54 protein-coding genes and 1 tRNA gene (2 of these 55 cut by a window edge) are annotated in these 55,384 nt (G+C 61.7%); 26 read left to right on the forward strand and 29 right to left on the reverse strand.

Going from position 1 to position 55,384, the window contains the following annotated elements; genetic code table 11:
• A protein-coding gene (yddG, locus tag AC1DZP_RS00565; protein ID WP_477299798.1) for an aromatic amino acid exporter YddG crosses the window boundary here: on the reverse strand, window positions 1-11 show its 5' end (the start). Its footprint begins 883 nt before the window's first position; the window shows 11 of its 894 coding nt (coding positions 1-11); it begins with the start codon at window positions 9-11; the stop codon falls past the left edge of the window.
• 44 nt (window positions 12-55) lie between these two features.
• Window positions 56-844, reverse strand: a complete 789-nt coding sequence (locus tag AC1DZP_RS00570) for a DUF3108 domain-containing protein (protein ID WP_095084904.1) — start codon at window positions 842-844, stop codon at window positions 56-58.
• Window positions 845-1,101: 257 nt separating this feature from the next.
• Between AC1DZP_RS00570 and rpmB the strand changes: the two genes are divergently transcribed.
• The 3 genes from rpmB (at window position 1,102) to AC1DZP_RS00585 (ending at window position 2,937) form a co-directional block, all read left to right on the forward strand.
• The gene (rpmB, locus tag AC1DZP_RS00575) at window positions 1,102-1,398 is read left to right on the forward strand and encodes a 50S ribosomal protein L28 (RefSeq protein WP_095084905.1); all 297 of its coding nucleotides are present in this window, start codon (window positions 1,102-1,104) and stop codon (window positions 1,396-1,398) included.
• A 138-nt stretch (window positions 1,399-1,536) separates the two neighbouring features.
• Window positions 1,537-2,217, forward strand: coding sequence for a queuosine precursor transporter (locus AC1DZP_RS00580; RefSeq protein ID WP_477299799.1), 681 nt, complete (start codon window positions 1,537-1,539; stop codon window positions 2,215-2,217).
• Between the two features lie 39 nt (window positions 2,218-2,256).
• Window positions 2,257-2,937, forward strand: a complete 681-nt coding sequence (locus AC1DZP_RS00585) for a spermidine synthase (protein WP_477299800.1) — start codon at window positions 2,257-2,259, stop codon at window positions 2,935-2,937.
• Between the two features lie 23 nt (window positions 2,938-2,960).
• Here the strand turns inward: AC1DZP_RS00585 and AC1DZP_RS00590 are convergent, their stop codons facing one another.
• From AC1DZP_RS00590 to AC1DZP_RS00615, 6 genes are all read right to left on the reverse strand, one after another.
• Window positions 2,961-3,446, reverse strand: coding sequence for an SRPBCC family protein (locus tag AC1DZP_RS00590; RefSeq protein WP_477299801.1), 486 nt, complete (start codon window positions 3,444-3,446; stop codon window positions 2,961-2,963).
• Window positions 3,443-3,811, reverse strand: coding sequence for an ArsR/SmtB family transcription factor (locus AC1DZP_RS00595; RefSeq protein WP_095084909.1), 369 nt, complete (start codon window positions 3,809-3,811; stop codon window positions 3,443-3,445). Before AC1DZP_RS00595 ends, AC1DZP_RS00590 begins: the two co-directional genes overlap by 4 nt.
• A 173-nt stretch (window positions 3,812-3,984) precedes the next feature.
• Entirely contained in the window at window positions 3,985-5,013 is a 1,029-nt protein-coding gene (locus tag AC1DZP_RS00600; RefSeq protein ID WP_095084910.1) for an esterase-like activity of phytase family protein, read from the reverse strand.
• Entirely contained in the window at window positions 5,010-6,908 is a 1,899-nt protein-coding gene (gene cobT / locus AC1DZP_RS00605) for a cobaltochelatase subunit CobT (protein ID WP_095084911.1), read from the reverse strand. The genes AC1DZP_RS00600 and cobT overlap by 4 nt, the downstream gene beginning before the upstream one ends.
• 11 nt (window positions 6,909-6,919) lie before the next feature.
• On the reverse strand, window positions 6,920-7,906 hold the full coding sequence (gene cobS, locus AC1DZP_RS00610) for a cobaltochelatase subunit CobS (protein WP_095084912.1): 987 nt from the start codon (window positions 7,904-7,906) through the stop codon (window positions 6,920-6,922).
• A gap of 122 nt (window positions 7,907-8,028) precedes the next feature.
• A complete protein-coding gene (locus AC1DZP_RS00615; protein ID WP_184876143.1) occupies window positions 8,029-8,658 on the reverse strand; it encodes a J domain-containing protein in 630 nt (209 codons plus the stop codon).
• Between the two features lie 180 nt (window positions 8,659-8,838).
• Between AC1DZP_RS00615 and AC1DZP_RS00620 the strand changes: the two genes are divergently transcribed.
• On the forward strand, window positions 8,839-9,141 hold the full coding sequence (locus AC1DZP_RS00620) for a BolA family protein (protein WP_095084914.1): 303 nt from the start codon (window positions 8,839-8,841) through the stop codon (window positions 9,139-9,141).
• Between the two features lie 22 nt (window positions 9,142-9,163).
• Here the strand turns inward: AC1DZP_RS00620 and AC1DZP_RS00625 are convergent, their stop codons facing one another.
• Together AC1DZP_RS00625 and AC1DZP_RS00630 are read right to left on the reverse strand one after the other, a co-directional pair.
• A complete protein-coding gene (locus AC1DZP_RS00625) occupies window positions 9,164-10,717 on the reverse strand; it encodes an acetolactate synthase large subunit (RefSeq protein WP_477299802.1) in 1,554 nt (517 codons plus the stop codon).
• A 127-nt stretch (window positions 10,718-10,844) separates the two neighbouring features.
• On the reverse strand, window positions 10,845-11,651 hold the full coding sequence (locus AC1DZP_RS00630; protein WP_477299803.1) for an alpha/beta hydrolase: 807 nt from the start codon (window positions 11,649-11,651) through the stop codon (window positions 10,845-10,847).
• A 453-nt stretch (window positions 11,652-12,104) separates the two neighbouring features.
• Between AC1DZP_RS00630 and AC1DZP_RS00635 the strand changes: the two genes are divergently transcribed.
• The 3 genes from AC1DZP_RS00635 to AC1DZP_RS00645 are packed head-to-tail and all read left to right on the forward strand — an operon-like array spanning window position 12,105 to window position 16,935.
• Window positions 12,105-14,054 carry a PrkA family serine protein kinase gene (locus AC1DZP_RS00635; protein ID WP_095084916.1) on the forward strand — a complete coding sequence of 650 codons (1,950 nt, stop codon included), beginning with the start codon at window positions 12,105-12,107 and terminating at the stop codon, window positions 14,052-14,054.
• 17 nt (window positions 14,055-14,071) lie between these two features.
• The gene (locus AC1DZP_RS00640; protein ID WP_477299804.1) at window positions 14,072-15,385 is read left to right on the forward strand and encodes a YeaH/YhbH family protein; all 1,314 of its coding nucleotides are present in this window, start codon (window positions 14,072-14,074) and stop codon (window positions 15,383-15,385) included.
• 8 nt (window positions 15,386-15,393) lie between these two features.
• A complete protein-coding gene (locus AC1DZP_RS00645) occupies window positions 15,394-16,935 on the forward strand; it encodes a SpoVR family protein (protein ID WP_477299805.1) in 1,542 nt (513 codons plus the stop codon).
• A gap of 243 nt (window positions 16,936-17,178) precedes the next feature.
• Here the strand turns inward: AC1DZP_RS00645 and AC1DZP_RS00650 are convergent, their stop codons facing one another.
• From AC1DZP_RS00650 to AC1DZP_RS00660, 3 genes are read right to left on the reverse strand one after another with little or no spacing between them, the layout of a single operon-like run.
• Entirely contained in the window at window positions 17,179-18,075 is an 897-nt protein-coding gene (locus AC1DZP_RS00650) for an HlyC/CorC family transporter (protein ID WP_477299806.1), read from the reverse strand.
• Complete coding sequence (gene aroB, locus AC1DZP_RS00655) at window positions 18,072-19,277, reverse strand: 3-dehydroquinate synthase (protein WP_477299807.1); 1,206 nt, start codon at window positions 19,275-19,277, stop codon at window positions 18,072-18,074. Before aroB ends, AC1DZP_RS00650 begins: the two co-directional genes overlap by 4 nt.
• Entirely contained in the window at window positions 19,274-19,885 is a 612-nt protein-coding gene (locus tag AC1DZP_RS00660) for a shikimate kinase (RefSeq protein WP_095085024.1), read from the reverse strand. Before AC1DZP_RS00660 ends, aroB begins: the two co-directional genes overlap by 4 nt.
• A gap of 210 nt (window positions 19,886-20,095) precedes the next feature.
• Here AC1DZP_RS00660 and AC1DZP_RS00665 point away from each other — a divergent pair, with 210 nt between their 5' ends.
• The 5 genes from AC1DZP_RS00665 to AC1DZP_RS00685 all read left to right on the forward strand — a co-directional run bounded on the left by AC1DZP_RS00665 (window position 20,096) and on the right by AC1DZP_RS00685 (window position 24,121).
• Window positions 20,096-20,248, forward strand: a complete 153-nt coding sequence (locus tag AC1DZP_RS00665) for a histidine kinase (RefSeq protein WP_095084921.1) — start codon at window positions 20,096-20,098, stop codon at window positions 20,246-20,248.
• A 36-nt stretch (window positions 20,249-20,284) separates the two neighbouring features.
• On the forward strand, window positions 20,285-21,220 hold the full coding sequence (locus AC1DZP_RS00670; RefSeq protein ID WP_477299808.1) for a site-specific tyrosine recombinase XerD: 936 nt from the start codon (window positions 20,285-20,287) through the stop codon (window positions 21,218-21,220).
• 99 nt (window positions 21,221-21,319) lie between these two features.
• Window positions 21,320-22,270 carry an acetyl-CoA carboxylase carboxyltransferase subunit alpha gene (locus AC1DZP_RS00675; protein WP_457154042.1) on the forward strand — a complete coding sequence of 317 codons (951 nt, stop codon included), beginning with the start codon at window positions 21,320-21,322 and terminating at the stop codon, window positions 22,268-22,270.
• Between the two features lie 218 nt (window positions 22,271-22,488).
• A complete protein-coding gene (locus tag AC1DZP_RS00680; RefSeq protein WP_477300173.1) occupies window positions 22,489-23,808 on the forward strand; it encodes a L,D-transpeptidase family protein in 1,320 nt (439 codons plus the stop codon).
• Between the two features lie 55 nt (window positions 23,809-23,863).
• Window positions 23,864-24,121 (forward strand): sulfurtransferase TusA family protein, encoded by a 258-nt coding sequence (locus AC1DZP_RS00685; RefSeq protein ID WP_477299809.1) that lies wholly within the window; start codon window positions 23,864-23,866, stop codon window positions 24,119-24,121.
• Window positions 24,122-24,124: 3 nt separating this feature from the next.
• Here AC1DZP_RS00685 and AC1DZP_RS00690 read toward each other — a convergent pair whose 3' ends face one another.
• The gene (locus tag AC1DZP_RS00690; RefSeq protein ID WP_477299810.1) at window positions 24,125-25,213 is read right to left on the reverse strand and encodes a CobW family GTP-binding protein; all 1,089 of its coding nucleotides are present in this window, start codon (window positions 25,211-25,213) and stop codon (window positions 24,125-24,127) included.
• Between the two features lie 4 nt (window positions 25,214-25,217).
• A complete protein-coding gene (locus AC1DZP_RS00695; RefSeq protein ID WP_477299811.1) occupies window positions 25,218-26,384 on the reverse strand; it encodes a serine hydrolase in 1,167 nt (388 codons plus the stop codon).
• A gap of 217 nt (window positions 26,385-26,601) precedes the next feature.
• On the opposite strand from AC1DZP_RS00695, the gene AC1DZP_RS00700 reads away from it, so the two are divergent.
• Entirely contained in the window at window positions 26,602-27,765 is a 1,164-nt protein-coding gene (locus tag AC1DZP_RS00700; RefSeq protein ID WP_477228390.1) for a M20 aminoacylase family protein, read from the forward strand.
• A gap of 85 nt (window positions 27,766-27,850) precedes the next feature.
• Window positions 27,851-27,927 (forward strand) — tRNA-Arg (locus tag AC1DZP_RS00705).
• Between the two features lie 28 nt (window positions 27,928-27,955).
• Here AC1DZP_RS00705 and AC1DZP_RS00710 read toward each other — a convergent pair.
• The gene (locus AC1DZP_RS00710; RefSeq protein WP_477228456.1) at window positions 27,956-28,042 is read right to left on the reverse strand and encodes a TPR end-of-group domain-containing protein; all 87 of its coding nucleotides are present in this window, start codon (window positions 28,040-28,042) and stop codon (window positions 27,956-27,958) included.
• A gap of 144 nt (window positions 28,043-28,186) precedes the next feature.
• Entirely contained in the window at window positions 28,187-30,022 is a 1,836-nt protein-coding gene (locus tag AC1DZP_RS00715) for a TPR end-of-group domain-containing protein (RefSeq protein WP_477299812.1), read from the reverse strand.
• A 583-nt stretch (window positions 30,023-30,605) separates the two neighbouring features.
• On the opposite strand from AC1DZP_RS00715, the gene AC1DZP_RS00720 reads away from it, so the two are divergent.
• The 3 genes from AC1DZP_RS00720 (at window position 30,606) to AC1DZP_RS00730 (ending at window position 33,578) form a co-directional block, all read left to right on the forward strand.
• Entirely contained in the window at window positions 30,606-31,673 is a 1,068-nt protein-coding gene (locus AC1DZP_RS00720) for a cyclic nucleotide-gated potassium channel (protein ID WP_477299813.1), read from the forward strand.
• Window positions 31,674-31,896: 223 nt separating this feature from the next.
• On the forward strand, window positions 31,897-32,781 hold the full coding sequence (locus AC1DZP_RS00725) for a metal-dependent phosphohydrolase (RefSeq protein ID WP_477228387.1): 885 nt from the start codon (window positions 31,897-31,899) through the stop codon (window positions 32,779-32,781).
• A 344-nt stretch (window positions 32,782-33,125) separates the two neighbouring features.
• Window positions 33,126-33,578 (forward strand): pyridoxamine 5'-phosphate oxidase family protein, encoded by a 453-nt coding sequence (locus tag AC1DZP_RS00730; RefSeq protein ID WP_477299814.1) that lies wholly within the window; start codon window positions 33,126-33,128, stop codon window positions 33,576-33,578.
• Between the two features lie 234 nt (window positions 33,579-33,812).
• Here AC1DZP_RS00730 and AC1DZP_RS00735 read toward each other — a convergent pair whose 3' ends face one another.
• From AC1DZP_RS00735 to napE, 6 genes are read right to left on the reverse strand one after another with little or no spacing between them, the layout of a single operon-like run.
• A complete protein-coding gene (locus tag AC1DZP_RS00735) occupies window positions 33,813-34,505 on the reverse strand; it encodes a NapC/NirT family cytochrome c (protein ID WP_477299815.1) in 693 nt (230 codons plus the stop codon).
• Between the two features lie 2 nt (window positions 34,506-34,507).
• Window positions 34,508-34,999, reverse strand: a complete 492-nt coding sequence (locus tag AC1DZP_RS00740; protein ID WP_095089022.1) for a nitrate reductase cytochrome c-type subunit — start codon at window positions 34,997-34,999, stop codon at window positions 34,508-34,510.
• Window positions 34,969-37,473 (reverse strand): periplasmic nitrate reductase subunit alpha, encoded by a 2,505-nt coding sequence (gene napA / locus AC1DZP_RS00745; protein WP_477299816.1) that lies wholly within the window; start codon window positions 37,471-37,473, stop codon window positions 34,969-34,971. The genes AC1DZP_RS00740 and napA overlap by 31 nt, the downstream gene beginning before the upstream one ends.
• Complete coding sequence (locus AC1DZP_RS00750; RefSeq protein WP_095089026.1) at window positions 37,470-37,736, reverse strand: chaperone NapD; 267 nt, start codon at window positions 37,734-37,736, stop codon at window positions 37,470-37,472. The genes napA and AC1DZP_RS00750 overlap by 4 nt, the downstream gene beginning before the upstream one ends.
• A complete protein-coding gene (gene napF, locus AC1DZP_RS00755; RefSeq protein WP_477299817.1) occupies window positions 37,729-38,229 on the reverse strand; it encodes a ferredoxin-type protein NapF in 501 nt (166 codons plus the stop codon). The genes AC1DZP_RS00750 and napF overlap by 8 nt, the downstream gene beginning before the upstream one ends.
• 9 nt (window positions 38,230-38,238) lie before the next feature.
• Window positions 38,239-38,436 (reverse strand): periplasmic nitrate reductase, NapE protein, encoded by a 198-nt coding sequence (napE, locus tag AC1DZP_RS00760; RefSeq protein ID WP_245331202.1) that lies wholly within the window; start codon window positions 38,434-38,436, stop codon window positions 38,239-38,241.
• Between the two features lie 400 nt (window positions 38,437-38,836).
• On the opposite strand from napE, the gene AC1DZP_RS00765 reads away from it, so the two are divergent.
• From AC1DZP_RS00765 to AC1DZP_RS00790, 6 genes are all read left to right on the forward strand, one after another.
• Complete coding sequence (locus tag AC1DZP_RS00765; RefSeq protein WP_477299818.1) at window positions 38,837-39,136, forward strand: hypothetical protein; 300 nt, start codon at window positions 38,837-38,839, stop codon at window positions 39,134-39,136.
• Between the two features lie 98 nt (window positions 39,137-39,234).
• Window positions 39,235-39,492 (forward strand): YMGG-like glycine zipper-containing protein, encoded by a 258-nt coding sequence (locus AC1DZP_RS00770; protein ID WP_477300174.1) that lies wholly within the window; start codon window positions 39,235-39,237, stop codon window positions 39,490-39,492.
• 416 nt (window positions 39,493-39,908) lie between these two features.
• Window positions 39,909-40,406, forward strand: coding sequence for a DUF1269 domain-containing protein (locus AC1DZP_RS00775; protein WP_095089034.1), 498 nt, complete (start codon window positions 39,909-39,911; stop codon window positions 40,404-40,406).
• A gap of 416 nt (window positions 40,407-40,822) precedes the next feature.
• The gene (locus tag AC1DZP_RS00780; RefSeq protein WP_477299819.1) at window positions 40,823-41,206 is read left to right on the forward strand and encodes a Kazal-type serine protease inhibitor domain-containing protein; all 384 of its coding nucleotides are present in this window, start codon (window positions 40,823-40,825) and stop codon (window positions 41,204-41,206) included.
• Between the two features lie 97 nt (window positions 41,207-41,303).
• On the forward strand, window positions 41,304-42,344 hold the full coding sequence (locus tag AC1DZP_RS00785; protein ID WP_477300175.1) for an AI-2E family transporter: 1,041 nt from the start codon (window positions 41,304-41,306) through the stop codon (window positions 42,342-42,344).
• 482 nt (window positions 42,345-42,826) lie between these two features.
• Window positions 42,827-43,774, forward strand: coding sequence for a helix-turn-helix domain-containing protein (locus tag AC1DZP_RS00790; protein ID WP_477299820.1), 948 nt, complete (start codon window positions 42,827-42,829; stop codon window positions 43,772-43,774).
• A 148-nt stretch (window positions 43,775-43,922) separates the two neighbouring features.
• On the opposite strand, the gene AC1DZP_RS00795 is transcribed toward AC1DZP_RS00790, so the two are convergent.
• Genes AC1DZP_RS00795 through AC1DZP_RS00820 form a run of 6 tightly spaced genes read right to left on the reverse strand, consistent with a single transcriptional unit; the run spans window position 43,923 to window position 52,176 of the window.
• The gene (locus AC1DZP_RS00795; protein ID WP_477299821.1) at window positions 43,923-44,471 is read right to left on the reverse strand and encodes an HdeD family acid-resistance protein; all 549 of its coding nucleotides are present in this window, start codon (window positions 44,469-44,471) and stop codon (window positions 43,923-43,925) included.
• Window positions 44,468-47,635, reverse strand: coding sequence for an efflux RND transporter permease subunit (locus AC1DZP_RS00800; protein ID WP_477299822.1), 3,168 nt, complete (start codon window positions 47,633-47,635; stop codon window positions 44,468-44,470). The genes AC1DZP_RS00795 and AC1DZP_RS00800 overlap by 4 nt, the downstream gene beginning before the upstream one ends.
• Window positions 47,632-48,843, reverse strand: a complete 1,212-nt coding sequence (locus AC1DZP_RS00805; RefSeq protein WP_477299823.1) for an efflux RND transporter periplasmic adaptor subunit — start codon at window positions 48,841-48,843, stop codon at window positions 47,632-47,634. The genes AC1DZP_RS00800 and AC1DZP_RS00805 overlap by 4 nt, the downstream gene beginning before the upstream one ends.
• Window positions 48,840-49,454, reverse strand: coding sequence for an HdeD family acid-resistance protein (locus AC1DZP_RS00810; protein WP_477299824.1), 615 nt, complete (start codon window positions 49,452-49,454; stop codon window positions 48,840-48,842). Before AC1DZP_RS00810 ends, AC1DZP_RS00805 begins: the two co-directional genes overlap by 4 nt.
• A gap of 26 nt (window positions 49,455-49,480) precedes the next feature.
• A complete protein-coding gene (locus AC1DZP_RS00815; RefSeq protein WP_477300176.1) occupies window positions 49,481-50,719 on the reverse strand; it encodes an arginine deiminase in 1,239 nt (412 codons plus the stop codon).
• A gap of 23 nt (window positions 50,720-50,742) precedes the next feature.
• Window positions 50,743-52,176 carry a basic amino acid/polyamine antiporter gene (locus AC1DZP_RS00820; RefSeq protein ID WP_477299825.1) on the reverse strand — a complete coding sequence of 478 codons (1,434 nt, stop codon included), beginning with the start codon at window positions 52,174-52,176 and terminating at the stop codon, window positions 50,743-50,745.
• Between the two features lie 292 nt (window positions 52,177-52,468).
• On the opposite strand from AC1DZP_RS00820, the gene AC1DZP_RS00825 reads away from it, so the two are divergent.
• The 3 genes from AC1DZP_RS00825 to AC1DZP_RS00835 form a co-directional block, all read left to right on the forward strand.
• Window positions 52,469-53,899 carry a basic amino acid/polyamine antiporter gene (locus tag AC1DZP_RS00825; protein WP_477299826.1) on the forward strand — a complete coding sequence of 477 codons (1,431 nt, stop codon included), beginning with the start codon at window positions 52,469-52,471 and terminating at the stop codon, window positions 53,897-53,899.
• A gap of 304 nt (window positions 53,900-54,203) precedes the next feature.
• The gene (locus AC1DZP_RS00830; protein ID WP_477299827.1) at window positions 54,204-55,046 is read left to right on the forward strand and encodes a formate/nitrite transporter family protein; all 843 of its coding nucleotides are present in this window, start codon (window positions 54,204-54,206) and stop codon (window positions 55,044-55,046) included.
• Window positions 55,047-55,357: 311 nt separating this feature from the next.
• Window positions 55,358-55,384: the 5' portion of a sigma-70 family RNA polymerase sigma factor gene (locus tag AC1DZP_RS00835; RefSeq protein ID WP_477300177.1), read on the forward strand. It continues 573 nt past the right edge of the window; the window shows 27 of its 600 coding nt (coding positions 1-27); the start codon lies at window positions 55,358-55,360; its stop codon lies beyond the right edge, outside the window.

Consider the following 55,384-nt stretch of genomic DNA (forward strand, 5'->3'; position numbering starts at 1 on the left):
GCGCGCCCCATTCTGTCTCCAGTGGTGCGCCCCATTCTGTCCGCAGTGGCGCGACCTATTGTACCGCTTCGAAACGCCTGGCGCTGATGGTCAACGTGCCGATCTGCGTTCCAACCGTGGCGTGGATCGGCGCATATACGCCGGTTTGGCCGAGCGGCGCAAACGTCACCATCATGCGACTGCGGTCCTTCAGGTAGTTGAGCGCCTTGCGGCCCTTGCGGTACCCCGCCACAGGATCGAAGCCCATCCGGCAGGTGATGGTATCGCCCTTGTAACCCGGCACCGAGATCGTGCCTTTCGACGCGTAGGTCAGCGTCAGATCGGCGCGCATCTCGCCATCATAGAATTTCACCGTGCGGCCGCAGACCTGGTCGAGGCTGTCGGCGTGGATGACGGTGGCGGCCATCGGATCGAGCACCGATGCCAGGTCGCCGGTGCCAATCGGCACCCAGCTCTTGGGATCGCGCTTGTCCGGCGCCGGGATGACCTGCGTCGAGGTGACCGTGCCATTGGCAAAGCGGATATCGACCACCGATGCCTTCTTGCCGGAGGTGTAATCGGCACGGAACGCCTGCGGCACCATCTTCTTGCCCGAGATCGTGCCCTTGGACGAGACCGTGCCCTGGGTATCGTCGAACAGCTTGGCGAGACCGGCAGCTCTGACGCTGCCTTCGATCGCGTAGGCACCATTCTCATAGTGGCTGGAAAACGTTGATTTCGCTATCGAAAGACCAAGGAACGACACGATGTACTCGCCCTTGAACGACTGCGGCGAGGCAGCTGTGGCGGCGGACGGCAAGGCGATGGCGAGCAGGGCAGCAAGGGCGTGAGAGGAACGAGGCATGGCGGCATCGGGTCCTTGATTCTTGGCCGGAGGCGGGCAACTCCGGGGCTGGCATGTCCCTGTCAGACCGCTTATAGGATGAATTCCGGCCTTAATATGAAATGCCGGGCGCGTCCGTGGGCATGCCGGAGCTTGACGCACCGGTGAAATGCAACTATGGAACGCCAACTTTTTCCATAAGGCCGCCTGACCAGAACCGCGCGCCACCCGGCGTGGGCATAAAGGTTTGGCAGACCCGAGAACTGAAGGTTAGAACTATGTCCCGCACCTGCGAACTCACTGCCAAGGCAGTCATGTCCGGCAACAATGTGAGCCACGCCAACAACAAGACCAAGCGTCGCTTCCTGCCGAACCTCGTCAATGTGACGCTGATCTCGGAAGCGCTGAACCAGAACGTGCGCCTGCGCATTTCCGCCAACGCCCTGCGTTCGGTCGAACATCGCGGCGGTCTGGATGCCTTCCTGGCCAAGGCCGACATCAAGGAACTGTCGCAGCGCGCGCGTCTGTTGAAGAAGCAGATCGCCAAGAAGCTTGCCGATCAGCCTGCTGCCTAACATCGTTTAAAGGCGGGGGACGACCGCCTTGGGCATCGGATCCAAGCCCTTTCAACGTGGCTTCCGATGCTCAAACAAAGCGAGCGTGATCCGGTTTCGGAATAACGCTCCGCTGGTTCCATTACCCAGGATAAAAAAATGAGTTCCTTCTCGCGATACCTGCCCTTCGTGGCCGCCATGGCGCTCGTCGTCGTGGCATCGAACATTCTCGTGCAGTTCCCGATGCAGGGGCAGATTGGCGGCTTGTCGCTGGCCGACCTTTTGACCTGGGGCGCCTTCACCTATCCCTTCTCGTTCCTGGTCACCGATCTGGCCAACCGCCGCTATGGGCCTGCCGTGGCGCGCAGGATCGTCTTTGTCGGCTTCATGACGGCCGTCATCTGCTCGATCCTCGTCCCGCCCTTCCTGTTGCGCCACGGCCTGATCGAATTCGAGACCGCGGCCGACCGGCTGGTGCGCATCGCCGCGGCGTCAGGTGCTGCGTTCCTCTGCGCGCAATTGCTTGACGTCACCGTGTTCAACCGGCTGCGCCGGCAAAGCTGGTGGCGGGCGCCGATCGTCGGCACGCTGGTCGGCTCGGTGTTCGACACCGCCGTGTTCTTTACCGTCGCTTTCTCTGCCGCTTTCGCCTTTGCTGGTCCCAACGACAGTTTCGCGCTCGAAACCGCACCGCTGATGGGTGTGTTCCATGTCGACGCTATGCGCTGGATCTCCTGGGCGCTCGGCGACCTCAGTGTGAAGCTGATCATCGCCATTGTGGCGCTCATCCCCTACCGGCTGCTCGCCGCCCGCTGGAGCCAGCCGGCTGTCGCGGTCTAGGCCTTTCGGATAAGATCACGCCAAACAGAAAGAAAGCCCGTGATCCCCTGGGTCCAGCTCGATTCGGCAAAGACCCCAGACGGCCAGCAAGAGCTTCGCCTCAAGCGGCGCGGTTCCGAATTCTCGATCATGCTCGGCACCAATGAGCTGATGAACAGCCGCCTCAGCGGCTCCGAGCAAGCGCTGGCAAAACTGTCTTGCCAAAGGATTGCCGACCATCGGCGGCCGAGAATGCTGATCGGCGGGCTCGGCATGGGTTTTACCTTGCGCGCCGCCCTCGCCGAACTCGGCAATGATGCCAGCATCGTCGTTGCGGAGCTGGTGCCGACGGTCGTCGCCTGGGCACGCGGCCCGATGGGCGAGGTGTTTGGCGGCTGCCTTGACGATCCGCGCGTCACTGTCGAGGAAACCGACGTCGGCCAGTTGATACGGTCTGAGCCGGCAGCCTGGGACGCCATCCTGCTCGATGTCGACAACGGCCCGCAAGGCATCGTCCACAAATCCAACGACGCGCTTTACAGCCTGCAGGGGCTGGGAGCCGCGCGCACCGCCCTCAAGCCGGGCGGTGTCCTGGCGGTATGGTCGCAAGGTCCCGACGGCGGCTTCACCCGGCGGCTGAAGCAGGCAGGCTTTGCGGTCGAGGAGATCAATACGCGCGCCAACGGCAAGCGTGGCGCCCGCCATGTCATCTGGATGGCAACCAACGGCCCACGATCCTGAGCGAGAGCCGGTCGCGGTCCGGTCTACTTCGACTTCTGGAGTTCCGCGGCAAGGGCTTCCAACAGCGCGCGTGTCCCCTCTTCCCGCCCTTTCGCGGAATCGACACCGTCGAAAAACGCGCCCTGCTCGGTATAGGTCAGCCGCGTGCCACTGCCCGAGGGGGTCAGCTCGACGGTGGTGAGGGATGCCGACATTGGCTGGGGCCCGATCGCCATCCTGTAGGAGAACACAATGCGCTGGTCGACAACGATGTCCTGGAACTGCGCGTCGAGCCTGATCTCCGGACCGCCGGCATAGCTGAATCGCGACACCTCGCCACCGCCGACGCGGAAGTCGAAGCTGAATTCGGCGATGGCAAAACCATCGCCATCGATCCGCCAGCGCCGCACCGTCGCCTTGTCGGCGAAGGCATGGAAGACTCGGGCCGGCGATTGCGGATAGGTCCGCTCGATGGTGAACGTGGAGTGGATGACGGAATGCTCGTCTTTCACGGGGGCGATCTGGTTCATGTCTGTTCGTCCTTTTCCTGATCTTGAACTTTCGGGGGCGATTGATCTGTCTCGGCCAGGATCTGGCCAAGACGGTCGAGGTGACGTTCCGCCGGTATGCGGCGTTCAGCAATCCAGTCGGCCAGCGGGGCAAGCCCGCCCGGTTCGATCCGGCAGGTGCGCACCCGTCCGATCTTTTCGCTGCGGATCAGCCCGCAGGCTTCCAGCACCTGCAGATGTTGCAGCACGGCGGCGAACGTCATGCCGAACGGCTCCGCCAGCTGGCTGACGGTGGCTGGTCCGCGGCTCAATTTTTCCAGGATCTGGCGGCGGGTGGGCTCGACCAGAGCCCGCAAGATGCTGTCGATCTCGGAATAGTTAAGCATGGACTTGAGTATTGCGGCGGCGTCATCAATTGTCAAGTCTAGACTAAAGTATTTTGATGCGCGACCGCGCGGCTGGAAAACCGTTCAATATCAATGACTTGGCAGGGCAAATGCGGAGCGGGTCAGTCGCGTCATCGAAAATTAATGGCGACTGTCAGCTTGTGAGGCGTTGCTCAATCCTGATGGAGAATAAATTCCAGATAGAGATTGCGCTGCAGGATCGAGTGGTTGTCGTCGGAGACCAGCGACACCATCAGCGCGCCGTCGTCGCGGGTCCAGACGTCGAGCCCTTCCATATTGTCGATCTGGTAGCCCATGTCGGCCTCCAGCAGCACCGGCCCGTCGGCGACGGCGCCCTTCTCGACGCTTTCGCCATAAATGCGCCGCAGCCGCATCTTGACGCCGCGGGCCATCGAGAAGCTGCGCTCCAGCAACAGCAGGTCGCCATCCGGCAGGAAGGCGCCGTCGGTGATGTCGAAGTCGCCGTTGCGCTTGACGGTAAACACGCCCTTGTGCGGCCCTTCGATGATGGCGGCATAGATGTTGCCGGCCTTGTCGAGGCTCTTTTCGGAGACCACCACCAGCCCGCCCTCATGCTGGCCGTTGGCATTGGCGTGGGTGACGGTCTCGAAACCGCGGTTCTGGCGCAGTTCCCGGGCCGGCACCAGGAAATCCAGCTGCTTGAACGGCGCCTTCATATCGTCGGGGTCGATCTTGAACTGGGCGACGTGATGGCTGCGCTCGAAGCCGACAGTGGCGATGCCGTCCTTGACGGCGAGGCCTTCGGCGTCGACCTCCCACTTCTCGTCGATCGCCCGCCCCGCTTCGTCGACCATCTGCTGGATGCGGAAATTCTGGATGCCGGACGGTCGCTTGTCGGCGTCGCGGACCACCGTTCCGAAGAACCAGAAGCCTGTGTCGGCGACGCCGATGAAATCGCTGCCGCCTTTGAGAAAGCGGAAGGCCGACAGCGCCCCGAAATCGCGTGTCGCCGAGGTCAGTTCCAGCCCACCGACAAATTCGAATGGGCCGAACTGTTTGTCGGCGCGGCCGATTTGGAATTCTGTGATCGGGCGGGCCGAGATTTCGACTGATTCAACTGAGGTCGAGTCGGGCGAACCGGCCAGCACCGGAGCCGCGCCGGCAAATAGGGCGATGGCGGCGAAAAGCGTTTGCTGGAAGCCGCCGCGCGAAAAGATCATCCGGCGCGCCGCATGCCGCCGCGCCGCGTGTCGCGGGCGCTTTCCTCGGCGAACAGCGAGGCCAGTTGCTCGGTCATGGCGCCGGCCAGTTCCTCGGCGTCGACGATGGTGACGGCGCGCCTGTAATAGCGGGTGACGTCATGGCCGATGCCGATGGCCAGCAACTCCACAGGCGAGCGCGTCTCGATCAGTTCGATGACGGCGCGCAGATGGCGCTCGAGATAATTGCCCGGATTGACCGACAGCGTCGAATCGTCGACCGGCGCGCCGTCAGAGATCATCATCAGGATCTTGCGCTGTTCAGGCCGCGCGATCAGCCGGTTGTGCGCCCACAGCAGCGCCTCGCCGTCGATGTTTTCCTTGAGCAGGCCCTCGCGCATCATCAGGCCGAGATTGCGCCGTGCCCGCCGCCACGGATGATCGGCGGATTTGTAGATGATGTGGCGCAGGTCGTTGAGCCGGCCGGGGTTCGGCGGCTTGCCGTCCTTGAGCCACTTCTCGCGCGCCTGGCCGCCTTTCCAGGCCCGGGTGGTAAAGCCGAGGATCTCGACCGAGACGCCGCAGCGTTCCAGCGTGCGCGCCAGGATGTCGGCGCAGGTGGCGGCGACCGTGATCGGCCGGCCGCGCATCGAGCCGGAATTGTCGAGCACCAGCGTCACCACCGTGTCGCGGAACTTGGTGTCGCGTTCCTGCTTGAAGGACAATGGCTGCATCGGGTCGATGACGACGCGCACCAAGCGCGCCGGGTCGAGGTAGCCTTCTTCCAGGTCGAAATCCCACGACCGGTTCTGCTGCGCCATCAGCCGCCGCTGCAGCCGGTTGGCCAGCCGCCCGACGACGCCGGACAGATTGGCAAGCTGCTTGTCGAGGAAGGCGCGCAGCCGGTCGAGCTCTTCCTCTTCGCAAAGCTCCTCGGCGCCGACCGTCTCGTCGAAAGCGGTGGTGAAGACCTTGTAGTCGATTTCCTTCGGCAGATTGGTGAAGGGATTGTCGTTGCGGCGCGCCTCGCCGGGCGTCTCGGCATCCGCATCGTCATCGTCGGACAGGTCGTCGGCGGTGGCGTCGGAGGCTTCGGTCTCGGCGGATTGCTCGTCATCGGCGGACGCCTCGGCATCCTCGGACTGTGACTGCTCGGAGCCGGAATCCTCTTCGCCGCCCTCCTCGCTCTGTTCCTCGCCTTGCGGCTGGTTGTCGTCATTGTCCTCGGAGTCTTCGGTCTCCTGGTCGTCGCCGAGTTCCTCGGCCATTTCCATGGAGGCGAGCATCTCGCGCACGACGCGGGCGAAGGCCTGCTGGTCGTCGAGCTTGGCCGAGAGACCGTCGAGATCGGCGCTGGCCTTCTCCTCGACCCAGGGCCGCCACAGCTCGACCAGGCGCTCGCCGCTCTTCGGGATCGGACGGCCGGTCAGCTTCTCGCGCACCATCAGCGCCAGCGCTTCCTCGATCGGCGCGTCGGCTTTGTCCTTGACGTCGACGAGGTTGGCCTTGGCGTATTTGTCCTCCAGCATCGAGCCGATATTGTCGGCGACGCCTTGCATGGCGCGGCTGCCGATCGCCTCGACGCGGGCCTGCTCGACCGCGTCGTAGACGGCGCGGGCCTGTTTGCCCTCCGGCGCCAGCTTGGTGTGGATCCGCACGTCATGGCAGGCGCGCTTCAGCGCCATGGAATCGCCGAGGCCTCGAGTGATGGCGATGTCGGCCTTGGACGCCTTCTTCGGCAGTTCGGGCAGCCGGGCGCGGCTGCCGGCAAGTGCCGGCCTATCCTTGGCGAAGCCGACTTCAAGCTCCTTGTCGCCGGCGATGGCGCGCATGCAGACAGTGACGGCACGCTTGAAGCTGTCGGCTTCAGACCCCGTCTTCGACTTGTTGCGCGTATTGTCGCCCGGACCCGCCATCGAGACTCTGCTTAGCCCAGCACCACATTGGCAGCTGATTCCGGCAAATCCTCGCCGAAGGCGCGCTGGTAGAACTCGGCAACCACCGAACGCTCCAGCTCATCGCACTTGTTGAGGAAGGTCAGCCGGAACGCCATGCCGATATTGCCGAATATCTCGGCATTCTCGGCCCAGGTGATGACCGTACGCGGGCTCATCACGGTCGACAGATCGCCATTGATGAAGGCCGAGCGCGTCATGTCGGCGACGCGCACCATCTTGTTGACGATGTCCTTGCCCTTGCCGTCGCGATAGTGCTTGGCCTTGGCCAGCACGATGTTCACTTCATTGTCGTGCGGCAGGTAGTTCAGCGTGGTGACGATCGACCAGCGGTCCATCTGCGCCTGGTTGATCTGCTGGGTGCCGTGATAGAGGCCGGTGGTGTCGCCCAGGCCCACCGTGTTGGCGGTCGAGAACAGCCGGAAGGCCGGATGCGGACGGATGACCCGGCTCTGGTCGAGCAGCGTCAGCCGGCCCGACGATTCCAGCACGCGCTGGATGACGAACATCACGTCCGGACGGCCGGCGTCATACTCGTCGAAGCAGAGCGCGACATTGTGCTGGTAGGCCCAGGGCAGGATGCCGTCGCGGAATTCGGTGATCTGCAAGCCGTCCTTGACGACGATCGCGTCCTTGCCGACGAGATCGATACGGCTGACATGGCTGTCGAGGTTGACGCGCACGCATGGCCAGTTGAGGCGGGCGGCGACCTGTTCGATATGTGTCGACTTGCCGGTGCCGTGATAGCCCGACACCATGACGCGGCGGTTGTAGGCAAAGCCTGCAAGGATCGCCATCGTCGTGTTCTTGTCGAACAGATAGTCCGGATCGATGTCGGGTACATGCTCGCTGGTCACCGAATAGGCCGGCACCACCATCTTGGACTCGAACCCGAATTTCTCCTTCACCGACACCGTCGTGTCGGGCAGGTTGGCGATGTCGCGATCGACCTTGTTCATATCTCTCAACGTCTCCACGGGCGAAAGCCTGATTTCGCCGGCAATCGATTTTGTCCGGGGGCGGTCTTAGAGCCTTTTCCAACCTTATGAAAGTTGGAAAACGACACGAACCGTATGGTCGCTCAGCACAGGCCCGCCTGTTTGAGCACGCGATAGGCCTGCAGCACATCGCGGAACCGGTCTTCCGAACCTCGGTCGCCACCATTCGCATCCGGATGGTGACGCTTCACCAGTTCCTTATAGCGCGCCTTGATCTCCTTGCCAGTCGCCTTTGTATCAAGGCCAAGCGTTTCCAGCGCCTTGGCCTCAAGCGGCTTGGCCTTGCGCTCGCGTGCCTCGCGCGGATCCTTTGGCCCCTTGAACAGGTCGAATGGGTCGCGCATGCGATTATAGTAGCCGGCGCGGCCGGAGCGCATCTGGGCCACATCCGGCGACGAACGCGTCGAGGCGCCGTTGACGCCCATCTTCCAGGTCGGCCGGTGTCCGGTCATGGCTTCCTTCTGGAAGCGCGCGACCTCGGTGTCCGGCACACCGGAGAAATAGTTGAAGCCCTTGTTGTACTCGCGCACATGGTCGAAGCAGAAGCGGAAATACTCGCCCTCCTTCATGCGCCCGACCGGCGCACGATGGGTGCCCGCTTCCTTGCAGCCGTCCCACTGGCAGATCGGCGAGTGCGACTTCAGCTCCGCATCCTTCTCCGGGCGGATGCGAATCTTCTCGAAATATTTGGGATACGGCTTCATCTCACCCATTTATGGGGCGTTCGCAAATGCGAAACAAGAATTGACATTTTCGCGATGATCGCCCTAACCGCTGAATCGCGGCATAAAGCAGGCGAATGGCGGATTTTGTTGCGCGGCAGCGGCTTTTGCGAGCCCGATTTTGGTTTTGCCGGCTGCTACGCCAGGCATATGTGGTGAAGGGAGACGGCGATGTCCATACAGGCGACCATGGAAGACAAGCTCAACAAGGCCTTTTCGCCGGACCGGCTGGTCATCATCAACGAAAGCCATCTCCATGCCGGCCATCACCATCACGGCTCCGACCATCACGGCGCCTATGACGGCACCGGCGAGACGCATTTTCGCGTCCGCGTCGTCTCTTCGGCCTTTGCTGGCATGAGCCGCATCGACCGCCACCGCGCCGTCAACGAATTGCTTGCCGACGAACTGAAGGCCGGCGTGCATGCGCTGGCGATCGAACCGGCGGCTCCCGGCGAAAAGACCCGCTGGTAGGTCGGTTCCGCCTTCGCTGTGCTCAGAGCACCGCTTCGATGAGGAACGGTCCGCGCCGCGACAAGGCGCTCTCCAGCAGCGCGTCGAACCGCTCGCAGGTATCGGCGCGAGCCGCCTCCACGCCCATGCCTTTGGCCAGGCAAACCCAGTCCAGCGACGGCTGGTCGAGGTCGAGCATCCGCCTGGCGTTCTCGCCGATCGCGCCGACGCCGACATTGCGCATCTCGCCATGCAGGATCGCATAGGTCCGATTGGAAAAGACGATCGTCACCACGTCGAGATTTTCCCTGGCCTGCGTCCACAGCCCCTGCACCGTGTACATGCCACTGCCGTCAGCCTCCAGATTGATCACCTTGCGGCTCGGACAGGCGATCGCCGCCCCGGTAGCAAGCGGAATGCCTCCACCGATCGATCCGCCTGTGGTCATCATGTAATCGTGCGGAGCGGCAAAGGCCGACAAGGCGAAGAAACGCCGTGCCGAGGTGACCGCCTCGTCGCAGACGATCGCATCGGCCGGCAGCTTGCGCGCCACCGACAGCGCGATCGCATCCTCCGTGAGTTGGCCGCTCGGCGTCGCCTCGTCGGGAAAGGCAGTTGCGAACACCGTCTGCTGCGACGGCTTGATACCGAGTTCGTCGCGGAGCGCTTCCAGAGCCGCATTGAGATCCTCGCCATGCGCGGCCAGCGTCAGCACCTGGCAGCCTTCCCGCACAAGCCGCCCCGGCTTTCCCGGATAGGCGAAGAAGGCAACCGGCTCCCGCGCGCCGGCCAGCACCAGAACATCGATATCCCTGAGCAGTGCCGTCGCCGCATCGATCGGATAGGGGATGCGCGTCGGCGCGACACGCCCGCACCCGCGCTGCATCCGGGCGATCAGCACGTCGCTGAACACACGGACATCGCTGCCCGTCGAGATCTGCCCGGCGACAGCAAGCGCATCGGCTCTTGCCGCCTGTCCGCGAACGATGATGCCCGCCCGACCCGGAGCGGCACGGATAGCTGCGGCGACCGTGCGCACGGCGTCCATGTCGACGGCGGGCGGCGGCGCCAGCGTCGCCTTGCCGACTGAGGCTGCGGCAACTTCGCCCCAGGCGGCATCCGCGGGCAGGATCAGGGTGGTTACACCGGGAGGCGTCAGCGAGGCGCGGAAGGCGGCCTCGGTCGCCGGCGCGACATCGTCTGGGCCGGCGATGCGGCGCACCCAGTTCGACATCGGCTTGGCAAGGCTCTCGATATCGCTGGTCAGCGGAGCATCGAGCGGCAGATGGTAGGCTGCATGGTCGCCGACAATGTTGATCATCGAGCTGAGCGCGCGCCGGGCATTGTGCATGTTGGCCAGGCCGTTGGCCAAACCCGGACCGGTATGCAGCAGCGTCGCGGCCGGCCGATCGGTCATCCGCGCATAGCCGTCGGCGGCACCGGTCACCACGCCCTCGAACAGGCCGAGCACGCAACGCATCTCAGGTTTCCGGTCGAGCGCTGCGACGAAATGCATTTCGGATGTGCCGGGGTTGGCGAAGCAGACCGTCACATCATTGGCCAGAAGCACATCACACAGGACATCGGCGCCGTTCATGGAATTCTCTCCCGCTTGACGATCGAAGAGAGCAGTTGCACCGGCAAACGCCCGCGCAGCAATATCCCGTCGGCACTTTTGATCTGATCCAGTCCCTCTGATGCCTGTGCCTCGTCGGGGTCGGGGGTCAGCTGACGGTCGATTTCAGGAATGCCAGCGCGGCGGCGGTCAGCGCGTCGCCATCCTCGCCGAAATCGCGATTAATCGACATGTGCGTATAGGCACTGCCGTCGAACACAGTGACCTTGGTGCCGGTCGCCCGCAGGCGCGCGGCGAAGGCCTTCGAGGCCTCGCCACGGCCCGCGGCGTTTGAATAGGCGATGAAGGTCGGCGGATGCTTGTGGCCGTCGACATAGCTGGCGGGCGACAGCGCGGCCCATTGCGTGGGGTCGGAAAAGACGCGGGCATAGGCCCGGACCATGCCGCCATTGCTGGAAAGCGCTGCAAGATCATAGGCCCTGGTATCGTCGAGGATGAGTGCCGCGACGCCAGGCAGGCCACCGCGCATGCCGGTCAGCGCAATCAGATGGCAGCCGGCCGAGTGGCCCATGCCGACAATGCGATCGGGATCGCCGCCATGCTGCGCGATATTGGCGCGCACATAGGCATAGGCCTTTTCGACGTCGCCGGCCTGGGTGGCGACGTCGGCCTCGGGCAACATGCGATAGTCGATGGAGACGAAGCAGAACCCATTGGCCAGCAGGAAGGCCGGCTTGGCGTTGACCTGGCTGCGTTTGCCGAACTGCCAGGTGCCCCCATGGACGAAAAAGACGACCGGCAGGCCGGTTGCACCGTCAGGCGCATAGATATCGAGCTTGGCCGGCCCGTAGTCGAAGGTTTTTGGCGCGGGTTGGCGCGGGCGCCGCGCGGCCGATGCTCCCAATGGCAGCATCGCCGCCACGGAGGCCAGAATGAGGCTTCGTCGATCGATCATCATGGTCTCCCGACCGTGTAGGCCAACAGTGCCCGCAGGCGCAGCGAGCGTCCAGTTAAGGATTGTTAATACCCGAGTGGTCTGGGTCGGCGCGCCATCATCGATCCGAATCTCGAACGGCACTCGAGTTTTTGGGGGCTCATCCGCTGTAGAGGGGCCGGATCCACCGGCTTTGCCGAACTCGCATCGGGTCGCAAATGTCGCAGCATCAGGCCGTATCAAATGCACTGTCTTGCAGTTCAGCTCACGAAATCAATATCTGCCCCTTGACGGTCTCATCTGGCCATCACCACCTAAGTATTTGGCAAGCATTTTTGCCACATGGGTGGTGTCCCGGGTTTCAATGCCAGATGCACGCGCTCTCCTTCGTGTGAAGGGAACCACAATGCATTCCGGCAGTTGAATACATGATGAGCCGGCAGGCAGCCAAAACGGCTCTGAGGGCAGAGTATCATGCGCGAGAATCAATCCGACGTCTTCGACCTGTTTTCGGAGATTTATGCGAACGCGGCTCAGGAAGAAATCAGCCTCCAGCAATATCTCCTTGCCTGCCGAGAGGACAGATCGATGTATGCCTCGGCGCCTGAACGGATGGTCGAGGCTATCGGCGAGCCGAACCTGGTCGACACCAGCAAGGACGAACGGCTCGGTCGCATTTTCTCGAACCGCACCGTTAAGATCTATCCCTCCTTCTCCGATTTCTACGGAATGGAGGACACGATCGAACGCATTGCTGGCTATTTTCGCTACGCTTCCCAGGGGCTCGAGGAGCGCAAGCAGATCCTTTATCTCCTGGGCCCGGTTGGCGGCGGCAAATCCTCGCTTGCCGAACGGCTGAAGAAATTGATGGAGCAGCGCCCGATCTACACGCTGAAGGTCGGCAACCAGGTCAGCCCGGTTTTCGAATCGCCGCTTGGCCTCTTCCATCCCGATCGCATGGGCGACCTGCTGCAGGATAAATACGGCATAGCCCGACGCCGGCTGAACGGGCTCATCTCGCCATGGGCGGCCAAGCGCCTCGACGAACTCTCTGGCGACATTTCCAAGTTCAGCGTCGTCAAGCTGATGCCTTCGCGGTTGCGCCAGATCGGCATCGCCAAGACCGAGCCGGGCGATGAGAACAATCAGGACGTCTCGGCCCTGGTCGGCAAGGTCGACATCCGGCTATTGGAAAATTTCAGCCAGTCCGATCCGGACGCCTATTCCTATAGCGGCGGACTGAACCGGACCACCCAGGGCCTGCTTGAATTCGTGGAAATGTTCAAGGCGCCCATCAAGGTCCTGCATCCGCTGCTGACCGCCACCCAGGAGGGCAGCTACAACGGCACCGAAAATTTCGGCGCGTTTCCCTACCAGGGGATCATCGTGGCCCATTCCAACGAGTCGGAATGGCAGCAGTTCAAGAACAACAAGAACAATGAGGCCTTTCTCGACCGCATCCTCGTGGTCAAGGTGCCCTATTGTCTGCGGATCACCGAAGAGAGGCAGATCTACGAAAAGCTGCTGCGAGAGAGCGAATTGGCCGCTAGCCCGTGCGCGCCCGAGGTGCTGGACATTCTCAGCCGGTTCACCGTCTCGACCCGCCTGGCCGAGCATGACAATTCGCCACTCTACACCAAGATGCGTGCCTATGACGGCGAGAACCTGAAGGACGTCGACCCCAAGGCGAAGTCGGTTCAGGAATATCGCGATGCCGCCGGGGTCGATGAGGGCATGAGGGGCGTCAGCACGCGCTTCGCCTTCAAGATCCTGTCGCAGACCTTCAACTACGACACCAAGGAAGTGGCTGCCGATCCTGTGCACCTGATGTACATTCTGGAGGAGGCGATCAAGCGAGAGCAGTTTCCCAAGGAATCGGAAGCAGCCTATCTCGATTTCATCAAGTCGGAGATCGCCACGCGGTATGCCGAGTTCATCGGCCACGAGATCCAGAAGGCCTATCTCGAATCCTATAGCGAATATGGCCAGAACCTTTTCGACCGTTACATCGCCTATGCCGATGCCTGGATCGAGGATCAGGACTACAAGGACCCCGACACCGGCCAGATCTTGAAACGCGAGGTTTTGGAAAACGAATTGTCGCAGGTCGAAAAGCCGGCCGGCATCGCCAATCCCAAGGACTTCCGCAACGAGGTGGTTAAGTTCACGCTGCGCGCGCGCGCAAGGAACCATGACCGTAACCCGTCATGGACGAGTTATGAAAAACTCCGCGAGGTCATCGAGAAGCGGATGTTCGGTCAGGTCGAGGACCTCTTGCCGGTGATCAGCTTCGGCTCCAAGCAAGACAGCGTTACGGAAAAACGGCACAACGAATTCGTTCAACGCATGGTCGAGCGCGGCTACACCCAGCGGCAGGTGCGTCGCCTGGTGGACTGGTACATGCGGGTGAACAAGGCGGGCTGAGAGAGCCCGATGGGTCCATGCCGATCTTCATCGACCGCCGCCTGAATCCAAAGGACAAGAGCCTCGGCAATCGCCAGCGCTTCCTCAAGCGTGCCCGCGAGGAACTGAAGCGGAACATACGAGATCAGATCCGCTCTGGCAGGATCGCCGACGCGGATGCCGAGCACACCGTGCCTATGCCCGAAAGGGGCACAGGCGAGCCGAGCTTCAACAACGCCCGCAACAGCGGCAGGCGCCAGCACATCCTGCCGGGCAACAAGCATTTCTCCCCTGGAGACCTGATCCCCAAGCCCGGCCAGGGTGGCGGCGGGGGAGCGTCGTCCCCGGGAAACACGGCGTCTGAAGACGACTTTCGTTTCGTGCTGTCACGCGAAGAGGTGCTCGATCTTTTTTTCGAGGATCTCGAACTTCCGGACATGGTCAAGCTCAACCTCAAGGAAATCCTTGCCTTCAAACCGCGCCGAGCTGGTTTCGCCGCTACCGGTTCACCGACCAACATCAATGTTGGGCGCACGATGCGCAACAGCCATGGCCGCCGCATTGCGCTGAGGCGTCCCAAGCAGGCGGAACTGGACGCGGTCCTCCAGGAAATCGCTACGCTTGAGTTGGTGCCATCCAGCGCAGCGGCAAGCCAGCGCATTGCGGCATTGCGCGAGGATCTCGACCGGCTGGAACGCCGCCGCCGGCGAATTGCCTATGTCGATCCAGTCGACATCCGCTTCAACCGCTTCGATCCCCAGCCTGTGCCGAACGCCAACGCCGTCATGTTCTGCCTGATGGATGTGTCCGGCTCGATGGGCGAGCGCGAAAAGGATCTGGCCAAGCGCTTCTTCGTGCTGCTGCACCTGTTCTTGAAACGGCGCTACGACCGCATCGAGATCGTCTTCATCCGCCACACGCACCTGGCCCAGGAGGTCGATGAGGACACATTCTTCTACAACACGCAAAGCGGCGGCACTGTCGTTTCCACCGCGCTGGAGGAAATGCATCGCATTATTGACGAACGTTACCCGGCCCGCGAATGGAACATCTATGCCGCCCAGGCCTCGGACGGCGACAATTTCGCCGGCGATTCCGAGCGATGCAAAGCCTTGCTCAACGGCAAGCTCATGCGGCTGTGCCAGTATTTTGCCTATGTGGAGATCATCGACGAGCGTGAGGCCCATATCTTCCGCACAACCGAAAACGGGACATCGCTATGGCGTGCCTATAGCGAAATCGACGTGAGATGGCCGAACTTCCAGATGAGCCGCATCGCCACGCCCGCCGATATCTACCCGGTCTTTCGCCAGCTCTTCGGCAGACAGCTGGCTCCCCTTAAGAGAGCGTGAAGGGTACGATGGCCAGACAAGCCAGTAAATCCAGCCTGCTTTTTTCAGGGTCCGACTGGGATTTCAAGACATTGTCGCGGGCCTATGACGCGATCGAGACAATCGCGGTCGAAGAGCTTCATCTCGATACCTACCCCGTGCAGATGGAGATCATCTCCTCCCAACAGATGCTCGACGCCTATTCGTCGGTCGGCATGCCGCTGATGTACCGTCACTGGTCTTTCGGCAAACATTTCCTCTACCAGGATCTGCTCTATCGCAAAGGCGCGCGAGGGCTTGCCTATGAACTGGTCATTAATTCCAATCCCTGCATCGTCTATCTGATGGAGGAAAACACCATGGCCCTGCAGGCCTTGGTGACGGCCCATGCTGCGCTCGGGCACAACCATTTCTTCAAGAACAATCAGTTGTTCAAGCAGTGGACGGACGCCGGGGCGATCCTCGGCTACCTGGACTTCGCCAAAGGCTACATTGCGCGTTGCGAGGAGCGGCACGGCCTCACCGCCGTCGAGGCTGTTCTTGATTCCGCCCATGCGCTGATGGCGCAGGGCGTGTTCCGCTATCACCGGCCGCCGAAGCTGTCGTCGGAGCGGCAGCGCGAAGGGCTTCGCGAGCGGCTCGAGTACGAAGAGCGCTCCTACAACGATCTGTGGCGCACGCTGCCGCCTTCTCAGCAAAGGGTCAGCGATAAGGAGCAAGAGCCGGAGCGCAAGAAATCGCTCAACCTGCCCGAGGAAAACCTGCTTTATTTCCTGGAAAAGAACAGCCTGGTCCTGGAGCCTTGGCAGCGGGAGATCGTCCGGATCGTTCGTGTCATAGCACAGTATTTTTATCCGCAGGGGCAGACACAGGTGATGAACGAGGGCTGCGCCACTTTCGTGCACTATACGCTGATGAACATGCTGTTCGATCGCGGCCTGATCAGCGAAGGCGCCATGCTCGAAATCCTGCGCAATCATTCCAATGTGGTCTTCCAGCCGGCATTCGACGATCCGCGCTTTTCCGGCATCAACCCCTACGCTCTCGGCCTCGACATGATGCAGGACATAAAGCGTATGTCGACAGAGCCGACGGCCGAGGACCGGGACTGGTTTCCCGACATTGCCGGCCATGGCAACTGGCGCGAGATCCTGCTCGACGCCTGGGCGGATCACCGCGACGAATCCTTTATCCGCCAGTACCTCAGTCCGACTTTGATCCGAAAATGGCGGTTCTTTGTGCTCGGCGACGTTGCCGACCAACCGCATTGCCAGGTCGCCTCGATTCACAACGAGCGCGGCTATGCCAAGATACGCGCCGCGCTCGCTCACAGCTACGACGTTGGCGCGAAGCGACCGGACATCCAGGTGGTGGATGTCGATCTGCTCGGCGACCGGCATTTGCGACTGCAGCACAAGGTCAATGACGGCGTCCTTCTCGAGGATGCCAGCCGCGACGCCACGCTTCGTCACATCCGCAGGCTTTGGGGTTATGAGGTCAGCTTGGCCGCCGTCGACGCTGAAACGGGGGCAACGATCCACGAACGCTCGACGAGCCAGATCACAGAATGAAGCTGCGCAGTTGCGCTGGTTCTCATGGCGTTAAAAAGTGCGCGCCGGTCTTGGGCGTCATGCATCAAGACAGGGGCTTGAAGCACGTCGCCTGAATTCGTTCAACGCGACACGCCCTGGAGCAATTCCAGGAAAAGTGTGAAACGGTTTTCCCGGGAAAAGCGCGTCGCGCTTTCCCTCAGGGAATTGCGTCGAAACAAAGAGTTAGAGCCGTTCGCCGTTTCCGTGAAACGATGAATTGCTCTAAGCGTCGCCGGCTGGCCGTATTCTCAACCTTGCGATCCGGTTCTTGTCGCGCTTCATCACGACGAAGCGTTTGCCATGGAAAGTAAACGCCTGTTTTTCCTCGGGGATCGACTGCGTCTCGTGGATGACCAGTCCGGCGATGGTGGTGGCCTCCTCATCCGGCAGGTTCCAGTCGAGCGCCCTGTTCAGGTCGCGGATCGGCACCGTGCCATCGACGACGACGGAACCGTCCGCCTCCTGCTTGACGCCTTGGATGTCGACGTCGTGCTCGTCGGCGATCTCGCCGACGATCTCCTCGATGATGTCCTCCAGCGTCACCAGCCCTTCGACCTCGCCATATTCGTCGACGACGACGGCGAAATGCGCCTTGCGGCGCAGGAAGGCATTGAGCTGTTCCTGCAAGGTCGTGGTGTCAGGCACGAACCAGGGTTTCGAGGCGATCTTCATCACGTCGATTTTGGAAAAGTCATTGCCGACATCGTTGAGCGCCCGCAGCAGGTCCTTGGCGTGCAGAACGCCGACAATGTTGTCGAGCGAGCCTTTCCACAGCGGCATGCGGGTGTGCGGGCTCTGCAGGATCTCGCGCACCACCGCCTCCGGCGCATTGTCGGCATTGACCGAGCGCATGTTGGTACGGTGGACCATGATATCCGACACTTCGAGTTCGGCGAGATCGAACAGGCCGCCGACGCGATCGCGATCCTCGCGCACCACCTGGCCGTCGCGGCGGAAATCGTCGACCGCGCCGCGCAACTCGGCCTCACTCGAGCGCTGCGGCCCGATGCGCGACAGTTCATAGCCGAAAGCGGCAAGCAGGCGCGTACGCAAGGCAACGGCCAGCAGGACGAGGACGGCAAGGACAGCGACGACGATCCAGCCGGTCTCGTTGTTCATCTCGGCCGGCTCTTCTGCTGGCCCGGATGGCTCCGCTGCTGGCTCGGCCGCATCTTCTGCTGGCCAGACCGGCTTTCCTGCTCGCCCGGATGGCTCTCCTTCAGGAACGACAGCACTTCCGAAGCCGGCACATCCTTGGCGATGAAGGCCTGGCCGATGCCGCGCGTCAGGATGAAGGTCAGCGCGCCGCGCGACACCTTCTTGTCCTGGGCAATGAAGGAAAGCAGCGCCTCGGCATCGGGCAAGTCACCGGGAATGTCGGCCATGCGCCACGGCAGGCCGACGGCACGCAGATGCGCCTCGACGCGTGCCGCATCGTCGGGGCTGGCGAGGTTGAGCCGCGATGAGAACCGATGCGCCAGCGCCATGCCGATGGCGACACCCTCGCCATGGACGAGCCGGGTTCCGTCATACTGGGTGGCGGCTTCCAGCGCGTGGCCGAAAGTGTGGCCGAGATTGAGCAGCGCACGGTCGCCGGTCTCGAACTCGTCGCGGGCAACCACATCGGCCTTGGCGCGGCAGGCCTCGGCAATGGCCTGCGCCCTCTCCGGCCCGCCGGCGAACACGTGGGACCAGTTCTCTTCCAGCCAGGCGAAAAACCCCGGCCGGTCGATGAGCCCATATTTGGCAAGCTCGGCATAGCCGGCGCGGAATTCGCGGATCGGCAGCGTGTCGAGCACCTCGGTATCGGCCAGCACCAGCTTCGGCTGATGGAAAACACCGACCAGGTTCTTGCCGCGCGCGCTGTTGATGCCTGTCTTGCCGCCGACCGAGGAATCGACCTGAGCCAGCAGAGAGGTCGGGATCTGCACGAAATTCATGCCGCGGCGCACGATACCGGCGGCAAAGCCGGCAAGGTCGCCGATGACGCCGCCGCCAAAGGCGATGACGATGTCGCCGCGTTCCAGTCGGGCGGCCAGCACGCCGTCGACCACCTCTTCGAGATGGGCGAAGCTCTTGGTCTTCTCGCCGGGCGGCAGCGTGATGATAGTGGGCTGGATGTCGTTCCTTTCGAGACCCTTCTTCAGTGCGTCGAGATGCGCTGCCGCGACATTGGCATCGGTGATGACCGCGGCGCGTGTACCAGGCAGGCGGCGCGAAATCTCGGCACCGGCGCGCGACAGCAGACCGGAGCCGATCAGGATGTCGTAGGCCCGGTCGCCAAGGCCGACTTCGACGGTGACCGGCTGACTTGCGCTCACGATCGCACCTCGTCTGTAGGGACAGTCTCATCAATGCCGAAATGCCGGCAAAGCGCATCCACCACCTCGGCCGCGATGACCTCCTTGCGGTCGTCGCGGGTCGGCACGGTGACGTCCGATGTCGCGTAGACGGGATACCGCTCCTGCATGAGCCGCTCCAGCACGGCGCGGGGGTCGGCGCTTTTCAGGAGCGGCCGGTTCTGCTTCTTGGAGACGCGCTCCATCAAAAGGTCGAGCTCGGCCTTCAGCCACACCGACACGCCATGGCCGGCGATGGCCTCGCGCGTGTGGGCGTTCATGAAGGCGCCGCCGCCAGTCGACAGCACCTGCGGGCCGTTCTCCAGCACGCGCAGGATGACGCGTTGCTCCAGGGCCCTGAACTCGGTCTCGCCATAGCGCTCGAACAGCTCCGGAACGGTCATGCGCGAGACGCTTTCGATCTCCTGGTCGCTGTCGATGAAGGGCAGCGCCAGCATCGCCGCCACCTTGCGGCCGATCGCCGTCTTGCCGGCGCCCATCAACCCGACAAAGACGACGGAACGGCTGCCCAGCCGGCCAAGCAGCGCGGCGTGGTTCTCCTCTGGAGGATTTGATGGCAGCGCGTTCATCTGATGCTTCGAGTGCCCCCTTTGCCGGCGTATCGACATGAAAAGCCGGTTTTCGTCAAGCGTAGCGAGCAGCCCTGAGCATGATATGGGCTGGCCGTGCATCATCAGAAGTTGCTAACAAACCTCAGCTTCTTCCTTGAATTGGGCGGATTGGCGTCCCATAAGGGCACAGGGTTTGGAAACGCAGAACAAGAAGACGGGCGAAAATTGATGCCGACACTGTTTCGCTTTGTCGTGATCCTCGCGATTCTGGCCGGCATTGCCTATGGTACGATGTTCGCGCTGGTGATGTTCGTCGAGCCCAGAAAGGCGGAAATGAGCGTGCGCATCCCTCCCGAAAAGCTCAATCCCAAGAAAAGCTGATCGCCGCCAAAGAAAAGCCCGCCCAAGAAAACCCGAATGAACAGCGCCGCCCGCATCGAAGCCTTCCTGGAAATGATGAGCGCCGAGCGCGGTGCCGCCGAAAACACGCTGTCCTCCTATCGCCGCGACCTCGAAGACGCTTCGGACGCGATCGATGGCGGGCTTGCCGGTGCCGCCGCCACCGATATCCGCGCCTATCTCGACGATATCGCCGCGCGTGGCTTCGCGCCGACATCGCAGGCGCGCAAATTGTCGGCGATCCGTCAGTTCTTCAAGTTCCTCTACGCCGAGGGTCTGCGCGCGGATGACCCGACCGGCACGCTGGACAGCCCGAAAAAGGGCCGTCCGCTGCCGAAGACGATGAGCGAGGCCGACACCGGCCGGCTGATCGACCGCGCAGCGCTTGAGGCCGGCGATCCCAGGCTCGGCAACGATGCGGTGCCTGGCGACAGCGATTGGCTGGCGGCACTGCGCCTGCATGCGTTGGTCGAGGTGCTCTATGCCACCGGCCTGCGCGTTTCCGAACTGGTCGGCCTGCCGGTGACGGTGGCGCAGCGCGACGACCGTTTCTTCATGGTGCGCGGCAAGGGTGACAAGGAGCGCATGGTGCCGCTATCGGCCAAGGCGCGCACGGCGATGCGGAGCTGGCTTGCCGCCCGCGCCAAGGTGCCTGCCTTCGCCGACAGTCCGTTTCTGTTTCCGGCCGCCTCGGATAGCGGCTATCTCTCGCGCCAGGTCTTTGCCCGCGACCTGAAAGGGCTGGCGGCAAGGGCCGGCATCGCCTCCGCGAAGATCTCGCCGCATGTGCTGCGCCATGCTTTCGCCAGCCATCTCCTGCAGAACGGCGCAGATCTCAGGGCCGTGCAGCAGTTGCTCGGCCATGCCGACATATCGACGACACAGATTTACACCCATGTGCTGGAAGAGCGGCTGGTGCGGCTGGTCAACGATCATCATCCGCTTGCCGACTAGGCCTCATATCGCTATGTGAGGACGACGTTCCACCGCCCGGAGCCTTGGATTTCAGGGTTCCGCCAGTCCTCGCCTTCCGACGTATCGGTCCGCTCACGCATGTACAATTACCTCGATTTCGAAAAGCCGGTGCAGGACCTCGAGGGCAAGATCCTCGAGCTGAAGAAGCTTGCCGAGAGTGGCGAGGCGGTCGATGTCGGCGACGAGATCAGCCGTCTCGAGAAGCGCTCCCGCGACGCGCTGCGCGACGCCTACAAGGCGCTGACGCCGTGGCAGAAGGTGCAGGTGGCGCGCCATCCCGACCGGCCGCACTGCGTCGACTACATCAAGGGCCTGTTCAACGATTTCACGCCGCTGGCCGGCGACCGCAATTTCGGCGAGGACCAGGCGATCGTCGGCGGTTTCGCCCGCTTCCGCGGCGAGCCCGTGGCCATCATCGGCCAGGAAAAGGGCTCCGACACGACCAGCCGGCTGAAGCATAATTTCGGCTCGGTGCGGCCGGAAGGCTACCGCAAGGCGGTGCGGCTGATGGAACTCGCCGACCGCTTCAATATCCCGCTGCTGACGCTGGTGGACACCGCTGGCGCCTATCCCGGCGTCGGCGCGGAGGAGCGCGGCCAGGCGGAAGCGATTGCCCGCTCGACCTCGGCCTGCCTTGGCCTGAAAGTGCCGTCGATCTCGGTGGTCATCGGCGAAGGTGGCTCGGGCGGCGCCATCGCGATCGCCACCGCCAACCGCGTCTACATGCTCGAACACGCCATCTATTCGGTGATCTCGCCGGAAGGCGCCGCCTCGATCCTGTGGCGCGACACGACACGATCGAAGGACGCGGCGACCAACATGAAGATCACCGCGCAGGATCTTCTGGAGCTCAAGATCATCGACGCCATCATCCCCGAGCCGCTCGGCGGCGCGCATCGTGGCGCCGAAACCGTGATTGCCGCGACCGGCGACCTCATCGCCAAGACTATGAAGGATTTTTCTGGCGCCAACACCGACTTCCGCGAGCAGCGCCGCGAGAAATATCTGGCAATGGGCCGCAGTCTCTAAACCAAGGCCCTGCCCCGCCCGCCGCAATGTGGCGGCACGGAGCATTTTTGCCACAAAAATGCCGCTGCATTCGGCTCAATGAGACTGCCGCGGGGGGACGCGTCGACACTTGCGGTAAGGAATTTTCAAGGTTAACGGGCTTAGTGTCCGTACACGTTCAGTGCAGAAGCCTTGGCATGAATCGCCTTGGCGCCAGAGAAAAGACGATATCCGCAGCCATGTTCGCCAAGCTTGCCCGCACTGGAATCCTGATCGCTGCCCTCGGCGTTGCCGGCTGCAACGATTCGTCGATGAAGGATTTTGCCCCGGAGGCCAACAAGCCGCTGCCCGACAAGATCCTCGCCGACATGAGGGCCAAGGGCATGGTGCGCACCTCGTCGGTGATGGCCCGCATCTTCAAGGAAGAGGGCAAGCTAGAAATCTGGAAGGCCAAGACCAACGGCCGCTACGACATGGTGGCGAGCTATGATATCTGCAAATGGTCGGGCAAGCTCGGGCCGAAATACACCGAAGGCGACCGCCAGGCGCCGGAAGGCTTCTACACGGTGCGCCCGTCGCAGATGAACCCGCGCTCGAACTACCATCTGTCCTTCAACATCGGCTTTCCCAATGCCTATGACCGGGCCAATGGCCGCACCGGCGCCAATCTGATGGTGCACGGCGCCTGCTCGTCGTCGGGCTGCTATTCGATGACCGATGCGCAGATCGAGCAGATCTATGCCTTTGGCCGCGATGCCTTCCAGGGTGGCCAGACCGAATTCCAGATCCAGGCTTTTCCGTTCCGCATGACCGCCGCCAACATGGCGCGCTACCGCAACGACCCGAACTATGAGTTCTGGAAGATGCTGAAGGTTGGCTACGACAATTTCGAAGTCACCAAGGTGCCGCCGAAGGTCGACGTCTGCGAGAAGCGCTACGTCTTCAACCAGGTCGCCGCCGACGGCCAGACTTTTGATCCGACCGGCGCCTGCCCGGCGACCACGCAACCGGATTCCTTGAAGAGCGCCTACAACGCCTATCAGAGCACCTATGACGCGGCGTTCAACGGCGCGCTCAAGGCCAGCGCGCCGCCGCCGAAGCCGACCATCGCCGGCGTCAAGGAAGCCAGCATCGTCTCCGACTGGTCCAAGCGCCGGGCGCGCGGCGAGCGCGTGCCGATCGATCCGCCGTCGCTCAACACCGATGGCTCGGTGACCGAGACGGCGCGCATGGGCCGCATCGATTCGCCGGCCGGCCGCAAGATGGCGGCACTCGACGCCGAAAAAGCCGCCAAGCAGAAGGCCGAGGAGCAGAGGCTTGCCGCCATAGAGGCAGCCAGGCAGGCCAAGGAAGCGGCCAAGGCGCAGGCCCTGGCCGAGAAGGAAGCGGCCAAGGCCCAGAAAGAGGCGGCCAAGGCCGCCAAGGAAGCGCCTGTCGCCACCGCCACGATCGCAGCCCCCATGGAGGCCGCGCCTGAAGCTGAAACACAGGCGGCGAGCGCCGACGAGAGCAGGGTCACCAGACTGAAGAACAAGCTGCTCGGCATGTTCGGCGGTTGAGGCTTTTCGCCAATGCAGGTCACCCAAAGGTGCGTAGCGGTTTTGGGACAACGACATGCTTGAAAACAAGGTTTCCAAGCCTGCGACCGTCTACGATCTCAAGGGGCTGAACTGCCCTTTGCCTGTGCTGAAAGCAAAGAAACGGCTGGCCGGAATGCAGCCAGGCAGCCGGCTCTGGCTCGAAACCACCGACCCGCTGGCCGTCATCGACATCCCGGCATTCTGTTCGGACAGCGGCCACCATCTCGTCGAAACGGCGGCGGTGTCAGGCGGTCATCGCTTTCTGGTCGAGCGCGGCGAGCGGCAATCGTAGAGTTTACCGCCCCGCGATCGCCAGCGGATTGTGTTCCAGCGCCGCGCGGTCGGGCGTGTCGATCGACGGCCGGTTGGTGAAGGCGGCGAACAGCCGACGCACATAGTCTTCCGGCATATCGAGCGTGATCAGCACCAGCCGCGTTCCGCGCTGGCCATCCGGCCAGGACGGCAATTGCACCGGCGGATGCAGGATCTTCTGCACACCATGGATCACCAACGGCCGCGACGGGTCTTCGCTGAGCTCGATGACGCCCTTCATCCGCAGCAGACGCTCGCCATGTGCCGAGCGCAACAGGTCGAGAAACATCTCGATCGCTGAAAACGGCACCGGGCCGTCGTGGACGAGCGAGTAGGAACGCACGCGCTGATCGTGGCCGTGGTCATGCTCATGATCATGGCCGTCATGATGATGATGATCATGCGCCTCGCCCAGCCAGCGCCGCACATCGGCGGATTTGGTCGCCGGATTGTAGAGACCGCAATCAAACAGCGCCGCCACGCCTGTCTTCGTGTCGGCAACGTTAAGCAAATCGGCGCCCGGATTGATCTGCCGCAGGCGCGCCCGCAGCATTTCCAGTTCATGCGGGTCGGTGACCAGATCGGCCTTGCTGAGCACGATGCGGTCGGCAACCGCCACCTGCTTGACCGCTTCGACATGCGCGTCGAGCGTGGCATTGCCATTGACCGCGTCGACCAGCGTGATGACGCCGTCGAGCCGGAAGGCCTGGACCAGCGCGGGATGCGCCATGATGGACTGCAGCACTGGCGCCGGATCGGCTAGCCCCGTGGTCTCGATGATGCCGCGGGCCAGACGGGCGATGCGGCCTGTCTGCAGCCGATCGACCAGGTCGGCCAGCGTGTCGACCAGTTCGCCGCGCACCGTGCAGCACAGGCAGCCGTCCGACAGCTGGATGATGCCGTCGGACGCCTGCTCGACCAGTAGATGGTCGATCGCAACTTCGCCGAATTCGTTGATGATGACCGCCGTGTCGGCCAGCGCCGGATCTTTCAACAGCCGGTTGAGCAGTGTCGTCTTGCCTGCGCCGAGAAAGCCGGTCAGCACCGAGACAGGGATCGGGAAGCCGCTCATCCGGCTAATTCGCAACCTTGACCGGCTGGTCGCCTTGCGCGGCGGGACCGGCAACGACCGGGCCTGTGCCGGCCGGCGCCGGCTGGTCGGGACGCCAGCTCGGGATCGGCACGTCGGCATACTCTTGGCCGCCCTGGTCGAGCATGGCCTTCGGCGCCGGACCGGTGGCACCGCCGAGGCCGACGGCAACCAGCGTCGGGACATGGTCGAGCTTCTCATGGTAGGGCGATTTCGGCACATCCTTGGCGGCAGCGGCGGGCGGTGCCTCGGACTGCTCCGCCGGCGCCTTCTTCTTGCAGATTTCATCATGCATGTCGTTGGGTGAGACAGTGTCGCCATAGGGCGCTAGCGTCGCGATGGTGGTCGAGCCGGCGGCCGGCGTATCAAAACCCTGGTCGAGCAGTTTCGCTGCGGCCTCGGCACGGGTGATTGCGGACTTCTCGCCAAGCACGACCGCCACCAGCGTGCGCCCATTGCGGGTCGCCGAGCCGATCATGTTGAAGCCGGAGGGGCAGACGAAGCCCGTCTTCATGCCGTCGGCGCCGGGATACCGGCCGATCAGCAGATTGTAGTTCGGAATCGCCTTCTTGCCGACCGCAAGCCCCTCGATCGAGAACCACGGCGCATATTGCGGAAATTCACGCCGGATGGCCATCACCAGCACGGCGAGGTCGCGCGCCGTCGTGTACTGGTCCGGCGAATAGAGCCCGTTCGGATTGACGAAATGCGTGCCGTTCATGCCGAGCCTGGTCGCCTCGGCGTTCATCCGTTCGGCGAAGGCTGCCTGTGAGCCGCCGACATTCTCGCCGACGGCCATGGCGATGTCATTGGCCGACTTGACCAGCATCATCTTCAGCGCGTTGTCGAGCCGCATCACCGAGCCCGGCTTGAAGCCCATCTTGCTTGGCGGCTGGGAGGCCGAGTGTTTCGTCACCTTGATCGGCGAATCGAGCTGGACATCGCCGGCCGCGATCGCCCGGAAGGTCACATAAGCGGTCATCAACTTGCTCAGCGACGCCGGATACCAGCGCTTGAACGCATCCTGATGCTGCAGGATCTGGCCGTTGTTGAGATCGAACACAACGACCGGATTGGCCTGCGCCGACCCGGCCAGGACCGACAGCACGATTGCGCCAGCCGAGAATAGTTTGAGGAAATGCCTGTGCCGCATGATCAAATCCGAAATCGCCTCTTGCCGTAGTCGCCCCTGGCTCCGTAAGATTTCGTTACGCGATCGCCAGCACGATGCAGTCCGACCCTCAAAAACCGGACTGCATCGTTGCGGTGCTATTTACTCTATGTGACGCCAACATGGCAAAGCGCCTGACGATCACAATTGCAAGGCAGCGGACAACACCCGCCTGTCCCAACAGCGAGATGGAACCATCATGCCAATCCTGAACCGTGCCGCCGAAATGCAGGACGAAGTTGCCGGCTGGCGCCAGCATCTGCACCAGACGCCGGAACTGAACTTCGACGTCTTCAAGACCGCCGCCTTCGTCACCGAGAAGCTGAAGGCCTTCGGTTGCGACGACGTGGTGACCGGCCTCGGCAAGACCGGCGTGGTTGGCATCATCCGCGGCCGCCAGGGCGAAGGCCCCACCATCGGCCTGCGCGCCGACATGGATGCGCTGCCGCTCAACGAGATCTCCGGCAAGCCCTACGCCTCGACCATTCCCGGCAAGATGCACGCCTGCGGCCATGACGGCCATACGGCGATGCTTTTGGGTGCTGCGAAATACCTCGCCGAGACGCGCAACTTCACCGGCTCGGTGGCGGTGATCTTCCAGCCGGCCGAGGAAGGCGGCGGCGGCGGCAACGAGATGGTCAAGGATGGCATGATGGATCGTTTCGACATCTCCAAGGTGTTCGGCATGCACAACATGCCCGGCCTGCCTGTCGGGCAGTTCGCCATCCGCCCGGGCCCGATCATGGCGGCGACGGCCGAGTTCACCATCACCGTGCGCGGCAAGGGCGGCCATGCAGCAATGCCGCACGGCACCATCGACCCGATCGTCATCACCAGCCAGCTGGTCGGCGCCTTGCAGACGATCGCCTCGCGCAGCACCGATCCGGTCGAGGCCGTGGTGGTGTCGGTGACCAAGTTCCATGCCGGCGATGCCTACAACATCATTCCCGAGACGGCCGAAATCGCCGGTACCGTGCGTACCCTGCGCAAGGAAATCGCCAAAAAGTCCGAAGAGCGCATCCGCGCCATCTGCGACGGGCTGGCGACCGCGTTTGGCGCCAGGATCGAGGTCGATTATCAGGCGAATTACCCCGTGACCTTCAATCATGCGGAAGAGACGGTGTTTGCCAGCGATATCGCGGCCGGTGTCGCCGGCGATGCCCACGTGCACCGCGGCATCCAGCCGGTGATGGGCGGCGAGGATTTCTCCTACATGCTGGAAGCCCGCCCCGGCGCCTTCATCTTCATCGGCAATGGCGACACCGCCGGCCTTCACCACCCGGCCTACGACTTCAACGACGAGGTCATCCCGCACGGCATGAGCTATTGGGTGAAACTGGCGGAGACGGCACTCGCCGCCTGATGCCTGTCGCGCAAAGGGCCGACCGAATTGCGTTCGGCCGGCCTCTTGGCGAAACGATCCGAAGCGGCTATGTGTCTGGCCGCGTGGTCCCGTAGCTCAGTAGGATAGAGCGGCAGATTCCTAATCTGTAGGTCACAGGTTCGATTCCTGTCGGGATCACCACTCAGTCACAGCAAATATGGCGCTGTCGCTAGCTGATTAGTTTCAGCAGATCCTTGTAGCGCGGGTGGCTGCGGATGGGATCGAAATCCGAATCGTTCTTGAACCATGATTTCATGTGGTCCCCTACCAGCCGCAAATAGGGCTCCAGCAGGTCGATGGCACAGGAGCGCCGACAGCGTGCCGGCTTCGTCAAGTCCCATCAGCCTGGAATAGCCGACCACGTCGGCGGCCAATATTGCGGTCAGGCGTCGTTCCATTGCTAACTCGCAAGCTCCAGCACCGTCTGCCAGCGCGGAAGGCTGTGCAGCGGATCAAAATCCGAGTCTTGCAGAACCCACGCTTTCATCTCGTGGTTGGCGCGCGGCATCACGCTTTCGAGCATGTCGAACGTCCGGTCGAAATCTCCGAGGAAGCAGTGGAAGCAGGCAAGGTTGTATTGGGTCAGGACATCGTCGGGGTCGATCGCGAAAGCGCGCGCGGCCCACTCCTTCGCCCGATCGAACTCGCCAAGTCCGGCGAGCGCGTTGGCGCCGAGGTAGGCAGGCCGGGGATTTTCCGGATTCCTTGCAAACTCGCGCTCGGCTCGCTCAACACCCCTGCGAGCAGTCTCCCTTTGTTCCTCATGCCGTCCCAACGTGCGATAGATCTGAATTAGCAAAAGCAGGGATTGGTAGTCGTTGGGGTCTATCTCGGCGGCGCGCTCCCAGTGGACGGCGGCCTTTTCGAGCTTTCCCCGCGCATAACAGCTGCGGGCGTAGAAATAATGGGTTTCGAACAGGTTGGGGTTGCCCGCGATCGCCTGCTCGAATTCTCGATCCGCTTCGTCGTACCGCTGGTCGATCGAGAGGGCCAGTCCGCGCGAGGCATGCGCTTCGGCCAGTCCGCTTTCGATCTCGAGCGCCTTGGCGGCGTTGGCCAGTATGCCGTCGAGCGACACCTCCTCGCTGTAGTCGAGGAACAGGAAGGAGTCGCAATCGGCGCTGCCGGCATAGGCGCGCGCATAGAGAGGGTCGAGCTCAATCGCCATCGTGAACATCCGTCTGGCGAGCCGGTAGTTCAGCTTCGTGCCGCGGTGGAAAAACTCACGGCCTCTCAGATAGTAGGTGTAAGCCTCGACACTCTCGGTCGGCGACGCCTCGATCGCCTTCTTTTCTTCCGGCAGCAGCCTGACCTTGAGCTGATCGACGATCGTTTTTGTGATCTCGTCCTGAATCGCGAAGATGTCCGTCAGGTCACGGTCGTAACGATCGGCCCACAGATGCGTGCTGTCCTTGCCGTCGATCAGCTGCGCGGTGATGCGCACGCGCTGGCCGGCCTTGCGGACGCTGCCTTCAAGTACCGTTGCGACATTGAACCGCCGGCTGACCTCCTGCACGTCGACGGACTTGCCCTTGTAGGTGAACACCGAATTGCGGGCGATCACCGACAGGCCGGAGATCTTCGACAGGTCGGTGATGATGTCCTCGGTGATGCCGTCGGAGAAGTATTCCTGCTCCGGGTCGCCGCTCATGTTGTTGAACGGCAGCACAGCGATCGACGGTTTTTCCTTCGCCGGCGCTGGCTTGGGCCACGCCGCGCCGGCGAAGAGGTCGACATTGTAGACTCGAACCGGCCGGTCGATGTTCTTCAGCGTCTGCTCGCCGGTGTCCTCGAAGGAGAGATCGAGCCGGTTGCCGACATTGTCGCGGACCGAGCCGGACACCGCGATGCCGCCGGGCTTGGCGATGCTTTCGATGCGCGCCGCTATGTTGACGCCGTCGCCATAGATGTCGTTGTCCTCGAAGATGATGTCACCGAGATGGACGCCGATGCGGAATTCGATGCGGCGCTCCTCCGGCACGTCGACATTGCGCTCGTGCATCCGGCGCTGGATGTCAGCGGCGCACGCCACTGCGTTCACCACGCTCGGGAACTCGACCAGCATGCCATCGCCCGTGAGCTTGACGATGCGGCCCTGGTGTTCGGCGATCTTGCCGTCGGCCATCTCGCGCCGATGCGTCTTGAGCGCCGACAGCGTGCCAGCTTCATCAAGCCCCATCAGCCTGGAATAGCCGACCACGTCGGCGGCCAATATTGCGGTCAGGCGTCGTTCCATACTCGGTTGCCCCGCTTCCTTCGGAAGCATACCTTAGCAGTTTCCCCACGTCGCAAGCAGCTTTTCGCCGACCAGAGGAAGAATACCGGCGTTCGCACAAGGGCAAACTGGCAAACCGCTGCTCGAATGTCCGTTCATGCCGCGATCCGCGCCTATCGCGATCGATGCCTTCGAAGCAAAGCCTTGTTGCGAGCGAATTCGCTGCTTTCCTGTTTTCAGGGAATTCAGGCGGAGACTGGTTAGCGCGAGACCGCCGCCTTCACCACTCAGTCACGGCAAAACTGAACTATGCTAGGTAGCCCGAAATTCGCTCGACTTATCCGTAAGATAGACTGGACCATCTCTGATCAGTCGGGCTTGGTCGCCCAGCCGGTCTCTGTTTCTCCCGAGTATTTGCGATCCGTCTCTGTGTCCGGATCGGGTCATTCTCACCGGTTGTGGCCTGTCTGTTCACGTCCGGTCACGAAGCAATCCCGGACATCTGGGTTCACCGCGGTGACGCACATCGCAACGCCAGCAAGCACCTTTGCGCTTGCCTTGAAGGCATTCTATTCTGGAGGTAGAAGCGGCTCGTGGGCACAGAATGTCGGTACTGCGTTTCTTAAGAATATACGCGCCGCTCAACGCGGTTCTGGCTGCGCCCGGCCTTTTGGCGGTGGCTACGCTCACGACTCCGAACATCTCCGGACGAAGCAGACTGGCTCTGGCTGCCGTGCTCGTAGTCATTTGGGGAGCCTATCTCCTGGAACTGGCCGCGACGCTGCTCAAACGCCGGGCGGGCGACGTTCGGGACAGGACGCCGGCGATCGCTATTGATGTGCTCGCGGTTTTGGTTCCACTCGCTGCATTTCTGCTTGTCGGCACCCCCGACTGGAGCCTCTACTGTGCTGTCTGGCTGTTGAAACCGCTGCGCGACTCGACTTTCTTCCCGGTGCTGGGCAGGGTCCTGGCCAACGAAGCGCGCAACCTGATCGGCGTCACCACGCTCTTCGGCGTCGTTCTGTTCGCTGTCGCGCTGGCCGCCTATGTCATCGAGCGCGACATCCAACCGGAAAAGTTCGGCAGCATCCCCCAGGCAATGTGGTGGGCGGTGGTCACGCTGTCCACGACCGGCTATGGCGACGAAATTCCGCAAAGCTTCGCCGGCCGCGTCCTTGCCGGGATGGTCATGATGAGTGGCATCGGCATCTTCGGGCTCTGGGCCGGCATTCTTGCCACCGGCTTCTATCAAGAAGTCCGTCGCGGGGATTTCGTCCGTAATTGGCAATTGGTCACCGCCGTGCCGTTGTTTCAAAAGCTAGGCCCGGCGGTACTGGTCGACATCGTGCGCGCGTTGAGACCTCGCATGGTGCCGGCGGGCGCTGTGATCTGCCGCATTGGCGAGCCCGGTGATCGGATGTTCTTCGTCGTTGAGGGGCGCGTCAGCGTCGCGACGCCGAACCCTGTGGAGCTTGGCCCTGGCGCCTTCTTCGGCGAGATGGCGCTGATCAGCGGCGAACCGCGTTCGGCGACGGTCAGCGCTGCAACGGTGGTCTCACTCCTGTCGCTGCACGCGGTGGATTTCCAGATGCTGTGCAGCAGCAGCCCGGAGATCGCGGAAATCATCCGCAAGACTGCGCTCGAGCGGCGCGGCGCGGTACCCACGGCTTGACCGTACCTCTGGTGTGCAGTCCCGGACTGTGATCGTGTACCGTCGATCTGTGCAGCACCGACAGCGGCCTCGGTTTCGTGAGTGGCGAGGGCGACCGCAGCGACATTCGGTAGTCGCCGCGGCCTCGATGGCCTCGGTCCTAAGATAATATCTGGGAACTGTGCTAGGATGGCCGCCGCGCGGCGCGACTTGTCATGCTTCAAAGCGGTCAGGAACGATTGTCATGCTCAATCCAATCTCCATCATGGCCGACCGGCTCGGCGACTATCTGTCAGACCTCTATCTCCAGTATTTCTCGCATCGCAATCCGGAATATGCGAGCTACATAGGTGGAGCGGCCCGCCTTGTCCTGGAGCGCATCGGCAATTCGAACGCCCTCTATCACAACATCGAGCACACGCTGATGGTTACGCTCGCTGGCCAGCAGATCATCCGCGGCCGGCTGCTTTCGGAATCCCTGACCCCCGATGACTGGCTGCATTATACCTGCGCGTTGCTTGTCCACGACATCGGCATGGTCCACGGCGTGTGCCAGGGCGACACCGAGGACAGCTTCGTCATTAACGAGGCCGGCGACTTCTTTACGCCACCGCGCGGCGCCTCCGACGCGGTGCTTGCGCCCTATCATATCGAGCGCGCCAAAATCTATGCGCGCCAACGTTTTGCTTCCTCGAAGTTCGTCAATGAGGAGCGCATTGTCGCGGCGATCGAGATGACGCGCTTTCCGGTGCCGAACGATCCGGCCTACCAGGTCACCAACACGGAGCCGGCGCTGGTCAGGGCCGCGGACCTGATTGGCCAGCTCGCTGATCCCTTCTATCACCGCAAGCTGCCGGCGCTGTTTGCCGAGTTCTCTGAGATCGGGATGGTGGAAAAGCTCGGCTGCAAGACCGCCGCCGATCTCGGCGCCATCTTCACCGATTTCTTCACGCTGCAGGTCGAGCCCTATATCGGCGACGCGATCCGCTATCTGGAGCTAACGACGGAAGGCAAGCAGTGGATCGCCAACCTCCACAGCAACCTCTTCCAGTCCGGGCATCGCGCCAGGATCGGCCCGTTCCCCGGCGTGTTGCAGCCGACCTCGGCGAGCCTTTCGGTGGTAACTTAAGAGCCTGGGATTGTTCGCTCTTTTCCGCCGGTGCCGAGCCGACTGCGAACCAGCGATTGGTCGACGGGGAGTGGCTCTCGCCGTCCCCGGCCGCAACTCGACAATCCCCTCCCGCGCTTTGCGCACGCTGGCCAAGTCCGCTTGGCGCTGCGAAATGCTGACATTCAGCATAGCCAAGGAAACGAACCTTTTGCCGCAGAACGGGCACAACTTATTTGCCTTTCGTTCCGCCAGCTAACGCGACCGATGCGCGTTTGCCCGCCATTGTGTTGATGTGCGTCAATGCGAGACGGCCCTACGGCCCCTACCATGGTCACGGTCAGCAATGATTTTGGAGACAGCAGATGGACGAAGAGAGCAGAAACAAGATCGAGACGTTGTTGGATCAGCATCGGATCATGACGGTTGCAACGCTGAGGCCGGACGGCTGGCCGCAGGCGACGACCGTCGGCTACGTGAACGAAGGCCTTACCCTTTACTTCCTCTGCGGTCTGGAAAGCCAGAAGGCTGCGAATCTGGCGCGAGACGATCGCGTGTCCTTGACCATCGATCACGACGCGCCACAGGTGATGGAAATCACCGGACTTTCTATGGCGGCGCGTGCGCAGCCGGTGGTGGACCGGGCCGAAGCGGAAAAGGTTCTGCGGATGCTGCCACTGAAGTATCCCGAGCAAGTTTCGTTGCCGGGCCCGATGCCGACGCCGGAGCAGGTGCGCATATTTCGCGTGATGCCTTCGGTCATCTCAGTGCTCGATTACTCCAAGGGCTTTGGCCACACCGAACTCGTCACTTGCTGAGCGCGCCCTCCCCAAGATAACCTTTGGGCTATGTGGGGCAAGGACGGCAAATCGCTTGCAAGTCTGTCCATTCAGACCTGGGGCTGGCACCTCGTCGGATGACCGCCAGTAGCGCATCCCTGACAGTTGATCGTTCAAGCGATACCGGGGTTGATGATCCTACCCATACGGCGTTTTGAACGGTTTCTCGCTTTGTTGGTGATGGGCGATCATGCGAAACCGCCGTCCTTTAGACTAGCGCCCGGGATGATAAGTCGCCATCAAACGCTCGAGTTCGTCGATGGCGGAGGACTTCGGAAGCTTCTCGCCCTGGAGTTCCGGCCGCACCTTCCAGCCCGGATCGACGCCCTCCATATTCGGCAACTCATGCGCGATGCCCTTATGACAGTCGATGCATGTCGCCTCGCCGGAAAGCAGGTAGCGTGTATGGATTTCGGCGGCCCGCACGGTCTGCTTTGACAGGTCCATGGCGACCGACGAATGGCAGTTACGACATTCGAGGCTGTCATTGGCCTTCAGCCGCGCCCACTCATGTTCGGCAAGATAGAGGCGCATGTCGAGAAACTTGCGTCTCGTGTTGATGGTGCCGAAGATCTTGCCCCAGACTTCTTTCGAAGCTTGCATCTTGCGCGCGATCTTGTCGGTCCATTTGTGCGGCACATGGCAGTCCGGGCAAGAAGCGCGGACTCCAGAACGGTTGGAGAAGTGGACCGTCCGCGTCAGTTCCTGATAGACGTTGTCCTCCATCTCGTGGCACGAAATGCAGAATTGCTCGGTGTTGGTCAACTCAAGCGCAGTATTGAAAGCGCCCCAGAACATGACGCCGCCAACGAAACCGCCGAGCGTCAGGAATGCGAGACTGAGGGTTGCGGCTGGGGCGGTGAGGATGCGCCCTGCCCACAGCGCAATTTTTATTATCCGCTGCATGCCTACTCGCTCCCAGCGGGTTTGACACCCAACTCGCTCATGTCCTTGAAGAGGTTTTGGACAAGAGGCTGAACGTTGGCCTGTGGCACATGGCAGGCCGTGCAGAAGTAGCGTCGCGGCGAGACATCGGCGATCATCTGACCTTCGCGCGTCATGTAGTGGGTGACGCTGATCATCGGTGCGCCAGAACCTTCGGTGAACTCGCGCTTGTGGCACGAGAGACAGCGGTTGGTGTTGACCGACAATTGATAACCCTCGATCGAATGCGGGATCACCGGGGGTTGGTCAGGATAGGCGCGCATCTTGCGAATATCGTCGACGATCCATTTCGGTAGAGGTTGAGCGGGAACTGACTCCATAGGCGGAGTCGCCCCTGTCAGTTTCGAGGCCATCTGGGCGATCGCCGCGGTCCCTGTGAGAAGGATGGCAACGGCGATGCCCATCGCCAGTTTGCGCCGCTTTATCAAGAGGCCGAAACGATCTTGACCGCGCATTTCTTGAAATCCGTCTGTTTGGAGATGGGATCGGTGGCGTCGAGCGTGACCTTGTTGATCAACTGGCTGGCGTCGAACCACGGTACGAAGATCACGCCCTTGGGCATCCGGTTGCGGCCGCGCGTTTCTAGCCGCGACCTGATCTCTCCCCGGCGCGAGATGATCCTGATCTCGGCGCCCTGGTTCAGGCCACGCTTGCGCGCATCGTCGGCGTTCATGAAGCAGCACGCCCCGGGAAACGCCCTGTAGAGTTCCGGAACACGCATGGTCATCGACCCAGAATGCCAGTGTTCCAGAACACGTCCGGTGACCAGCCAGAGATCGTATTCCTTATCCGGCGATTCCGCCGGCGGCTCGTAGGGCACCGCAAGGATGACGGCCTTCCCGTCGGGCTTGCCATAGAATCGCACGCCCTCGCCCGGCTTGACGTAAGGATCGTAGCCCTCGCGGTAACGCCATTTAGTCTCCTTGCCATCTACCACGGGCCAGCGCAGGCCCCTTTCTTCGTGGTAGCGGTCATAGGGCGCCAGATCGTGTCCGTGTCCGCGCCCAAATGTGGCGTACTCCTCGAACAACCCCTTCTGCAGATAGAACCCGAAATCCCTGGCTTCGTTGTTATCGTAGTCCGGGTCGACCTCGCTGACCGGAAATTTGTCGACATTGCCGTTTCGGAAGAGCACGTCAAAAAGCGTCTTGCCCCGGTACTCTGGGCTACTGTCGAGGATTTCCGCGGGCCAAACATCGTCGGTCGTAAAGCGCTTGGAAAATTCGACCAACTGCCAGAGATCGGAGCGCGCCTCGCCCTTGGCCTGCACCAATTGGTGCCAGACGTGCGTTCGGCGTTCGGCGTTGCCGTAGGCACCTTCCTTCTCGACCCACATGGCTGCCGGCAGGATCAAATCGGCGCTCATCGCCGTCACCGTCGGATAGGCATCGGACACGACAATGAAATTGTCGGGATTGCGGTAGCCAGGATAGGTCTCCTGACTGTCATTCGGCGCCGCCTGGACGTTATTGTTGACCTGCACCCAATAGAAATTCAGCTTGCCGTCCTTCAGCATCCGGTCCTGCTCGACCGCGTGATAGCCTGGCTTTTCCGGCAGCAGGCCATGCGGCAATTTCCAGATTTCCTCCGCATGCGCGCGGTGCTCGGGGTTGGTCACCACCATGTCTGCCGGCAGGCGAGGCGCGAATGTTCCGACCTCACGCGCTGTGCCGCAGGCCGAGGGTTGCCCGGTCAGCGAAAACGGGCTGTTGCCGGGCTCGGAGATTTTTCCGGTCAGCAGATGAATATTGTAGACCATCTGGTTGGCCCACACGCCACGGACATGCTGGTTGAATCCCATGGTCCAGAGCGACATGACCTTGCGACTGGGGTCTGCATAGAGTTCTGCAAGCTCCTCGAGGAATTCCCTCTCCACGCCGGTCAGTTCAACGGTCTTTTCGAGCGTGTAGTCCGACACGAACGCCTTGAATTCATCGAAGTCGATGGGCTCCATCTTGCCGGCGTTGGCCGCGCCGGTCGCGGCTATCTCCAGCGGATGTTCAGGCCTGAGACCATAGCCAATATCGGTTGCCCCCTTCATGAAGGTTGTGTGGTCGCGCACGAATGTCTCATTGACGCGACCCGTCGTGATGATGTGGTTCGCGATGTAGTTGAGGATGACAAGATCCGTACCCGGCTTGAATATGATCGGCACGTCGGCCAGATCCATGCTGCGATGCGTGAAGGTCGACAGCACCGCGACCTTCACATGCGGGTGGCCGAGCCGCCGGTCCGCCAGTCGCGTCCACAGGATCGGGTGCATTTCGGCCATGTTCGAACCCCACAGCACGAACGCATCGGCGGCCTCGAAATCGTCGTAGCAACCCATCGGCTCGTCCATGCCAAATGTCCGCATGAAAGCGTAGGCGGCGGACGCCATGCAGTGACGGGCATTGGGATCGAGATTGTTGGAGCGGAAGCCGGCCCGCATCAGCTTGGTCGCGGCATAGCCTTCATGGATCGTCCACTGGCCGGAGCCGAACATGCCGATTGCCGTCGGCCCTTTATCCTTCAGCACCTGCTTGCACTTTTGGGCCATCACGTCGAAAGCCTCGTCCCAGGAGACCGGCTCGAACTCGCCTTCCTTGTCGAACACGCCGTTGCGTTTGCGCAAAAGCGGCGTGGTCAGCCGATCGGCGCCATACATGATCTTGGACAGGAAATACCCTTTGACGCAGTTCAGGCCGCGGTTAACTTCGGCCTGCATATCGCCGTGGGTCGCGACGACCTGGCCCTCCTTGACGCCGACCATGACTCCGCATCCGGTGCCGCAGAAGCGGCAGGGGGCCTTGGACCATTTGATTTCAAGCGCGCTCAGGCCGCCGGGCACGGGCTGGGCGGACACAGGGAGCGCAATCCCTGCGGTCGCCGCGGCTATGCCCGCGGCATGGGCTTTCAGGATGTCGCGCCGCGTCAATTCGAACGTCATTGCCCGGTGCCCTCCTCAGCCTCGATATGTTCGAACACCATGTTCGCAGCAACAACCCCGTCGAGCAGCGCGATTTGGGTGAGATAGTCGCCCATCGCCCCTGTGCTCGTGCCCTCGATGACGACGACGATCTTGCCGCCTTCATGTGCATAGACCTCGACATCGCGCATCGCTGACAGCTGCGCCGCGACATCATCCCCCCTCGTCGGCAGCACCGAGACGACAGCGCTCGATATGTGATGGTAGCGCCGATCCTCAGGCATGGATGTCGTCCCTGGCGCGTTCACTCACGCCGATCGCGCTGGCGGGACAAACGCCGATGCACGCCCCGCATCCGCTGCAGGCGTCCTCGTTCAGTTCTGGAAGAAAGGGACCGCCAATGCGTGGCCGGAAGTGTATCGCCTGCTCGGGACAAGCGTCGAGGCAGGACTGGCAGGCGATGCCGGACTTCGCAAAGCAGGACGCGGATATGGCGACCGCATGCGCAAATCTGCGCGGCGTGTCTGCGCTGAACACGGGCTCCGGGCAGGCATTCGCGCATTCGCCACAAAAGGTGCATTCTCCGACGGTGAAATCGAGAGCCGGAAAGGCGTGAACGAGAGAAATAATGCCTGTCGGGCAAGCTTCGACGCAGGCTGCGCAGCCCGTGCATGTATCAAGACCATGGTTCGACATGCCTGGAGGCCGGATGCCCAAGGCCGGAACGGTGCGGCCTTGCAGAAAATTGCGGCGGCTAAGATTGCGGGCTTGGTCCATCGCCGACCCTCAATGCAAGCCGTGGGGAGGTCCCGGCGGGCCGAAGACAATCTGCCACATCCAGATGAGGAAACCGTATCCGCCGACCGCGCCAACGGCTGCAATCGGCCAAATGCCAAAAGCTAGGACGAAGAAAGTCAGCAACTCGGATCGCCGTTTCTGGCGAAAATCGGTCGCACTTGTAGCTTCGAGAGAGTCTTTGTTCACGGAACCTATCCATCCATGAGTGCAAAACTCGTACCCTGCATACACGCCGATAAGATAGCCTGATACCAGCGCCGGACCAACACATTTCAGATCGCTGTGCGGGTCGACGAAGGCTCTTTAGCTCGGCCCTTCGAGCGTCGCCGAAGGGCAGTGAGCTGTTGCCACCCCATAAGGGGACGTAGAGCTCAACCACGGGATTCTCAGCTAATTTCTTCGCGCGCCCGCTCGGATAAGGTGTGCAGCAATTCGACACGTCTTATCAGAAAACACGGCGGCGCTGCCTCAAGACGTCGCTCAGGCTCCAACGAGGGCTCTGCGTAGTGAGCTCAGTGGAGCGTCCGCTAGAATTGGCATTGTGGGGTTCAATGGTGGAGCTCTCTAAATTTCTGGACGCGTAGCCATGCCGGCCGTCGCAACCATGGTCATTGAGTTTGTCTGCGGCGCTGCAAGCGGAATTGCGCTCGGCCGCCGGGTGCCAAGTTTCAGCCTTGGCAGGACAGCCGACGGCATAATCGGCGGCATTGGCGGTCTGCTTTTTGTATGGCCCTCCGCCCGGATTCCAGGTGTCGGGCCCCTCATCGGCCACCACGCCGATGGCCTGACGCCGACCATGTTGATCGGAGCTGCAATAGCAGGGCTGCTCGGAGGTCTCGTCCTGATTGTGCTGGCCGGATTCGTCAGGGCACTCCTGAAAGGCTGATGGCTGCGAATGAAGACGATTGCCCTAACGCACTAGGCTTTCCGCCCCATCCGGGTGCGCCACCGTTGAGGATTGCCAGTATCTACGAGGAGACCGTTATGAGGAAATTGGCTCTTGCGCTTGCATTCGCCTCAGGTTTGGCAGGCTGCACCAACGCGGAAAAAGGCGCTGTGATCGGGGGCGTTGGCGGCGCCGCGCTCGGAACAGCAGCTGGCGGTAACGACGTGCGAAATGCGGTCGTTGGCGGTGCAATCGGGGCCGTCGCGGGTACCTTGATCGGAACGGCGGCCGACCGTCGCGGATATTGTCGATACCGGGATCGGCACGGCCGAATCTTCGAGGCGCCATGCAGGTGATCGCGTTTCGTATCTTCCTCCGCCGTAACGCGCGCGGGGCGCGAACGACGCATGATCCGTTTGGCCCAGGAGAACAGGACATGAAACCCACTTCCATCTTCTGATGTCACCCAGCGGTGCTCTGTTCCCTGTTCGAATTCCCAATGCGCTCTCCCCCTTCGCGGAAGCCCGATCAGACAATGCCGCTCCATGCAGACCTCCGGATGACGGCTGCGTACCGTTGAGATGAAGTAACTGCCTGCGGTGATCGGGCGCCAGTCGAAGCCGTTCTGTCGTCTTGGGGTGCAATCAAAAAGGGACGGACCGCAAAGGCCTGGGATTCCCGGCTAATTTCTTCGCTTTGGTAGAGACCTAAAATGGCATCCGCAATCTTGTGAGCGCATCTCGATCCCATCGAATCTCGCAGTGGAGGTCCCATGTCCGACCTGGTCGTCATAGTCTACCCCTCCGAAGCCAAGGCTGAAGAGGTGCGCCAGCGCCTGTTTGCATTGCAGAAGGAATACCTCATCAACATCGGCGACGCCGTGATCGCGACCAAGACGGAAGCTGGCAACGTAAAGCTCAACCAGATCATGAACACCACCGTCACTGGTGCTGTGTCCGGTAGCTTCTGGGGGCTGCTCATCGGTGTCATTTTCCTCAATCCCGTCATCGGTGTAGCGATTGGCGCCGCTTCCGGCGCGCTTGGCGGCGCACTGACCGACGTCGGAATAAACGATGCTTTCATGAAGGATCTGTCGGCCACCTTGCAGCCGGGAAATGCTGCATTGTTCGTGCTCGTTCACGGAATGACCGCCGATAAGGTGCTGAGCGCAATCAAGGGATTTGGTGGCGTCGTACTCAAGACATCGCTGGACGAGACGAAGGAGCAGATCCTTCGTGAGGCGCTTAGTCAGGCGTCCAAAGCCGCATAAGATTCAACGCCGCTCAGGAATCGCGTGAGCCGATCGCCTAGCAACGTGGACAGAACGATGGGCGCATTCGAGACTGCTGTCGTACTCGCCATAGAGGTCATCTGTGGTGCAGCGGCCGGCCTCGCTCTGGGGCGATGGACGGGTCTTCATCTGGGCGCAAAAGCCGATGCCTTGACGGGTGCGATCGGCGGACTGGCTCTGACCTGGCTGGCCGGACAGCTGCCAGGCGTCGCCCGTATTGTCGGAAAGGTGGAAGGCGCGGTGGACGCCACGGCGCAAGGCGTTGGCGTCCTTACCCCGGCAATCCTTGTCGGGGTTGGCATCGCAGGATTGTTAGGCGGCCTCGTCCTTACCGCGTGCATTGCATTTGCCGTAGGCGGAGCCAGGCGTCGAGGGCGATCCGAAAGAGAAATGAGATGAAGCAGGTGCAATGCCTGTTTGCCCGCCCGAGCACGTGCTTGCTGGTCGCTGCATTGTTGTCGGCATGCACTGTCGCCGTCGATCATCCTCGTCCTGTTCCCCCGCGACCCCAGGCCTGCACCTTCCAGCATGCACCTGTTTGCGGTCGACGAGGTGAAAGGCTGCAGACATTTGGCAACGCGTGCATGGCTCGCGCCCAAGGATTCCAGGTGGTGAGCAATGGCCAGTGTCGCATGTCGCGGCCGACCCAGCCGATAGCCTGTACTCGAGAGTTTGCTCCGGTTTGTGCGAGCCGGAGTGGGCGCCTGCGCACCTTCTCCAACGCTTGCCTGGCCCGTGCGGATGGTTTTCGGCCAGTTCATGCCGGCCGCTGCCGTTGAGGCTTCCGGCAGGAATTTGAGCTTGGCTTCTTCTCGGCTGTGAACACTTCCGTTCCGGAGATTGCGACCGTTGCGCTCGACAGACGACAAGCCAGAAATGACAGAAACGAGCGGTCGCGGGGCGATTCATCCTGTTGCAACCGGCATCCTCGTCCTCGCATTGTTGTATTTCGCCAAGTCAATCTTTATGCCAGTTGCATTCTCATTGTTCGTTCTCGCGCTGGTCTTGCCCGTTCAAATGGCTTTGCAAAGGCGGATTGCGAAGCTGGCGGCGATGCTGATCACACTGTTGCTCACGGTTGCAGTGATCGTAATCGTCGGATCCGCCGTCGTGTGGGGACTCGGCGAACTGTCGCAATGGCTGTTCTATAATACCGGCCGGCTCCAGGAGATATACACGCACTGGGCGGACTGGCTGGAGGGCCATGGCATCGCAATCGTTGGTCCGCTTGAAGAGCATTTCAATCTGACCTGGCTGATCGGCTTGACACAAGGCCTTCTCAATCGGCTGAACAGCATGGCCGGCTTTGCCATATTGACCTTCATCTTTGTCATGCTTGGCCTGCTCGAAGCCGACGATTTCCACCGTCGTCTTCGCCTGAGTTCGGCTCAACCTCAAGGCGAGATACTCTTGCAAATCGGCCGCGAAATTGGCGCCAAGGTCCGCCGTTTCATGGTGGTCCGCAGTATCGCATGCGTGCTGACGGGCTTGGTCGTGTGGGGGTTTGCCTTGGCCGCCGGGCTCGAACTCGCAAGCGCTTGGGCGGCGATCGCTTTTGCGCTGAACTATATTCCGTTCGTCGGACCGCTGGTGGCTACAATCTTTCCGACCCTGTTCGCCGTCGCGCAGTCCGGGTCGTGGCAGCTGGCCCTGATTGTGTTCCTCGGCCTGAACTCTATTCAGTTCGTTATCGGCAGTTATCTGGAGCCATCCCTGACCGGCGCATCGCTGGCGATCTCGCCCTTTGCCGTGATGTTTGCCATCTTCTTCTGGAGCTTTTTATGGGGTTTGCCCGGGGCTTTCATCGGCGTCCCAATTCTGATTGTTGTAGTCACATGTTGTATGCACCAACACTCGACACGCTGGATTGCTGCGCTGCTGTCCGGAGGTCCTGTCGAAATATCTGGTGCTTCTTAGCTGTATTAACTACGCTTCACGGCCAGGCGGGGGCGTCGAAATCCAACTACCTTGTACAACCGGAAAAATCGGCTTAAATTGGCACTTGCGGGGAGATATTCTTGTCTTTGAAAGATATCTCTGATGAGAGTGCTCTTGCCGACAGTCGCGGGCTGCGCGAAAAGGGGTGCGCATAACGCATCCCTAATGTATCTTTGCTTTCGGCGTGCCGACGTTGTGGACTGGTTGTTGAAGACCCTGAGCGGGAAATCTGGCCCGGTCAGGGCTTGCGCCCGTTAGGAGGTCCGATTGTGACCGCTAACGCAGCGAGGGCGCTTTCTGTCGACTTCGCCGAGCCGTTGCCTCAAGCAGCAGCGGTCGCTCCCAAGAATGATCTGCGTCCGGTTGTCCCGGAACGCGTTCCGGTTCCCTGCTTTGAATTCTCGACTCGGGAGCTGCCTCCGAGGGACCAGTTTGCGGCATGGCGCCAGAACTTCGCGACTATGCTCGACTTTGTCGAGCCGAGCGATACTGCGGCGGGTTTCGCCGGCACGCAACTTCTCTGGGACCTAGGCGATCTTGCCCTGGCTCAGATCAGCACCAATGGCTTGGATTTTACCAGCCTGGCGGGTCACATTCGCCGAGACCCCATCGATCATTGGTTGGTGACCTTTATCCGGTATGGGAGATCGCAAACGACCACTCCATCCAGGTCTTTTGACGGAGAGGCCGGATCCGTGCAGGTGCATTCGCTTGGCCGTGTCTTCGAGGGAAGCGTTACAGACAGCGAAATGCTATTGCTCTTCGTACCCCGCGACTTCTGCCGCGACATGGGGTGGGGTCTCGACATGGCCGAGTTCACCGTGCTTGGTGGAGGCATGGGGACGCTGCTTGCCGACTATCTGGCCAGCCTCGCCCAGAGGCTTCCTACGATTAATGTTGGCGATCTTCCTGGCTTGCTCGGTGCTACCAGGGCGATGCTACAGGGTTGCATCGCGCCATGCTCTGACCATCTCGCCGAAGCCCATGATCCGATTTCCGCCACCTTGATCGAGCGCGCCCGTCGATTCGTGCAACTTCATCTGTTTGAACCGGATCTCGGCACCGAGCGTTTGACACGCGGACTCGGGATATCGCGTTCACGACTCTACCGACTGTTCGAGGCTTCCGGAGGGATCGTGCACTACATCCAGCATCGGCGGCTCCTGGCGGCCCATGCAGCGCTCGCTGATCCGAATGACCGCCGTCGAATTCTCGACATTGCTGACGAACACGGCTTCGGTGATGGCGCTGAATTCAGCCGGGCTTTTAGACGCGAGTTCGGATACTGCCCGAGCGAAGTGAGAGCTGGTGTCAAAAACGGACCATCGAACTGGCATATGAACGAGGTGCAGACCGCTGCCCCGTCCGAGCGTCTGAGCCGTTTGCTTCTTCGGCTCCAGGCGCAATGACCGGCGTGGTTCGATCTCGCTCAAATCGGGTAACCCGATCCAACCCCATCGAACAATGCGAGCACCATCTGCATTGACGGACCGATCCGCGGCCCGCAACGCAGCACCGCCCAGCGATCAAATCCGCGAGCCCGGCCGCGGCGAGAATTCACGCTGTCTTGGCCGCAGATACCCAGCCGTTTGTCAGCCAGGCAATGCCATGCGAAATGAGGTCGATACCCAGCAAGAATCCAAGCACCCAAAGGCCGGTCGTCGGCCATCCAGTCAGGACAACAAGTCCGGCCAGAAAACCGAATGCTCCGGACAGAACCATCGCCCAGCCGACGTCGCTCCAGTGCCTGACGCCGACAAAGAGGCGCACGATGCCCGAGGCCACAAGCAGCAGTCCGAGGACGTAGGTCAGGACAAGGGCGCCTGACACAGGCTGCCTCACCACCATGGCACCAAAAACAATATACAGGATGCCTAGGAGGAATTGCCATATGAAGCCGCCCCATCCCTTCATCCAGAAGGCGTGCATCATCTCGAACGCACCCACGACGATGGCCGTAACACCAATGACAATGGCGCTGATCACGGTAGCCAGCGCAACGTCACCCAAGACGAATATGCCCCCGACAATCAGCACGAGGCCAAGGAGAAGACGAACCGATGTGGGTGGCAAGGTCGATGCGGTTCCATTCTCATAGGCAGTCATGGCTCCCTCCCCGATTGCTGGACTCCCTCATTGGTGTCGATCCCTGCCTTCGGCCGGACAGTGGCCCACTCCGCAATATGCTGGATCGCCGCGAATAAGGCCGGGATGATGAAAAGGCCGATCGTCGTTGCGGCCAGCATGCCGCCAAAGATTGTGACACCCACCGCCTGGCGCGCGCCGGCTCCTGCGCCGGTGGACACCGCCAGTGGAATAATGCCCAGAATGAAAGACAGAGCCGTCATCATCACGGCACGGAACCGCTGCTCGGCGCCAAGTCTTGCCGCTTCGTTGATCGGTTGCCCCTCCTCGCGGCGTTCCTTGGCGAATTCGACGATCAGGATGGCGTTCTTCGACGCCAGCCCGATGAGCAGCACGATGGCGATCTGCACATAAAGACTGTTTTGCAGTCCGAAAAGCATGAGCGCCCCAGTGGCGCCGAACAAGGCGGCTCCAAGGGACAGAATTACGGCGATTGGAAGCATCCAGCTTTCGTACTGCGCTACCAAGAACAGATAGGCGAACAGGAAGGCCAGTCCGAAGATCATGGTCTCCTGTCCGGCGCTGCGCCGTTCCTGGAACGACAGGCCGGACCACTCGTAGCCATAGCCGGCCGGCAGCGCCTGGGCCGCGACGCGTTCGATGGCATCCATCGCTGCCCCGGAACTGCCGCCTGGCGCGACTTGGCCGTTGATCTGTGCCGCTACCGAGAGGTTGTAGCGGGAGATGACGAAGGGCGCGAGCACAGTGCTGGTCGACACCACCGCCCTGAGCGGCACCATCGCACCCGTCCGGCTGCGAACATGGAGATTGAGGATATCCTCGGCGTCCCCGCGATGCTCGGCGTCAGCCTGCAGGTTGACCTGGAAGACTCGCCCCTGCAGCGTGAAATCGTTCACGTAACGCGACCCGAAGCTGGCGCCGATCGTCGAATAGATGTCGGACACGCTCACCCCAAGCGCTTCGGCGCGGGTCCGGTCGACATCGACATAAATCTGCGGCACATCGGCGCTGAAGGTAGTCGCCACACCGCCGATTTCCGGCGCCTGGTTGATCTCCGAAACGAATGCACGGACCACCGCCGCGATCTCCTCCGGCGGCTGGCCCTGCAAAGCCTGGAGGCGCAGATCGAGGCCACCGACCGCCCCGATGCCGGAAATGGCCGGTGGCGAAAAGACTGCAACATTGGCGCCCGGAATGGTTGAGAATTGCGCCCGCAATCTTGCCAGGATGGCGTCCAGCCGCAGATCCGGCGTGTTGCGCTGATCCCAAGGATCCAGCGCCGCAACCACCATCGCACCGTTGGGAGATTGTGTCCCCTGCACGATGCTGAAGCCTGCGACCGAAATAACGTTCTCGACGCCTTTCGTTGCCGACAGAGTCCTTTGAACCTCGCCGACAATCGCCCTCGTGCGATCGAGCGAGGCGGCGTTAGGAAGCTGGATATCGACAAACAGGGCGCCCTGGTCCTCGTCCGGGAGGAAGGTGGAGGGGAGACCGCTGAACAGCAGGTAGGCACCCAGGAAACAGGCGGCAAGCGCGGCGAGAGGTATGATCCAAAGGCGCACCAGGAAACCGACCAGCCGACCATAGCCGACGCGCGTCGCGTTCATGAAGCGCGCGAACCAGCCAAGTGGACCGCGCCGGTATCCGCTCTGTCCGCGCCTCAGCAGGATCGCGCTGAGTGCCGGGCTGAGCGTGAGGCCGACAACGGACGAGATGACCAGCGCCGCCGACAAGGTGACCGCGAACTGACGGTAAAGCTGCCCGCTTATGCCGGATAGGAAAGCTGTCGGGATCACCACGGCGAGGAGGACGAGTGTGGTGGAAATGATCGGCCCCGTGATCTGCCCCATCGCCTTGCGAGCGGCCGCCGCAGTTTCGACCGCGGGGTCTTCCTCCATGACATGCTTGACGTTCTCGACGACAAGGATGGCGTCGTCGGCGACCAGTCCGATCGCCAGCACCAGGGCTAGCAGCGAGATCGAGTTTATCGAATATCCGAACGCCAGCAGGATGGCGATGGCGCCCAGCATTGCGACAGGCATGGCCAGCGCCGAGACCAGGGTGGCGCGCCAGTCCTGCAAGAACAGGTAGGTGACGACGAGCACGATCAGGAAAGCCTCGCCGAGGATCCGCACGATGAGCGAGAGGCTCGTACGGACGAACCGTGTCGCGTCGTAGACGACCTGGTACTGGAGGCCGGGCGGAAACGTGGGTGCAAGACGCTTTAGCTCGGCGAGCACGGCGTTGGCGGTCTGGATCGCGTTGGCTCCCGGCGCCTGGTTTATCTGAAGCATCGCCGTGTCATGCCCGGCGAAGCTCGCGCTCGATGAATAATTGCGCGCGCCGAGTTCGATGCGGGCGATGTCGTGCAACCGTACGATCGCTCCGGCCTCGCCGGTGCGCACGACGATGGCCCCGAATTCATCCGTGCTCATGAGGCGGCCGCGGGCCACGAGCGTATATTGCAGCTCGGTGCCTTCCCGCGCCGGTGGGGCCCCGGCCTGGCCAAGCGAGGCCTGGATGTTCTGCCGCTGAATGGCGGTGGCCACGTCATCGGCCGTTATGCCGAGCGCATCCATGCGTGCCGGATCCATCCATATGCGCATCGAGTATTCGGACGCGCCGACAACGGAAGCCTCACCGACACCGGTGACACGCGAGAGCGCATCGGCGATCGTTGTCGAGGTGAAATTGGTGATCTGCAGCACGTCGAGCTTGCTGTCCGGAGAATAGAAGGCGATGCCGAGCACGAAATCGGGCGATCTCGACCGCACCGACACGCCTTGCTGGGTGACCGCGGCCGGCAATTGAGAAATCGCCAGTTGCGCCCTGTTCTGCACGTTGACCTGCGCAATGTCTGGATCCGTGCCGACTTCAAACGTCACGGACAGCGAATATTGCCCGGCATTCGAACTTGTCGACGACATGTACATCATGTTGGGGACGCCATTGATGGCCGTCTCCAGAGGCCCGCCGACGACATCGGCTATTACTTCCGCGCTCGCGCCGGGATAGATGGCCGAGACGCTGACGGTGGGCGGCGTGATCTCTGGATATTGCTGCACCGGCAGCGAAAAAATGGCGATCGCGCCTGCAATCGAAATGACGATCGACAAGACGATCGCCAGCCGGGTCCGGGTGATGAAGAGATCGGAGATCATTGGCCATCGCCAACGGGCTGGCCTTGGCTCGGCTGAACCGTCATGCCTTCGACAAGACGCTGGATTCCCTGGACGACAACCTGCTCGCCGCCGCTGAGGCCAATGGTGACCGCCCAGCCATTGTCGACGCGTGCGCCCGTGTCGATGCGCCGTTGCGAGACGGTGTTGCTCTTGCCGAGCAGATAGACGAAGCGCCCCTCGCGATCCTGCAGCACCGCTGCTTGAGGTACTATCGGCAAGCTGGGCGCGTCTTTCTCCCGCACGTAGAGGGTGACGAACTGTCCCGGCAGGAGGATATGGCGAGGATTGGGGAAAACTGCGCGGGCCGCGACCGTCCCAGTCTGCGGGTCGATCTCGTTCTCGATAAATTCGATTCGACCGGGCGTGTCGTAGTCCGTCCCGTTGGCAAGACGCAGCGAAAGTTTCAATGTGCTCGGATCGACGTTGCTGCCGCTCGTCGCCTCCTGCTGCCGGATCGTCACAAGCAACCCTTCGGTCACGGCGAAAGCCACGCGGACGGTGTCCAGGCCGACTATGCGTGCCAGCGCACCGGAATCCGATCCGACCAGATTGCCGGACGTGAACGTCGCGCGGCCGATGTTGCCGGAGATCGGGGCAGTGATACGAGCATAGGACAGGTTGAGTTCGGCGGTAGTCAGGGACGCCTGGGCAACCTGCACGTCCGCGGCAGCGACATCGAATGCCGCCTGGACCTCGTCTAGAGCGGCCTGTGAGATCGTTCTTCGGGCGAACAGATCCTGGTTGCGCGCCAGGCTCCGTTCGGCCGATATTCGTGTTGCCTCGGCACGCGCCACCTGCGCCCGTGCCGACGCAACCAGGGCATTGAGTTGATCCGGCTCGATCTCGAACAGAGTTTCCCCAGCCTTTACCGCTTGTCCACCCTTGAAATCGACGGAGTGCAGAAAGCCGGTGACACGCGCCCGGATGTCGACTGCCTCTATCGCTTCCACGCGACCGGTAAACTGCACGGGAGTGCTGACCCGCTGAACCTCGATCTTCTCGACGACGACAGCGGGCGGCGGCGCCTGCAGTCCGCCAGGTTGCTGGGCGAATGAAATCGAACTGATGAAAGGTGGTCCGGCGCCCCCCAAGCCAGCAGCCATCAAGCATGCCCAAGAAGCGCGGCTGATCCATCGCCGCCTCGCGGCCGGACGATGTCGCTCGGACGTTTCGTACGGCGCCTTCATGACCGGGCTCTACGCATCGTCAGGGCAATGGCAATGTAGGCGCCGCCGGCGACAAGGAGGGAAATGCCAGCGACCGTACCTGGTGTGTAAATGCTGGTATAGGGCAACTTCAATGCGAGCGTCGCACTAGCGGCCAGGGCGACCAGGCCCGATACTCCGAACCACTGCCAACCGTCTTGATCGCGCACCCGAAGCGCGAGGGCGACTTGCAGGATGCCCTGCACCAGAAAAACCAAGGCGATCAGAAGCGTGATCGCGAGAGCGCCCTTGAAGGGATTGAAGTATATTAGGATGCCGCCGACCAACTCGACCGCGCCCGTGAGCTCTTGCCAGATGAATCCGCTCCACTCCTTGACTCGCAGGGATTGAACCATCTTCACAATGCCCGCGAGCGAAAGGACGATTCCAAGGACAACGCCTGCCGCGAATGTGGAAACCACGGGCAGCGCGACGGCCAGCACTCCAGCCGACGTCAGGCCGATGCCCAGCGCCAAAAACCAACCCCATTTGGAACGCAGGGAGTCCGCTTGATGCTGGTGATCGGTTCCGCTCGTGGATGCGCCGCTCATCGTCGCTTGCCTAACCAGAATTGCTGCACGAGTGGCGCCCATCTCCGATCTCCGGGAACGCTCTCTCGTCAGTAATCCACCGGATCACGGATTATCGGACAGGTCATGCAGTGGCCGCCGCCACGACCGCGGCCTAGTTCCGCGCCGATGATGGTAATGACTTCTATGCCCTCCTTTCGCAGCAGCGTGTTTGTATAGGTGTTGCGGTCATAGGCGTACACGACGCCCGGCGATGCACAGACCAGATTTGCGCCACTATCCCATTGGGTGCGCTCGCGGACGTAGGCATTGCCGCCGGTCTCAACAACACGCATCTTTTTGAGGCCGAGCGAGTCGCGCACCGTCTCGACGAAGGTGCCTTTGTCCTTATGCAGTTCGACGCCGCCCTTGCCGTCCGGCCGGTAGGAGAACGCCTCGATGCCATTGACGATATCGGGGTAGAGCAGCACGCAGTCGCGGTCGGCAAAGGTGAACACCGTGTCGAGATGCATCGCCGCGCGCAGTTTCGGCATCGCCGCGACGATGACGCGCTCGGCCGCGCCCTTCTCGAACAGCGTCGCAGCGAGCTGGCTGATGGCCTGACGCGAGGTGCGCTCGCTCATGCCGATCAGAACATTCCCCTTACCGATCGGCATGACGTCGCCGCCCTCGAGCGTGGCGAGGCCCCAATCCTTGGTCGGGTCGCCCCACCACACGTTGACCTTGCCGGCGAAGTCGGGATGGAACTTGTAGATCGAGGTGGTGAGGATGGTCTCCTCATGCCGCGCCGGCCAGTAGAGCGGGTTCTGTGTAACGCCACCATAGATCCAGCAGGTGGTGTCGCGGGTGTAGAGCGTGTTCGGCAGCGGCGGCAGTAGATACTCGTTCACCCCGGCCGCGTCGCGGATCAGCTCAAGCTGTTCGCCGCCGATGGATTCGGGGAACTCATGGGTTGAGAGGCCGCCGATCAGCGTCTCCGCCAGATCGCGGTTGGAGAGCCCCTCCAGATAGGAGCGCACCTCGTCGACGAGGCCGAGGCCAATCTGGTTCGGCACCACCTGATTGTCGAGGATCCATTTCTTCGCCTCGGGGACGGCGACAGTTTCGGCGAGGAGGTTATGCATCTCCACCACCTCGACGCCGCGATCGCGCATCTTGGTCATGAAGTCAAAATGGTCGCGCTTGGCGTTGTCGACCCACAGCACGTCATCGAACAGCAGTTCGTCGCAGTTGCTGGGCGTCAGGCGCTGATGGGCGCGGCCGGGCGCGCAGACCATGACCTTGCGAAGCTGCCCGACTTCGGAATGCACCCCGAATTTCGTTTCCATCGCCATGGCTTGTGCCTTTCTCGTCAAGGTGTAATGGCGCCGGTCAACAGGCCGACGAAACCGGCGAGTCCAGCGACCAGTGTGACGGCGAAGATGATGAGTTCGACCGATGTGAAGATCCGCGCGTTCTGTTCGCGCCGCGCCCAGAGGTACAGGACGGTTCCCGGCACGAAGAGCACCGCCACCAGCAGGACGTATTTCAAGCCGGCGGCCAGAAACATGACAAGCGTGTAGACGACGGCGATCCAGGCGAATAACTGGTCGCGCCCGCGCTGACCAGGCGAGGTCTCGTACCCCTCGCCGCGGCGGGCGATCAGCACGCCATAGCCCGCGACCAACAGGTAGGGCAGCAGCGCCGTAACGCTTGTCATGTCGAGCATGAAGTTGAAGGCGTCACGCGACCAATAGGTTGAGATGACGAATAGCGAGACGACGATATTGGTCAGCCAAAGCGCGTTGGCGGGAACCCGGTTGCCGTTCTGCGCCGCGAAAAGCTTGGGCATGTCCTCCGACTTCGCCGCGGCGAACAGTACCTCGGCGCAGATCAACGACCAGGCGAGATAGGCGCCGAGCACTGACACCAGCACGCCGATGGAAATGAACACCGCGCCCCAATGTCCCACGACCAGTTCGAGCGCGCCGGCGAGCGAGGGCTGTTGGACTCCGGCGATGGCCGCACGCGTAGCCGTGGCGTAGGGCAGAAGAGTGATGGCTACCATCAGGCCCGTGACGCCGACAAAACCCAGAATGGTGGCGGTGCCGACATCCGAACGCTTCTGGGCGAAGCGCGAATACACGCTCGCCCCCTCGATGCCGAGGAACACGAAAACGGTGATCAGCATGGTGTCGCGCACCTGCGCCAGCAGGGTCTTTTCCGGCATGCCCACGCCGCCGAGGAAGTTCTCGGAGAATTGCGTGTAATTGAACGCGAACGCCATGGCGAGGATCGCCACGATGATCGGTACGATCTTGGCGACCGTCACGACGCTATTGATGAAGGTGGCCTGCTCGACGCCGCGCAGGATCATGAAATGGAAGGCCCAGATGCCAACCAGTGAGACGACGATCGCGGTCGCGGTGCTGCCATCCCCAAAAATCTCCGGGAAAAAGCGTCCGAGCGTCGATCCGATCAGCACCCAGTAGAAGACGTTTCCGAGGCAGCTTCCGAGCCAATAGCCGAACGCCGAGAGGAAGCCCATATAGTCGCCGAAGCCGGCCTTGGCATAGGCGAAGACGCCGGAATCGATATCCGGTTTCTTCTCGGCCAGCGCCTGGAACACCCGGGCCAGCATGTACATGCCGGTTCCGGCTATCATCCAGGCGATGATGGCGCCGAACGGGCCCGTCGCGGTGGCGAACCTGCCGGGCAGATTGAAGATACCGGCCCCGATCATCGATCCGACAACCATTGCGATCAGGGCGAACAAGGACAGCTTCTGCTCGGACTTACTTGCCACGTGCCTCTCCCGAGTGATCGGAAATCATCTGTGCGTGAGCCAACGAGCGGGCTGGAATTTCAGTACAAACGGAACCCTATGCTTTTGGCGTGGTCGTGAAATTAGCTGAGAGTCTCATTCCTGTGCATCGCGTCTCTATTTCGAAGCCTCGACGCAATACACCGCCGCAGTGGAGTTACATCGGCTGGACTTGTGACTTTCTCCGATGCAGCATCGGGTGAGCGACCTGGACCGGTTTAGCAATTCGGACGGATTTCGCTTGTGCAATTGAAGACCGGCTCGAGACGCGGCCATGGCATCCCAGACCTCGCAGAAGCTTTCGCTCGCGGCGCTAACGGCGATGGTGGTCGGATCAATGATCGGCGCCGGCATATTTTCGCTGCCTCGTACCTTCGGCAATGCCACCGGACCGGTCGGCGCAATCATCGCCTGGTGTATCGCCGGGACCGGGATGTATACGTTGGCCCGCGTCTTTCAGGCGCTCGCGGAGCGCAAGCCCGAACTCGATGCCGGCATCTTTGCCTACGCAAAAGCCGGCTTCGGTGACTACGCTGGCTTCCTTTCTGCGTTTGGCTATTGGTTGGTTGCCTGCATTGCCGACGTCTCATACTGGGTTCTGATCAAGTCGACGCTCGGCGCGTTCTTCCCGGTTTTTGGCAACGGTGACACGGTCCCGGCAGTGGTGGTCTCGTCGATCGCACTCTGGCTGTTCCACTTCATGATCCTGCGCGGGATCAAAGAAGCTGCCGTCATCAACACCGTTGTTACGGTCGCAAAAGTCATTCCCATCCTTACCTTCATTTTCATTCTGGCCGGAACGTTCAAGGCGAACATCTTCGTCAGCAACCTATGGGGCGGAGAGCTGGCATCGCGAAGCGGTCTCTTTGAGCAAATCCGAGCGACCATGCTGGTCACAATCTTTGTGTTCATTGGGATTGAGGGAGCAAGCGTCTATTCTCGCTATGCCAAGGAACGCTCCGATGTCGGCAGGGCGACGATCGTCGGTTTCGTCGCCGTTTTGTTCCTGCTGGTGCTGGTGACGCTTCTGCCGTATGCCGTCCTTACACAGGCGGAAATCGCGGGAATGAGGCAGCCATCCATGGCTTCCGTTCTCGAGGCCGTCGTCGGTACTTGGGGCGCGGTTTTCGTCAGCGTAGGGCTGATTGTTTCCGTGCTAGGCGCTTATCTCGCCTGGTCGTTGATCTGTGTCGAGGTGCTGTTCGCGGCCGCAAAGAGCGGCGACATGCCAAGGATTTTTGCGCGTGAAAATGCCAACAAAGTCCCGGCCGCCGCGCTGTGGCTGACCAATATCGTCATTCAAGTCTTCGTTATAAGCACGCTTTTCTCGCAGGATGCGTTCGCGCTCATGGTGAAGCTGAGCAGTGCCATGGTGTTAATTCCTTACCTGCTCGTGGCTGGATACGGCTTCCTTCTCGCTTTACGCCGAGAGACTTATGGAACCCAACCCGCACAGCGATCCCGCGACTTGATCGTGGCTGGCATTGCCGCATTGTATGTTGCGTTCATGATCTACGCAGGCGGCCTGAAATTTCTGTTGCTGTCATCTATTCTCTACGCACCCGGTACGCTGCTCTATGTTCAGGTCAGACGGGAACAGAACAAGCAAGTGTTGGTCGGCGTAGAATGGATAGTGTTGGCGGCTGCGGCACTTGGTTGCCTCGTTGGCATTTACGGAATTGCCAGCGGCGACATCATTATCTAGCTGAGCGAGCGCTTAAGTTCCTTGGCCGACAAGACATACCAAGGAATGTCTGGCCTAAATCAAGTGCGTAATCCGGTTACCCTCCGTAGAATGTCGCCGCGAAGTGCTGTCGGCTATTCATCCCTGAACTGACAATCAGCGTGCCAATCGGTCCTGGTTGGCAACGCATGGGAGACGTCATGGGTATCGCAGCTCGCTTTCTGGCCACGACGACAGTTGCGATCCCTTCAGCCAGACCGCAGTTGCCGCGCCTTGCGGCTCTGAAATGCGGAACCAGCCTGCTCGGCGCAGAAGGATAGCGATCATGAACGACAGCCTCTCGCCGCGCGAAATCGTGCGGGCAATGGTGGATCTCGGCGCCGCTAAAGCCGCTCACAGCGCTCCTGATCTTTTGATCCGCGGCATGCTTTCCGGGGCGCTGCTTGCCTTCGCGACGAGCATGGCCCTGGAGGGTGCGCTTCAGACAAATGTCGCGCTCGTCGGCGCTCTCATCTTCCCGGTGGGGTTTGCCATCATCATCATCCTTGGCCTCGAGCTCCTGACCGGGAATTTTGGCCTGGTACCCCTGGCCGTCCTCGCTCACCGCACGACGGTCGGCCGGATGTTGGCCAATTGGTTCTGGGTTTTCGTCGGCAACATGCTCGGTTCGCTCATCTTTGCCGGGCTGTTCTATGTCGTCCTGACCGATGTCGGCAATGTTAGGGCGAGTGCGCTCGGAGATCATCTGCGTGCGCTCGCCGAAGCCAAGACGATCGCCTATGAGCCGTATGGATACGACGGACTGGTGACCGCCTTCGTCAAGGCCATGCTCTGCAACTGGATGGTCTGCCTCGGCGTCGTCATGGGGATGAGTTCGAAGTCCACCCTCGGCAGGATCGTCGGATGCTGGTTGCCCATATTCGCCTTCTTCGCGCTCGGATTCGAGCACTGCGTCGTCAACATGTTCGTCATTCCCATGGGGATGATGCTCGGGGCCAAGATCAGCTTCGCAGACTGGTGGTACTGGAACCAGATACCCGTGACCTTGGGCAACATTGCTGGCGGTTTCCTCTTCACCGGACTTCCTCTCTATTGGACCTACCTGAAGGGCGGTGCAGAAGACGTGCCTGCCCCTGCGGCGAGGATGTCACTCGGCCCGGCCGAGTGATGGACCAGCATTCCGGCGAACATATCTTCTTCCTCCGCATTGGGCCGCCCACATTGCTTCGCGAAAGAATGTAGTCGTTTCGAAAAGAAGGCCTCAGTCGGGTCCGCCATGGTGGCGCCGACAACACCCAGCCGAACAGCTTCGATTGGACACGGCTAGAGCCAGGAAAGGCGCCGGCACATGCCTGACAGACCAGATGTGCAGTCCCGAACCAGAGGATGGCTGTGGCCGTCAGGTTCGCGGCCGACCGAGTTCAGTCCGGATCACAAATTGCAATCGCCGCCATTGCGCATCGCCTGATGACCACGAACATGACGCAACTCGACCTTCCGCCTGAT

The sequence above is a fragment of the Mesorhizobium sp. P2_F8 genome (assembly GCF_056403655.1).

Bases quoted from the DNA above. Each gene is read 5' to 3' on its own strand.
- AC1DZP_RS00570 (WP_095084904.1), bottom strand. From the start codon at position 844: ATGCCTCGTTCCTCTCACGCCCTTGCTGCCCTGCTCGCCATCGCCTTG.
- rpmB (WP_095084905.1), top strand. From the start codon at position 1,102: ATGTCCCGCACCTGCGAACTCACTGCCAAGGCAGTCATGTCCGGCAAC.
- AC1DZP_RS00580 (WP_477299799.1), top strand. From the start codon at position 1,537: ATGAGTTCCTTCTCGCGATACCTGCCCTTCGTGGCCGCCATGGCGCTC.
- AC1DZP_RS00590 (WP_477299801.1), bottom strand. From the start codon at position 3,446: ATGAACCAGATCGCCCCCGTGAAAGACGAGCATTCCGTCATCCACTCC.
- AC1DZP_RS00595 (WP_095084909.1), bottom strand. From the start codon at position 3,811: ATGCTTAACTATTCCGAGATCGACAGCATCTTGCGGGCTCTGGTCGAG.
- AC1DZP_RS00600 (WP_095084910.1), bottom strand. From the start codon at position 5,013: ATGATCTTTTCGCGCGGCGGCTTCCAGCAAACGCTTTTCGCCGCCATC.
- cobT (WP_095084911.1), bottom strand. From the start codon at position 6,908: ATGGCGGGTCCGGGCGACAATACGCGCAACAAGTCGAAGACGGGGTCT.
- cobS (WP_095084912.1), bottom strand. From the start codon at position 7,906: ATGAACAAGGTCGATCGCGACATCGCCAACCTGCCCGACACGACGGTG.
- AC1DZP_RS00615 (WP_184876143.1), bottom strand. From the start codon at position 8,658: ATGGGTGAGATGAAGCCGTATCCCAAATATTTCGAGAAGATTCGCATC.
- AC1DZP_RS00620 (WP_095084914.1), top strand. From the start codon at position 8,839: ATGTCCATACAGGCGACCATGGAAGACAAGCTCAACAAGGCCTTTTCG.
- AC1DZP_RS00625 (WP_477299802.1), bottom strand. From the start codon at position 10,717: ATGAACGGCGCCGATGTCCTGTGTGATGTGCTTCTGGCCAATGATGTG.
- AC1DZP_RS00630 (WP_477299803.1), bottom strand. From the start codon at position 11,651: ATGATCGATCGACGAAGCCTCATTCTGGCCTCCGTGGCGGCGATGCTG.
- AC1DZP_RS00635 (WP_095084916.1), top strand. From the start codon at position 12,105: ATGCGCGAGAATCAATCCGACGTCTTCGACCTGTTTTCGGAGATTTAT.
- AC1DZP_RS00640 (WP_477299804.1), top strand. From the start codon at position 14,072: ATGCCGATCTTCATCGACCGCCGCCTGAATCCAAAGGACAAGAGCCTC.
- AC1DZP_RS00645 (WP_477299805.1), top strand. From the start codon at position 15,394: ATGGCCAGACAAGCCAGTAAATCCAGCCTGCTTTTTTCAGGGTCCGAC.
- AC1DZP_RS00650 (WP_477299806.1), bottom strand. From the start codon at position 18,075: ATGAACAACGAGACCGGCTGGATCGTCGTCGCTGTCCTTGCCGTCCTC.
- AC1DZP_RS00660 (WP_095085024.1), bottom strand. From the start codon at position 19,885: ATGAACGCGCTGCCATCAAATCCTCCAGAGGAGAACCACGCCGCGCTG.
- AC1DZP_RS00665 (WP_095084921.1), top strand. From the start codon at position 20,096: ATGCCGACACTGTTTCGCTTTGTCGTGATCCTCGCGATTCTGGCCGGC.
- AC1DZP_RS00670 (WP_477299808.1), top strand. From the start codon at position 20,285: ATGAACAGCGCCGCCCGCATCGAAGCCTTCCTGGAAATGATGAGCGCC.
- AC1DZP_RS00675 (WP_457154042.1), top strand. From the start codon at position 21,320: ATGTACAATTACCTCGATTTCGAAAAGCCGGTGCAGGACCTCGAGGGC.
- AC1DZP_RS00680 (WP_477300173.1), top strand. From the start codon at position 22,489: ATGTTCGCCAAGCTTGCCCGCACTGGAATCCTGATCGCTGCCCTCGGC.
- AC1DZP_RS00685 (WP_477299809.1), top strand. From the start codon at position 23,864: ATGCTTGAAAACAAGGTTTCCAAGCCTGCGACCGTCTACGATCTCAAG.
- AC1DZP_RS00690 (WP_477299810.1), bottom strand. From the start codon at position 25,213: ATGAGCGGCTTCCCGATCCCTGTCTCGGTGCTGACCGGCTTTCTCGGC.
- AC1DZP_RS00695 (WP_477299811.1), bottom strand. From the start codon at position 26,384: ATGCGGCACAGGCATTTCCTCAAACTATTCTCGGCTGGCGCAATCGTG.
- AC1DZP_RS00700 (WP_477228390.1), top strand. From the start codon at position 26,602: ATGCCAATCCTGAACCGTGCCGCCGAAATGCAGGACGAAGTTGCCGGC.
- AC1DZP_RS00710 (WP_477228456.1), bottom strand. From the start codon at position 28,042: ATGAAATCATGGTTCAAGAACGATTCGGATTTCGATCCCATCCGCAGC.
- AC1DZP_RS00715 (WP_477299812.1), bottom strand. From the start codon at position 30,022: ATGGAACGACGCCTGACCGCAATATTGGCCGCCGACGTGGTCGGCTAT.
- AC1DZP_RS00720 (WP_477299813.1), top strand. From the start codon at position 30,606: ATGTCGGTACTGCGTTTCTTAAGAATATACGCGCCGCTCAACGCGGTT.
- AC1DZP_RS00725 (WP_477228387.1), top strand. From the start codon at position 31,897: ATGCTCAATCCAATCTCCATCATGGCCGACCGGCTCGGCGACTATCTG.
- AC1DZP_RS00730 (WP_477299814.1), top strand. From the start codon at position 33,126: ATGGACGAAGAGAGCAGAAACAAGATCGAGACGTTGTTGGATCAGCAT.
- AC1DZP_RS00735 (WP_477299815.1), bottom strand. From the start codon at position 34,505: ATGCAGCGGATAATAAAAATTGCGCTGTGGGCAGGGCGCATCCTCACC.
- AC1DZP_RS00740 (WP_095089022.1), bottom strand. From the start codon at position 34,999: ATGCGCGGTCAAGATCGTTTCGGCCTCTTGATAAAGCGGCGCAAACTG.
- napA (WP_477299816.1), bottom strand. From the start codon at position 37,473: ATGACGTTCGAATTGACGCGGCGCGACATCCTGAAAGCCCATGCCGCG.
- AC1DZP_RS00750 (WP_095089026.1), bottom strand. From the start codon at position 37,736: ATGCCTGAGGATCGGCGCTACCATCACATATCGAGCGCTGTCGTCTCG.
- napF (WP_477299817.1), bottom strand. From the start codon at position 38,229: ATGGACCAAGCCCGCAATCTTAGCCGCCGCAATTTTCTGCAAGGCCGC.
- AC1DZP_RS00765 (WP_477299818.1), top strand. From the start codon at position 38,837: ATGCCGGCCGTCGCAACCATGGTCATTGAGTTTGTCTGCGGCGCTGCA.
- AC1DZP_RS00770 (WP_477300174.1), top strand. From the start codon at position 39,235: ATGAGGAAATTGGCTCTTGCGCTTGCATTCGCCTCAGGTTTGGCAGGC.
- AC1DZP_RS00775 (WP_095089034.1), top strand. From the start codon at position 39,909: ATGTCCGACCTGGTCGTCATAGTCTACCCCTCCGAAGCCAAGGCTGAA.
- AC1DZP_RS00780 (WP_477299819.1), top strand. From the start codon at position 40,823: ATGAAGCAGGTGCAATGCCTGTTTGCCCGCCCGAGCACGTGCTTGCTG.
- AC1DZP_RS00785 (WP_477300175.1), top strand. From the start codon at position 41,304: ATGACAGAAACGAGCGGTCGCGGGGCGATTCATCCTGTTGCAACCGGC.
- AC1DZP_RS00790 (WP_477299820.1), top strand. From the start codon at position 42,827: ATGCTCGACTTTGTCGAGCCGAGCGATACTGCGGCGGGTTTCGCCGGC.
- AC1DZP_RS00795 (WP_477299821.1), bottom strand. From the start codon at position 44,471: ATGACTGCCTATGAGAATGGAACCGCATCGACCTTGCCACCCACATCG.
- AC1DZP_RS00800 (WP_477299822.1), bottom strand. From the start codon at position 47,635: ATGATCTCCGATCTCTTCATCACCCGGACCCGGCTGGCGATCGTCTTG.
- AC1DZP_RS00805 (WP_477299823.1), bottom strand. From the start codon at position 48,843: ATGAAGGCGCCGTACGAAACGTCCGAGCGACATCGTCCGGCCGCGAGG.
- AC1DZP_RS00810 (WP_477299824.1), bottom strand. From the start codon at position 49,454: ATGGGCGCCACTCGTGCAGCAATTCTGGTTAGGCAAGCGACGATGAGC.
- AC1DZP_RS00815 (WP_477300176.1), bottom strand. From the start codon at position 50,719: ATGGAAACGAAATTCGGGGTGCATTCCGAAGTCGGGCAGCTTCGCAAG.
- AC1DZP_RS00825 (WP_477299826.1), top strand. From the start codon at position 52,469: ATGGCATCCCAGACCTCGCAGAAGCTTTCGCTCGCGGCGCTAACGGCG.
- AC1DZP_RS00830 (WP_477299827.1), top strand. From the start codon at position 54,204: ATGAACGACAGCCTCTCGCCGCGCGAAATCGTGCGGGCAATGGTGGAT.